Annotated in this window: 53 protein-coding genes and 1 tRNA gene (2 of these 54 running past the window's edge); 22 read left to right on the top strand and 32 right to left on the bottom strand. The window is 60.4% G+C overall.

The features are described from left to right. The 7 genes from argC to ACGYK9_RS02520 form a co-directional block, all read left to right on the top strand. On the top strand, positions 1-487 hold the 3' end of the coding sequence (gene argC / locus ACGYK9_RS02550) for an N-acetyl-gamma-glutamyl-phosphate reductase (protein WP_394408204.1). It extends 542 nt beyond the left edge of the window; 487 of the gene's 1,029 nt are visible here — the last part of the coding sequence; the start codon falls outside the window, past its left edge; its stop codon occupies positions 485-487. Next, positions 484-927, top strand: a complete 444-nt coding sequence (ccmE, locus tag ACGYK9_RS02545; RefSeq protein WP_394408202.1) for a cytochrome c maturation protein CcmE — start codon at positions 484-486, stop codon at positions 925-927. Before argC ends, ccmE begins: the two co-directional genes overlap by 4 nt. Before the next feature lie 81 nt (positions 928-1,008). Beyond that, positions 1,009-1,620, top strand: coding sequence for a holin-associated N-acetylmuramidase (locus tag ACGYK9_RS02540; RefSeq protein ID WP_394408199.1), 612 nt, complete (start codon positions 1,009-1,011; stop codon positions 1,618-1,620). Then, positions 1,611-2,186, top strand: a complete 576-nt coding sequence (locus ACGYK9_RS02535) for a holin family protein (RefSeq protein ID WP_394408196.1) — start codon at positions 1,611-1,613, stop codon at positions 2,184-2,186. Before ACGYK9_RS02540 ends, ACGYK9_RS02535 begins: the two co-directional genes overlap by 10 nt. A gap of 74 nt (positions 2,187-2,260) precedes the next feature. Then, positions 2,261-4,225: a heme lyase CcmF/NrfE family subunit gene (locus ACGYK9_RS02530; RefSeq protein ID WP_394408193.1), complete on the top strand. Its 1,965-nt coding sequence runs from the start codon at positions 2,261-2,263 to the stop codon at positions 4,223-4,225. Further along, on the top strand, positions 4,222-4,674 hold the full coding sequence (locus ACGYK9_RS02525) for a cytochrome c-type biogenesis protein (RefSeq protein WP_322327616.1): 453 nt from the start codon (positions 4,222-4,224) through the stop codon (positions 4,672-4,674). The genes ACGYK9_RS02530 and ACGYK9_RS02525 overlap by 4 nt, the downstream gene beginning before the upstream one ends. Before the next feature lie 67 nt (positions 4,675-4,741). Continuing rightward, positions 4,742-5,515 carry an enoyl-CoA hydratase-related protein gene (locus ACGYK9_RS02520; protein WP_394408189.1) on the top strand — a complete coding sequence of 258 codons (774 nt, stop codon included), beginning with the start codon at positions 4,742-4,744 and terminating at the stop codon, positions 5,513-5,515. 3 nt (positions 5,516-5,518) lie between these two features. Here the strand turns inward: ACGYK9_RS02520 and ACGYK9_RS02515 are convergent, their stop codons facing one another. From ACGYK9_RS02515 to gltX, 3 genes are all read right to left on the bottom strand, one after another. Further along, a complete protein-coding gene (locus ACGYK9_RS02515) occupies positions 5,519-5,818 on the bottom strand; it encodes a hypothetical protein (protein ID WP_209217667.1) in 300 nt (99 codons plus the stop codon). Between the two features lie 471 nt (positions 5,819-6,289). Then, positions 6,290-7,585 carry a citrate synthase gene (locus ACGYK9_RS02510; RefSeq protein WP_271691449.1) on the bottom strand — a complete coding sequence of 432 codons (1,296 nt, stop codon included), beginning with the start codon at positions 7,583-7,585 and terminating at the stop codon, positions 6,290-6,292. Positions 7,586-7,698: 113 nt separating this feature from the next. Continuing rightward, positions 7,699-9,099 (bottom strand): glutamate--tRNA ligase, encoded by a 1,401-nt coding sequence (gene gltX / locus ACGYK9_RS02505; protein ID WP_394408184.1) that lies wholly within the window; start codon positions 9,097-9,099, stop codon positions 7,699-7,701. A 115-nt stretch (positions 9,100-9,214) separates the two neighbouring features. Between gltX and ACGYK9_RS02500 the strand changes: the two genes are divergently transcribed. Beyond that, positions 9,215-11,239: a ComEC/Rec2 family competence protein gene (locus ACGYK9_RS02500; protein WP_394408181.1), complete on the top strand. Its 2,025-nt coding sequence runs from the start codon at positions 9,215-9,217 to the stop codon at positions 11,237-11,239. Here the strand turns inward: ACGYK9_RS02500 and lexA are convergent. From lexA to ACGYK9_RS02465, 7 genes are all read right to left on the bottom strand, one after another. Beyond that, on the bottom strand, positions 11,233-11,928 hold the full coding sequence (gene lexA / locus ACGYK9_RS02495) for a transcriptional repressor LexA (RefSeq protein WP_067260680.1): 696 nt from the start codon (positions 11,926-11,928) through the stop codon (positions 11,233-11,235). The genes ACGYK9_RS02500 and lexA overlap by 7 nt on opposite strands. Positions 11,929-12,000: 72 nt before the next feature. Continuing rightward, complete coding sequence (gene glp, locus ACGYK9_RS02490; protein WP_394408177.1) at positions 12,001-13,173, bottom strand: gephyrin-like molybdotransferase Glp; 1,173 nt, start codon at positions 13,171-13,173, stop codon at positions 12,001-12,003. Continuing rightward, the gene (moaC, locus tag ACGYK9_RS02485; RefSeq protein WP_394408174.1) at positions 13,170-13,643 is read right to left on the bottom strand and encodes a cyclic pyranopterin monophosphate synthase MoaC; all 474 of its coding nucleotides are present in this window, start codon (positions 13,641-13,643) and stop codon (positions 13,170-13,172) included. Before moaC ends, glp begins: the two co-directional genes overlap by 4 nt. Then, positions 13,643-14,455: an indole-3-glycerol phosphate synthase TrpC gene (gene trpC, locus ACGYK9_RS02480; protein ID WP_394408171.1), complete on the bottom strand. Its 813-nt coding sequence runs from the start codon at positions 14,453-14,455 to the stop codon at positions 13,643-13,645. The genes moaC and trpC overlap by 1 nt, the downstream gene beginning before the upstream one ends. A gap of 7 nt (positions 14,456-14,462) precedes the next feature. Beyond that, a complete protein-coding gene (locus ACGYK9_RS02475) occupies positions 14,463-15,122 on the bottom strand; it encodes a uracil-DNA glycosylase (protein ID WP_394408168.1) in 660 nt (219 codons plus the stop codon). Then, positions 15,119-16,135: an anthranilate phosphoribosyltransferase gene (gene trpD / locus ACGYK9_RS02470; RefSeq protein ID WP_394408165.1), complete on the bottom strand. Its 1,017-nt coding sequence runs from the start codon at positions 16,133-16,135 to the stop codon at positions 15,119-15,121. The genes ACGYK9_RS02475 and trpD overlap by 4 nt, the downstream gene beginning before the upstream one ends. Further along, positions 16,132-16,713 carry an aminodeoxychorismate/anthranilate synthase component II gene (locus tag ACGYK9_RS02465; RefSeq protein WP_067260724.1) on the bottom strand — a complete coding sequence of 194 codons (582 nt, stop codon included), beginning with the start codon at positions 16,711-16,713 and terminating at the stop codon, positions 16,132-16,134. Before ACGYK9_RS02465 ends, trpD begins: the two co-directional genes overlap by 4 nt. Before the next feature lie 166 nt (positions 16,714-16,879). Here ACGYK9_RS02465 and ACGYK9_RS02460 point away from each other — a divergent pair, with 166 nt between their 5' ends. Continuing rightward, positions 16,880-18,439 (top strand): divergent polysaccharide deacetylase family protein, encoded by a 1,560-nt coding sequence (locus ACGYK9_RS02460; RefSeq protein WP_394408162.1) that lies wholly within the window; start codon positions 16,880-16,882, stop codon positions 18,437-18,439. 24 nt (positions 18,440-18,463) lie between these two features. Here the strand turns inward: ACGYK9_RS02460 and ACGYK9_RS02455 are convergent, their stop codons facing one another. From ACGYK9_RS02455 to fabI, 6 genes are read right to left on the bottom strand one after another with little or no spacing between them, the layout of a single operon-like run. Further along, the gene (locus tag ACGYK9_RS02455; RefSeq protein WP_394408159.1) at positions 18,464-19,504 is read right to left on the bottom strand and encodes a succinylglutamate desuccinylase/aspartoacylase family protein; all 1,041 of its coding nucleotides are present in this window, start codon (positions 19,502-19,504) and stop codon (positions 18,464-18,466) included. Between the two features lie 2 nt (positions 19,505-19,506). After that, positions 19,507-21,018 (bottom strand): anthranilate synthase component I, encoded by a 1,512-nt coding sequence (gene trpE, locus ACGYK9_RS02450; protein WP_394408156.1) that lies wholly within the window; start codon positions 21,016-21,018, stop codon positions 19,507-19,509. Between the two features lie 12 nt (positions 21,019-21,030). Further along, on the bottom strand, positions 21,031-22,875 hold the full coding sequence (locus ACGYK9_RS02445) for a peptidyl-prolyl cis-trans isomerase (RefSeq protein ID WP_394408153.1): 1,845 nt from the start codon (positions 22,873-22,875) through the stop codon (positions 21,031-21,033). A gap of 30 nt (positions 22,876-22,905) precedes the next feature. Next, positions 22,906-24,087 (bottom strand): aminotransferase, encoded by a 1,182-nt coding sequence (locus ACGYK9_RS02440; protein ID WP_394408150.1) that lies wholly within the window; start codon positions 24,085-24,087, stop codon positions 22,906-22,908. A gap of 46 nt (positions 24,088-24,133) precedes the next feature. After that, complete coding sequence (gene gpt / locus ACGYK9_RS02435) at positions 24,134-24,667, bottom strand: xanthine phosphoribosyltransferase (protein ID WP_067261592.1); 534 nt, start codon at positions 24,665-24,667, stop codon at positions 24,134-24,136. A gap of 54 nt (positions 24,668-24,721) precedes the next feature. Beyond that, positions 24,722-25,528, bottom strand: a complete 807-nt coding sequence (fabI, locus tag ACGYK9_RS02430) for an enoyl-ACP reductase FabI (protein WP_394408147.1) — start codon at positions 25,526-25,528, stop codon at positions 24,722-24,724. A 248-nt stretch (positions 25,529-25,776) separates the two neighbouring features. Here fabI and pdxH point away from each other — a divergent pair, with 248 nt between their 5' ends. The 7 genes from pdxH (at position 25,777) to ACGYK9_RS02395 (ending at position 34,510) form a co-directional block, all read left to right on the top strand. Next, a complete protein-coding gene (gene pdxH, locus ACGYK9_RS02425) occupies positions 25,777-26,382 on the top strand; it encodes a pyridoxamine 5'-phosphate oxidase (protein ID WP_394408144.1) in 606 nt (201 codons plus the stop codon). Positions 26,383-26,401: 19 nt separating this feature from the next. After that, entirely contained in the window at positions 26,402-26,947 is a 546-nt protein-coding gene (locus tag ACGYK9_RS02420) for a cold shock domain-containing protein (protein ID WP_394408141.1), read from the top strand. A gap of 23 nt (positions 26,948-26,970) precedes the next feature. After that, entirely contained in the window at positions 26,971-27,429 is a 459-nt protein-coding gene (locus ACGYK9_RS02415; protein WP_394408961.1) for a DUF192 domain-containing protein, read from the top strand. 77 nt (positions 27,430-27,506) lie between these two features. Further along, positions 27,507-27,583: transfer RNA gene (locus tag ACGYK9_RS02410), tRNA-Pro, on the top strand. A 695-nt stretch (positions 27,584-28,278) separates the two neighbouring features. Then, the gene (locus ACGYK9_RS02405; protein WP_394408138.1) at positions 28,279-31,923 is read left to right on the top strand and encodes a vitamin B12-dependent ribonucleotide reductase; all 3,645 of its coding nucleotides are present in this window, start codon (positions 28,279-28,281) and stop codon (positions 31,921-31,923) included. 259 nt (positions 31,924-32,182) lie between these two features. Then, on the top strand, positions 32,183-32,443 hold the full coding sequence (locus ACGYK9_RS02400) for a hypothetical protein (protein ID WP_394408135.1): 261 nt from the start codon (positions 32,183-32,185) through the stop codon (positions 32,441-32,443). 177 nt (positions 32,444-32,620) lie between these two features. After that, entirely contained in the window at positions 32,621-34,510 is a 1,890-nt protein-coding gene (locus ACGYK9_RS02395) for a TniQ family protein (RefSeq protein WP_394408132.1), read from the top strand. A 352-nt stretch (positions 34,511-34,862) separates the two neighbouring features. Here the strand turns inward: ACGYK9_RS02395 and ACGYK9_RS02390 are convergent, their stop codons facing one another. The 4 genes from ACGYK9_RS02390 to ACGYK9_RS02375 are packed head-to-tail and all read right to left on the bottom strand — an operon-like array spanning position 34,863 to position 37,761. After that, positions 34,863-35,801, bottom strand: a complete 939-nt coding sequence (locus ACGYK9_RS02390; RefSeq protein ID WP_394408129.1) for a glutathione S-transferase family protein — start codon at positions 35,799-35,801, stop codon at positions 34,863-34,865. Positions 35,802-35,811: 10 nt separating this feature from the next. Then, the gene (locus ACGYK9_RS02385; protein ID WP_166125640.1) at positions 35,812-36,675 is read right to left on the bottom strand and encodes a VOC family protein; all 864 of its coding nucleotides are present in this window, start codon (positions 36,673-36,675) and stop codon (positions 35,812-35,814) included. Positions 36,676-36,735: 60 nt separating this feature from the next. Continuing rightward, positions 36,736-37,158 (bottom strand): DoxX family protein, encoded by a 423-nt coding sequence (locus ACGYK9_RS02380; protein ID WP_394408127.1) that lies wholly within the window; start codon positions 37,156-37,158, stop codon positions 36,736-36,738. Positions 37,159-37,185: 27 nt separating this feature from the next. Then, positions 37,186-37,761 (bottom strand): NADPH-dependent F420 reductase, encoded by a 576-nt coding sequence (locus tag ACGYK9_RS02375; protein ID WP_394408124.1) that lies wholly within the window; start codon positions 37,759-37,761, stop codon positions 37,186-37,188. 131 nt (positions 37,762-37,892) lie between these two features. Here ACGYK9_RS02375 and ACGYK9_RS02370 point away from each other — a divergent pair, with 131 nt between their 5' ends. Beyond that, complete coding sequence (locus ACGYK9_RS02370; protein WP_394408121.1) at positions 37,893-38,846, top strand: LysR family transcriptional regulator; 954 nt, start codon at positions 37,893-37,895, stop codon at positions 38,844-38,846. 2,618 nt (positions 38,847-41,464) lie between these two features. Here ACGYK9_RS02370 and ACGYK9_RS02365 read toward each other — a convergent pair. The 3 genes from ACGYK9_RS02365 to ACGYK9_RS02355 all read right to left on the bottom strand — a co-directional run bounded on the left by ACGYK9_RS02365 (position 41,465) and on the right by ACGYK9_RS02355 (position 43,563). After that, positions 41,465-41,842 (bottom strand): DUF6634 family protein, encoded by a 378-nt coding sequence (locus tag ACGYK9_RS02365; RefSeq protein ID WP_394408958.1) that lies wholly within the window; start codon positions 41,840-41,842, stop codon positions 41,465-41,467. 232 nt (positions 41,843-42,074) lie between these two features. Next, the gene (locus ACGYK9_RS02360; RefSeq protein WP_394408115.1) at positions 42,075-42,965 is read right to left on the bottom strand and encodes a metallophosphoesterase; all 891 of its coding nucleotides are present in this window, start codon (positions 42,963-42,965) and stop codon (positions 42,075-42,077) included. 355 nt (positions 42,966-43,320) lie between these two features. Then, on the bottom strand, positions 43,321-43,563 hold the full coding sequence (locus tag ACGYK9_RS02355) for a hypothetical protein (RefSeq protein ID WP_394422376.1): 243 nt from the start codon (positions 43,561-43,563) through the stop codon (positions 43,321-43,323). A gap of 466 nt (positions 43,564-44,029) precedes the next feature. Between ACGYK9_RS02355 and ACGYK9_RS02350 the strand changes: the two genes are divergently transcribed. The 4 genes from ACGYK9_RS02350 to ACGYK9_RS02335 all read left to right on the top strand — a co-directional run bounded on the left by ACGYK9_RS02350 (position 44,030) and on the right by ACGYK9_RS02335 (position 46,611). After that, positions 44,030-44,191 (top strand): HPF/RaiA family ribosome-associated protein, encoded by a 162-nt coding sequence (locus ACGYK9_RS02350; RefSeq protein ID WP_394408109.1) that lies wholly within the window; start codon positions 44,030-44,032, stop codon positions 44,189-44,191. A gap of 27 nt (positions 44,192-44,218) precedes the next feature. Then, the gene (locus tag ACGYK9_RS02345; RefSeq protein ID WP_394408106.1) at positions 44,219-44,614 is read left to right on the top strand and encodes a cold shock domain-containing protein; all 396 of its coding nucleotides are present in this window, start codon (positions 44,219-44,221) and stop codon (positions 44,612-44,614) included. Positions 44,615-45,028: 414 nt separating this feature from the next. Beyond that, positions 45,029-45,535 (top strand): GNAT family N-acetyltransferase, encoded by a 507-nt coding sequence (locus ACGYK9_RS02340; RefSeq protein ID WP_394408103.1) that lies wholly within the window; start codon positions 45,029-45,031, stop codon positions 45,533-45,535. Between the two features lie 173 nt (positions 45,536-45,708). Further along, the gene (locus tag ACGYK9_RS02335; protein ID WP_276154896.1) at positions 45,709-46,611 is read left to right on the top strand and encodes an arginase family protein; all 903 of its coding nucleotides are present in this window, start codon (positions 45,709-45,711) and stop codon (positions 46,609-46,611) included. Positions 46,612-47,649: 1,038 nt separating this feature from the next. Here ACGYK9_RS02335 and ACGYK9_RS02330 read toward each other — a convergent pair. Next, the gene (locus ACGYK9_RS02330; protein WP_209219817.1) at positions 47,650-48,501 is read right to left on the bottom strand and encodes a cation diffusion facilitator family transporter; all 852 of its coding nucleotides are present in this window, start codon (positions 48,499-48,501) and stop codon (positions 47,650-47,652) included. 17 nt (positions 48,502-48,518) lie between these two features. On the opposite strand from ACGYK9_RS02330, the gene ACGYK9_RS02325 reads away from it, so the two are divergent. Continuing rightward, positions 48,519-48,908 (top strand): helix-turn-helix transcriptional regulator, encoded by a 390-nt coding sequence (locus ACGYK9_RS02325; protein ID WP_247744756.1) that lies wholly within the window; start codon positions 48,519-48,521, stop codon positions 48,906-48,908. A gap of 268 nt (positions 48,909-49,176) precedes the next feature. Here ACGYK9_RS02325 and ACGYK9_RS02320 read toward each other — a convergent pair whose 3' ends face one another. The 8 genes from ACGYK9_RS02320 to ACGYK9_RS02285 all read right to left on the bottom strand — a co-directional run. Further along, a complete protein-coding gene (locus ACGYK9_RS02320; RefSeq protein WP_394408099.1) occupies positions 49,177-51,732 on the bottom strand; it encodes an NAD-dependent epimerase/dehydratase family protein in 2,556 nt (851 codons plus the stop codon). Between the two features lie 217 nt (positions 51,733-51,949). Further along, complete coding sequence (locus ACGYK9_RS02315; RefSeq protein WP_394408096.1) at positions 51,950-52,678, bottom strand: cytochrome c biogenesis CcdA family protein; 729 nt, start codon at positions 52,676-52,678, stop codon at positions 51,950-51,952. Next, positions 52,671-53,162, bottom strand: a complete 492-nt coding sequence (locus tag ACGYK9_RS02310; protein WP_394408093.1) for a hypothetical protein — start codon at positions 53,160-53,162, stop codon at positions 52,671-52,673. The genes ACGYK9_RS02315 and ACGYK9_RS02310 overlap by 8 nt, the downstream gene beginning before the upstream one ends. After that, positions 53,150-53,788 (bottom strand): hypothetical protein, encoded by a 639-nt coding sequence (locus tag ACGYK9_RS02305; protein ID WP_394408090.1) that lies wholly within the window; start codon positions 53,786-53,788, stop codon positions 53,150-53,152. The genes ACGYK9_RS02310 and ACGYK9_RS02305 overlap by 13 nt, the downstream gene beginning before the upstream one ends. After that, positions 53,785-54,432, bottom strand: a complete 648-nt coding sequence (locus ACGYK9_RS02300; RefSeq protein WP_093743407.1) for an SCO family protein — start codon at positions 54,430-54,432, stop codon at positions 53,785-53,787. Before ACGYK9_RS02300 ends, ACGYK9_RS02305 begins: the two co-directional genes overlap by 4 nt. A 54-nt stretch (positions 54,433-54,486) precedes the next feature. After that, positions 54,487-54,786: a hypothetical protein gene (locus tag ACGYK9_RS02295; protein WP_394408087.1), complete on the bottom strand. Its 300-nt coding sequence runs from the start codon at positions 54,784-54,786 to the stop codon at positions 54,487-54,489. Positions 54,787-55,085: 299 nt separating this feature from the next. Continuing rightward, complete coding sequence (locus ACGYK9_RS02290) at positions 55,086-55,601, bottom strand: TlpA family protein disulfide reductase (RefSeq protein ID WP_394386321.1); 516 nt, start codon at positions 55,599-55,601, stop codon at positions 55,086-55,088. Next, on the bottom strand, positions 55,598-56,144 hold the 3' portion of the coding sequence (locus ACGYK9_RS02285; protein ID WP_394408084.1) for a DsbE family thiol:disulfide interchange protein. The gene runs 32 nt beyond the window's last position; the window shows 547 of its 579 coding nt (coding positions 33-579); its start codon lies beyond the right edge, outside the window; the stop codon is at positions 55,598-55,600. The genes ACGYK9_RS02290 and ACGYK9_RS02285 overlap by 4 nt, the downstream gene beginning before the upstream one ends.

Raw genomic sequence — 56,144 nt, 5'->3', positions numbered from 1 at the left:
CGGTGCGGGGCGGTCGCTCAAGGAAAACCTGCTGCATGCGGAGTTGAGCGAGGGCTATCACGGCTATGCGCTTGGCAGCACACACCGGCATCTGGGGGAGTTCGATCAGGAGTTTTCGGCCCTTGCAGGACGGCCGGTGCAGGTGCAGTTCACCCCGCATCTGGTGCCTGCGAACCGCGGCATTCTGGCGACCTGCTACGTCAAAGGTGATGCGCAGGTGATCTATGACACAATGCAAAAAGCCTATGCCGATGAACCCTTTATCGAAGTGCTGCCCTTCGGCGAGGCGCCCAGCACGCGGCATGTGCGCGGCTCGAACTTCTGTCATATCGGCGTGGTGGCAGACCGTCAGACTGGGCGGGCAACGGTAGTCGCGGCGCTCGATAACATGACCAAAGGCTCCAGCGGGCAAGCCTTGCAAAACGCGAACCTGATGCTGGGACTGCCGGAAACCGAGGGACTGATGATGGCCCCGCTCTTCCCATGAAGAGCCTCAAGAAACAGCGCCGGATCCAGATCATCGCCATTGCGGCGGTGGCCTTGGTCCTGTCGACCGCACTGATCGGCTATGCGCTGCGTGACGGGATCAACTATTTCCGCGCCCCGAGCCAAGTCATCGCCGAGCCGCCCGGCCCGACAGAGGTGTTCCGCATCGGCGGGTTGGTTGAAGAAGGGTCGCTCAAGCGCGGGCAGGGCGAGCAGATCAGCTTTGCCGTGACCGATGGCGGGGCCTCTGTCCCCGTGGTTTTTACGGGCGTCTTGCCGGATCTCTTTGAAGAGAACCAAGGCATGGTCGGCACCGGCAGCTATGTCGGCGGCGTGTTCGAAGCCACTGAAATCCTTGCAAAGCATGATGAGACCTACATGCCCAAGGAAGTGACGGATGCGCTGAAAGAGCAGGGTGTTTATCGCGAATCCGAAGGGTAATGGCTGCGCAACGCGCGGGGGCCTGAGCATCTCTTAACCAATCCGGCGGAGCCTGTTTGCATGCAAAACAGGAGAGCCGCGATGCAGTCCGTGCGTAAGATCGCCAGCGCCATCGTCGCCCGCGAGGGCGGCTTTGTGAATGACCCCGATGACCCCGGCGGGGCGACGAAATACGGGGTCACGATCCACACCATGCGCCGCTTGGGGTTGGACCTGACCAGCGATGGGGCGGTCGACGTGGCGGATGTGCGGCGCCTCAGCCGCGCGCAGGCGGTCGATATCTTTGTCCGGCATTACTTCAACGCGCCGCGCATCGCCGAACTGCCCGCACCTTTGCAGCCGAGCGTCTTTGACATGTATGTCAACGCTGGCAGCAACGCGGTGAAAATCCTGCAAAACCTGCTGCGCGAGATGGGGCAGGAGGTCGCGGTTGACGGAGCCATCGGGCCGCAGACGATCCGCGCCGCCCATGCCGCGTGGCAGGCCGCCCCGGATCATCTGGTGGATGCTTACGGCATCGCGCGGCGCAACTACTACTTTCGCCTTGCTGACCGCCGCCCCGCGAGCCGCAAATACGCGCGCAGCCGGGCAGGGGGCAAGGGCGGCTGGATCCGGCGCGCGGAGGAGTTCATCGCCCCGCGGTATCACATGAGCGACGCAGATTTTGCAAGGAGGGTGGCACAATGGGGCTGATCGAACGTATCTTCACGACAATCTTCGGCGGTGAGCGGAACGTCATCCGCGACACGGTCGAAGTGTTCCGCGAGAATGCCGAGGCCGGGGCGCAGCGCGCCCATGCGGTGCAGGGCCAAGCCATGGCGCAATATGGGGCCGAGTTCGCCAAAGCGCGGCAAGGTGGCTTTGACCGCTTCATGGATGGGGTCAACCGGCTGCCGCGCCCGATGCTGGCGCTCGGCACGCTCGGCCTGTTCGTCACCGCCATGGTCAATCCGCTGTGGTTCGCCGAACGGATGCAGGGCATCGCCTTGGTGCCCGAGCCGCTTTGGTGGTTGTTGGGGGTGATCGTCTCTTTCTATTTCGGCGCGCGGCAGCAGGTGAAATCGCAGGAGTTTCAGCGTGCCATCGTCGGCACCATTGCGCGGGTGCCGCAGGTGGTCGAGAATATCGAAGCCTTGCGCGAGATGCGCGCCGATAGCCCTCAGGTGGCCGACACCGGTGCGGACAGCCGTCTGGCCCTCGCTGCGGTTGCGCCGTCGGAGAATGCGGCCCTTGATGCTTGGCGTAGCAGCCGCGCCTGACTGCGACCGATTGACCGTTTTTCAGGTTTGATTTGCCATGGCTTAGGGGGCGTCGGCGCCCTATAGTCCGGCCCATGATTACAGAGCTTGGACATTTCGCGCTTGTGCTCGCCTTTGGCGTGGCGCTTGTACAGATGGTGGTGCCGATGTGGGGCGCTTGGCGGGGCCGCGCGGGCTGGATGGCGGTGGCCGAACCGGCAGCGGCGGCGCAATTTATCCTGATCGCCCTGTCCTTTGGCGCGCTGATGTGGGCCTTCGTCACTTCGGATTTCAGCCTGCAACTGGTGGTGGCCAACAGCCATTCCGCCAAGCCGATGCTCTATAAAATCAGCGGCACATGGGGCAATCACGAAGGGTCAATGCTGCTTTGGGTGCTGATCGTGGCGCTTTTCGGGGCGATGGCCGCGTGGTTTGGCGGCAACCTGCCGCCGCGCCTGCGCGCGCGGGTGCTCTCGGTGCAGGCGGCGATTGGGGTGGCCTTTCTGGCGTTCATTCTTTTCACCTCGAACCCCTTTCTGCGCATGGGCACGCCGCCCTTTGACGGCCAAGACCTGAACCCGCTTTTGCAAGACCCCGGTTTGGCCTTCCACCCGCCGTTTCTCTACCTCGGCTATGTCGGCCTTAGCATGGCCTTCAGCTTTGCCGTGGCGGCGCTGATCGAGGGGCGCGTGGATGCGGCTTGGGGCCGGTGGGTGCGGCCTTGGACGCTGGCGGCTTGGGTGTTTCTGACCATCGGCATCGCACTTGGGTCTTGGTGGGCCTATTATGAGCTTGGCTGGGGCGGTTTCTGGTTCTGGGATCCGGTTGAGAACGCGAGCTTCATGCCCTGGCTCTTGGCGGCGGCACTGCTGCATTCCGCCATCGTGGTCGAGAAACGCGAGAGCTTGAAAAGCTGGACCATCCTGCTGGCCATCCTCGCCTTCGGCTTTTCGCTGATCGGGACTTTCATCGTGCGCTCGGGCCTGCTGACTTCCGTCCATGCCTTCGCCAATGACCCCGAGCGCGGGGTCTTTATTCTGGCCATTCTGGGGGTCTTTACTGGGGGCGCGCTGGTGCTCTATTCGCTACGCGCCTCGGCGCTGGAGGCGAAAGGCGTCTTTGGTCTGCTGAGTCGTGAGACGGCCCTCGTGGTGAACAATCTGCTGCTCGCAGTGGCCTGTTTCGTGGTCTTCGTGGGCACCATGTGGCCGCTGGTGGCTGAGATGTTTTTGGACCGGAAGCTCAGCGTCGGGCCGCCGTTCTTTAACGCCGCGTTTACCCCTTTCATGGTAGCGCTCGGGCTGATCCTGCCGATTGGCAGCGCGATGCCATGGAAACGGGCCAAGATCATGCGCGCGCTCTACCCGTTGCGCTATGCCTTCCTGCTGGCGCTGGCGCTTGGGGGACTGGCCTTTGCCATGCAGACCGGGCGCGGCCTGCTGGGGCCTGTGGGCCTGTTCCTTGGGGCATGGCTGGTGATGGGCACCGTGGTGGATGTGATGCAGCGTCTTGGGCGTGGCCCGGGCAAGCTGCGCCGGTTGCGCCGCCTGCCGCGTGCGGATTGGGGCAAGGCCACCGCGCATGGCGGGTTGGGCGTCACCATGGCCGGGATCGCGGGGCTAATGGCTTGGGCCGTGGATGACATCCGCGTGGCCCGGATTGGTGAGCCTTTTGACGTGGGCAGCTACACGCTGACCCTGCGGGATGTGAGCGAGGTTCGGGGGCCGAACTACCTCAGCAGCATGGCCGAGATTACGCTGGCGCAGGGCGGCGCGGTGATCTCGACCCTGCGGCCTGAAAAGCGGTTCTACCCCGTGGCGCAGATGCCCACGACCGAGGCGGCGATCGACTATAACCTCGCGCGGGACGTCTATGTGGTGATCGGCGATGCGCAGGACGGCGGCGGTTGGGCGGTGCGAACCTATATCAAGCCGATGACCAATTGGATTTGGATCGGCTGCGCGCTCATGGCGCTTGGCGGGATACTGAGCCTTAGCGACCGGCGCTTTCGGGTCGCGGCAGGTGCGCGCAAGCAACCGGCGGGGGTGCCTGCGGAATGAAACGGCTGCTGCTGATTCTGACCCTGCTCGCCAGCCCCCTCTGGGCGGTGCAGCCTGACGAAGTGCTCGACGATCCCGCGTTGGAGGCCCGCGCGCGGGAGTTGAGCCAAGGTCTGCGCTGCCTCGTTTGCCGGAACGAAAGCATTGATGAGAGTAACGCGAGCCTTGCGCGTGACCTGCGCATCTTGCTGCGCGAGCGGCTGGTAGCGGGCGACAGCGATGAGGAGGCGGTGGATTTCATCGTCGACCGATACGGTGAATATGTCCTGCTGAACCCGCAGGCGACGGGGGCCAATTGGTTGCTTTGGGGGGCCGGGCCGCTGATGCTCTTGCTGGCGGGGGGGCTGGGCGTGATCTATCTGCGCGGCCGCGCCCGCAGCAAAACCCCAAGCGAAGCGCCCCTCTCAGCAGAGGAAGAAGCCCGCCTGCGCGATATTCTCGACCGCTGACGCCCCGTTGCACTGGCAGCGGCACATTGCTTTGATATGCTGCGGCCAAGCAATCGAGGATAGCAAGATGGACTATGAAACGATCACCTACGCGCTGACCGACGATGTCGCGCTGATCACGCTGAACCGCGCCGATAAGATGAACGCGCTCACCAGCCAGATGCGGGCAGAGCTGACCCATGCGGTGACCGAGGGCGGGCGCGCGGCGCGGGTCGTGGTCCTGACGGGGGCGGGGCGTGCCTTTTGCTCGGGCCAAGACTTGGCCGACCGGGCGGGCGGCGTGGCCGATCTGGAGAAAACGCTGCGCGAAGAATATGCGCCGCTGCTGCGCGCCATCATCAACTGCCCGGTGCCGACCATCGCCGCCGTGAACGGCCCGGCGGCAGGGGCAGGGGCAAATATCGCACTGGCCGCCGATGTCGTCTTTGCGAGCGAGAGCGCCTATTTCATGCAGGCTTTCACCCGCATTGGCCTGATCCCCGACGCGGGCGGCACCTATGCGCTGCCGCGGCAAATGGGCATGGCCAAGGCAATGGGGGCGGCCCTCTTCGCCGATAAGATCACCGCCCGTCAGGCTGACGACTGGGGGATGATCTGGCAGGCCGTGCCGGATGCGGAATTCGATGCCCATTGGCGCGCCAAAGCCGCGCAATTGGCCGCTGGTCCGACCGCTGCCTATGCCGAGGCCAAGAAGGCGATCCGCGCGTCATGGGACAATGGGCTTGAGGATCAACTCTCGCTGGAGGCCCAAGCGCAGGGCCGCTGCGGCAAGTCTCAGGACTTCGCCGAGGGGGTGACGGCCTTTACCCAAAAGCGCAGCCCCAAGTTTCAGGGGCGCTGAGCGCTAGCAGCTTCGCTCGACCAGCAGCACATCGCTGGCCGAAGGCGCCGGGCCATTGGCCCGCGCCACCACCGCCACAGCGACGCCATCCGCCAAAACCGTGTGAACCGAGTTCGAGACCTGCGCGATGGTGATGCGCGGCGGGGTCTGGCCCTTGTCATAGACCACGGCGATCTGGTCGCAGTCATGCAATGTATCGGGGACGAGCGCACCCTGAGGGCCGGGGACATCGTCGGCCTTCGCCGGCGTCAGACCGGTGGCGCAGTCCCAGCGAAGCCCTTTGGTCCGGTCCGTTGCGGTCATCCTGCATCCTCTCGTCGCGGCCCGGCTGTACTGCTGGGCGTCTACAATGGGGTGGACGCCGGCCGGACTGCGAAAGAGCGAACCCCTTCGGCAGTGCCACAATGATGCCCTTCCCACCCCGAAAAGACATCGTGAAAGGAGGCTACCGCCGCGGGGGGAATCCCGTCAAGCGGGGCGGGGGCATTGTCACGAGGTGCGAAACAGTGCCGTAATTTGGCCGTATTTTCGGCTCCGGTGTTTCGCGACCGGCAAAACGCTTGGAAACATTCACTGATTTTTCACGCCATTGCTGACAGTGCATATAAGGGCACCGGTTTTCGCGATTCGGGCGCGCGGAATCAGTTGCCCCACCGGCGCCGCCATTGTTGCCCTAGGGTCAACAACCTCAATCATAGGTATTTCAGGAACTGGCGGGAGAAACGCGAAACGCCCCGGAAATCCGGGGCGTTTGCATGGTCTCTGAAGGTCGCTTCAGCGGTTCTCGATATCGACGTAATCGCGTTTGTCTTCGCCGAGGTACAGTTGACGCGGACGGCCGATTTTGAGCTGCGGATCGCTGATCTGCTCTTTCCATTGGGAGATCCAGCCCACGGTCCGCGCCAGCGCGAAGATCGGGGTGAACATCGACGTGGGGAAGCCCATCGCTTCGAGGATGATGCCGGAATAGAAATCCACGTTCGGGAAAAGCTTCTTCTCCGCGAAATACGGATCCTCCAGCGCGGCTTTCTCCAACTCCTTCGCGACCTGGAGGATCGGGTTGTTCTCCACGCCCAGCAGTTCGAGAACCTCGTCGGCGCTTTCCTTCATCACGGTCGCGCGCGGGTCGTGGTTCTTGTAGACGCGGTGGCCAAAGCCCATCAGGCGGAAGGGGTCGTTCTTGTCCTTGGCGCGGGCGATGAACTCAGGGATGCGATCGGGCGTGCCGATTTCCTTGAGCATCTCAAGGCAGGCTTGGTTCGCACCACCATGCGCCGGACCCCAGAGGCAGGCGATACCAGCGGCGATACAGGCGAAGGGGTTCGCACCGGAAGACGACGCCAAACGCACGGTCGAGGTCGAGGCGTTCTGCTCGTGGTCGGCGTGCAGCGTAAAGATCCGGTCCATCGCGCGGCTGAGGATCGGGTTGACCTCATGCTCTTCGGCCGGAACGGCAAAGCACATGCGCAAAAAGTTCGATGCATAGTCGAGATCGTTGCGCGGATAGACGAAGGGCTGGCCGATGGTGTATTTATAGGCCATCGCCGCGATCGTTGGCATCTTGGCGATCAGGCGGATCGTGGCGACCTCACGCTGGTGCTCATCGTTAATGTCGGTGCTGTCGTGATAGAAGGCCGACATTGCGCCAACCACACCCACCATGATCGCCATCGGATGCGCATCGCGACGGAAGCCGCGGAAGAAGTTCATCATCTGCTCGTGCAGCATGGTGTGGTTGGTCACCAAGCACTCGAAATCTTCCAGCGCCTTGGGGGAGGGCAGCTCACCATAAAGCAGCAGGTAGCAGACTTCGAGGTAATGCGACTTCGAGGCCAGCTGCTCAATCGGGTAGCCCCGGTGCAGCAGCACGCCTTTGTCACCATCAATGAAAGTGATCGTGCTGTCGCAAGCCGCGGTCGAGGTGAAGCCCGGGTCATAGGTAAAGACACCCGCCTGCCCATAGAGCTTGCGGATATCGACAACATCGGGCCCGTCAGTGGGGCTGTGAATCGGCAAATCGAAGCTTTGATCGTCGATCGTCAGCGTTGCGGTTTTATTGTTATTGGTCATGAAATCCCTTCCCGAATGTAGGCTGCGGAGATGCCCCCGCCGTCTGGGCCTAGCCCCATATGGGGCTGTCCCGTTCAGTTATACCTGCCGCCCAAAGAAGTGGTGACCAAAACTCAGGCCGCGGCGTCCGTCAGTCGGGCAAGGGTCTCATCGCGCCCCAGCACCAACATCATGTCAAAAACCGATGGGGTGACTGCCCTGCCGGCCAAAGCCGCCCGAAGCGGCCCCGCCAACTTGCCAAATTTGGTGTCATGCGCGGCAGCAAAGCCGTTCAGTACCTCCTCCAGCGTTTCTTTGTTCCAGCTAGCATTTTGCAATTGCGGCGTCAATTCCGACAGTATGCCACGGGATACCGTATCGAGATTCTTTGCCGCTTTCTCATCTGGGGTGATCGGGCGATCGGCCAAGACAAAGGCCGCTTTTTCAAGCAGTTCGGGGAATTTCTTCGCGCGATCTTTGAGGCAGTACATCGCCCGTTCCAACCCCTCGGCCTGACCTTCGGTCAGCGCGGGCTCTCCTGCCGCTTCAAGATAGGCTTCGATCTCGCGCCGCAGCGCGGCATCATCGGCCTGTGCGATATGCTGACCGCAGAGGTTTTCCAGCTTTTTCAGGTCAAATTGCGCGGGGCTTTTGCGGATGCCGTCCAGATCGAACCACTCCTGCGCCTGTGCATCGGTAAAGAATTCGTCATCCCCATGGCTCCAGCCCAGACGGGCGAGGTAGTTGCGCATGCCCGCCGCAGGATAGCCCATCACCTGATATTCCTGCGCACCCAAGGCGCCGTGACGTTTCGACAGCTTCTTGCCATCCGCGCCGTGAATCAGCGGGATGTGCGCCCAAACCGGCACGTCCCAGCCCATCGCCTCATAGATCATCATCTGGCGAGCGGCGTTGTTGAGGTGATCGTCCCCGCGCACCACATGGGTCACGCCCATGTCGTGATCGTCCACCACCACGGCCAGCATATAGACCGGCGTGCCGTCCGAGCGCAGCAGGATCATATCGTCGAGCTGGTCGTTGCGGATGGTGACATCGCCCTGCACCTGATCGCGGATTACAGTGGTGCCTTCCAGCTGCGCCTTGATGCGGATGACATAAGGCGCGTCCGGGTGGCTGGCCGGATCGGCATCGCGCCACGGGGAGCGATAGAGCGTGCTGCGCCCCTCGGCCTTGGCCGCCTCGCGGAAGGCGGTGATTTCTTCTTGGCTGGCGAAGCACTTATAGGCTTTGCCGGCGGCCAGCAGCTCCTGCGCGACTTCCGCGTGGCGCGGGGCATTCTCGAACTGGCTCACGATCTCGCCATCATGATCGAGGCCGAGCCACGACATGCCCTGCAGAATCGCCGCCGTCGCTTCGGGGGTGGAACGCGCGCGGTCGGTATCTTCGATGCGCAGCAGGAATTTACCCCCCCGGCCACGCGCATAGAGCCAGTTGAACAGGGCGGTCCGCGCCCCGCCGATATGCAGGAACCCGGTGGGAGAAGGGGCGAAACGGGTCACAACAGGGGCGTTCATGGCGGAGGGCCTTTCGGTCAGAGATATGGTGTTCGGAGCGGCGTTTACCAATTGGTAACCATCCCGGTCCTAGGATTTGACGCCTGTCTACCCAGTGCGATCCGCGGGGGCAAGCATGGGCCTTTGGAACCAGTTCAGCGCCGTGATGCTGCGCCAGCGCGGGCATCTGTTTTGCTGGGTGCCGGTCTGCCTCGCCTTGGGGATCGGCTGGTATTTTTCGCTGCGGGCAGAGCCGTCGGGGGGGATGCTGGCGGCGGTCGCATGTGTCGTGGTCGTGCTGGCGGTCGTCGCGCGGGCACTGCCTGAGGTTACGGCCCCCTTTGCTGTCGGCGCGGCTTTGGTCCTGCTGGGACTGCTGCTGGCGGCGTTTCGGGCGCATTCGGTGGCGGCCCCGGTTCTCGGCTGGCGTTACTATGGCCCGGTCGAGGGGCGTGTCGTGGCGATTGACCGAAGCCAGTCCGACGCGCCCCGCGTGACGCTCGATCAGGTGCGGTTGGATCGGGTCCCGCCCGCGCGCACGCCGCCCCGGGTGCGCGTCTCACTCCATTCGACGCTCCCCGCAATTACGCCACGGCCCGGCATGCAGGTGATGACCACGGCGCATCTGTCGCCCCCCGCAGGCCCGGTCGAGCCGGGCGGCTTTGATTTTCAGCGCCATGCTTGGTTTGCCGAGTTGGGTGCGGTGGGCTACACCCGCGTGCCGCTTTTGGGCATGGCGCACCCTGTGGAAGGGGGCATCGCGTTGATCCTTTTCCGATTGCGCATGGCCGCCTCCGCGCGGGTGCGCGCCCATCTTCCCGGCGATATCGGCGGTTTCGCCGCCGCCATCACCACCGGTGACCGCAGCGCCATTTCGCAAGACGCCCTGCAAGACCTGCGCAGCAGCAATTTGGCGCATCTATTGGCGATCTCGGGCCTGCATATGGGCTTGCTCAGCGGAGTTGTCTTCGGTGCAGCGCGCCTGCTTCTCGCGTTGCATCCGGTCACCGCCACCCGTTGGCCAAGCCGAAGCATCGCCGCGGGGGCCGCTCTGATCGCCGCCACCGGATACCTCGCGCTGTCGGGCGGAAATGTCGCGACCGAGCGGGCCTATGTCATGTGTGCCGTGGCACTATGCGCCCTGATGATCGGACGGCGGGCGATCTCCCTGCGCGCCGTCGCAATTGCGGGCATCATCGTCCTGACCCTGCGGCCCGAGGCGCTGATGGGGCCGGGGTTTCAGATGTCATTCGCCGCGACCACGGCGCTTGTCGCCGTCTTTGGCTGGATCCGCGATTTCGAAGGCGAGGTCATTCCCAAACGCCTCCGCCCCGTCGCCGCGGTGGTGATTTCTTCGACCGTCGCAGGCATCGCCACCGCGCCCATATCCGCCGCGCATTTCAACACGATCGCGCATTACGGATTGGTCGCGAACCTGCTCTCGGTCCCCTTGATGGGGGTCTTGGTCATCCCCGCCGCCGTGCTGGCGGCGATCCTTGCGCCCTTCGGCGGTGAAGGAATACCGCTTTGGGCGATGGGTCTGGGCCTTGAGTGGATCCTATCGGTCGCGGATGTAGTGGCACATCTCCCCGGCGCGCGCAGCTTCGTGCCGGGGCCGGGGGGATGGGTGTTGCCGCTCCTGTCACTCGGGTTTCTCTGGCTCGTCCTGTGGCAAGGGCATTTGCGTTGGTTCGGCCTGCCCGCGATCTTGCTGTCTTTCACCCTCTGGCAAGGAACCACACGCCCGGACGTGCTTGTCGCCGACACGGGAACGCTCGTGGGCGTCATGACGCCGGCGGGCAGGGCGCTCAGCAAAGAGAAAGCCGCAGGTTTCGTCGCGCGCAATTGGTTGGAGAATGATGGCGACGGAGCGGATCAAGCCGTGGCTGCCCAAAGATGGGCGGGCCAAGAGGAGGGTATCATCCATTTGTCAGGAAAACGGGCGGTCGCCGCCTTCAGCGGCTGCCAAGCCGACGAAGTCGTGGTTGCATCCGTTGATATGGCGATCGCCCGAGATTGGGGCTGCCAAGTCTACGATCCCTTGCGCCTGCGGGAAACCGGCGCAATCGCGCTTAATAAATCGGCGCAGGGTTGGGAAGTCACCACCGCGAAAGACCGCGCCGGGACACGCTTGTGGAACAGCCGCCCGCAGAGTCAGTAAGTGCGGATCAACCCGACCAGTCGCCCCTGAACCTTCACCTTGTCCGAAGGCAGTACCCGCGTTTCATAGGCGGCGTTGGCGGCTTCCAAAGCCACCGAAGACCCTTGTCTGCGGAAACGCTTCAGCGTCGCTTCCTGATCTTCGACCAAGGCCACTACGATATCGCCATTGTCGGCGACGGAGGTTTCACGGATCACCACGATATCGCCATCGTTGATACCCGCCTCAATCATCGAGTCGCCGCGCACTTCAAGGGCGTAATGCTCCCCCTGACCTGCGATCATTCCGCCGGGCACCGTGACGCTATGGGAAACTTGGGAGATCGCCTCGATCGGGACACCGGCAGCAATCCGGCCCATGACCGGCACATCGAACGCATGATGCGCTGTGACCGGTTGCGCCGCGGGCGGGGGCGGGGCGTCGGGCCGGTCCCCATCGATCACGCGGGGGGCGAAACCGGGCGCACCGCCAAGGCTTTCGGGCAATTTGACCACTTCGATCGCACGCGCACGATGGGCAAGGCGCCGGATGAAGCCCCGCTCCTCCAATGCCGTGATCAGCCGGTGGATGCCTGATTTCGACCGCAAGTCGAGCGCCAATTTCATCTCATCAAAGCTGGGCGGGACGCCATCGCGCTGCACGCGTTGGTGAATGAAAGAAAGCAGATCGAGTTGTTTTTTGGTCAGCATCGCGCGGCCCCTGAAGCTTTTATCTCTTTTGTTCTAGGGATGTTCTTGTTTTGTGTCAACCGTGGGTTGGCGTTAAATCAAGATGTACTTTTGCAAATCGCCCGCCTTGCGCGCCGGTTCATTAGGCGGGCGGATCATCAGCGCATCGGCCTGCGCGAGCACGGATAGAAGAGACGAATCCTGCCGATCATCCGGGTGGAGTGCGCCATCCCGAAGATGTGCGCGCATGTAATGCGCTCGGGGTCCATTCGGGCCAATTTCGCGTCCAAGGGGGGCTTCGTGCATGGCAGCATGAACTTCGGTCAGCCCAAGCATGCGCTGCAGCATCGGCAACACGAAGATCGCACCGCAAACCATTGCAGAAACGGGGTTTCCCGGCAGACCGATCATCGCGGCATCGCCGATCTTACCTGCCATCAACGGCTTGCCGGGGCGCATCGCGACCTTGTAGAAAGCCTGCTCCATGCCAAGCTCAGCCGCCACGGGCGCGATGAGGTCATGATCGCCCACCGACGCGCCGCCGATAGTGACAATCAAATCCGCGCCGCGGGCTAAGGCGAAGGCTTGTTTGAGCGACGCTGCGGTGTCCCGCGCGATGGGCAGCATGCGCACTTCGGCGCCCGCCTCTTCGAACATCGCGGCGAGGCCGTAGCTGTTGGAGGCGATGATCTGGTCGGGGCCGGGGCTTTCACCGGGTTGCACCAATTCATCCCCCGTGGCGAGGATCGCGATGATGGGTTTGCGGGTGACCGGCACCTGCGCCACGTTCATCGCAGCGAGGAGCGCCACATCGGCGGGCCGGAGAATCCGCGGAGCGGTTAGGTCTTCGCCTTTGGTGAAGTCTCCGCCGGCAGGGCGAATATTGTCTGTGTCATCAATACTGTGGCCGAGGGTGATAAGATCGCCGCGCCGGGTCACATCCTCTTGGATCACCACGAAATCGGCGCCCTCGGGCACCGGCGCGCCGGTGAAAATGCGCACGGCTTGTCCGGCCCGCAGCGTACCCGCATAGCCATGGCCCGCCGCGGCTTCGCCGACGACCTTGAGCATTGCATCCGCTTCAACTTCGGCGCGGCGCAGGGCGTAGCCGTCCATAGAGGAGGCAGCGAAAGGCGGTTGGCTGCGCTGCGCGCGCACGGGTTGCGAGAGGATACGGCCATTGGCGGCGCGAAGGGCGACTTCTTCGGTTTCCAGAGGTGCAACAAGGTTCAGGACGGCTTCCAAAGCCGCTTCGACGCTGATCATGTCGCCTCGTAACGGCCTGACTTACCGCCATCTTTCAAAACGACCCGCGTGCCGCCAATCTCCATCGCCTTATCAACGGCTTTGGCCATGTCATAGACGGTGAGGGCGGTGACGGAGGCTGCAGTGAGGGCCTCCATCTCAACCCCAGTTTGGCCGGTGGTTTTGACGGTGGCGAGAATGCGAATGCCGGGCAGTGCGGCGTCGGCAGTCAGATCGACGCTCACCTTGGTGATGGGCAAAGGATGGCAAAGCGGGATCAGGTCTGCCGTCCGTTTGGCCGCCATGATCCCGGCAAGCCTTGCGACCCCCAGAACATCACCCTTCTTAGCGCGCCCTTCAGTAATGATATCAAGCGTTTCCGGCGTCATCTTGATGTAGCTTTCAGCCTTGGCCACCCGCGAAGTCACGGCTTTCTCCGAGACATCGACCATATGGGCGTCGCCCTCGGCGTCGAAATGGGTGAGCGCCATTACATCCCTCCGGGAACGAGCGGGTTGGCGAGCAGATCGCGGGTGGCCTGTTCGACATCTTGCTGCCGCATCAGGCTTTCGCCGATGAGGAAACAGCGCGCGCCGTAGACAGCCATATCGGCGAGGTCCGCGGGGGTGTAGAGGCCGGATTCACAGACCAGCATACGGTCGTGAGGGACGGCCTCTGACAGTTGGCGCGTCACATCAAGAGAGGTCTCGAAGGTGTTGAGATTGCGGTTATTTATCCCGATCATGCGGCTGTTGAGCTTTTCGGCCCGGGCGAGTTCCTCTGCGTCATGAACCTCAATCAGCGCGTCCATGCCCCATTCATCTGCGGCTTGCTCAAGTTCCGCGGCCTGCGCGTCAGAGACGGAGGCCATAATGATCAGGATGCAGTCGGCACCAAGGCTCCGCGCTTCGGCGACCTGATAGGGATCGTAAAGGAAATCCTTGCGCAGGACCGGCAGATCGCATTCGGCGCGGGCTTCGACGAGGAATTCCTTCGCGCCCTGAAAACTCGGGGTGTCGGTAAGGACCGAGAGGCAGGTCGCGCCGCCTGCGGCATAGGCGCGGGCGAGGGCCGCGGGTTCGAAATCTTCGCGGATCAAACCTTTGGAGGGGCTGGCTTTTTTGATCTCGGCGATCAGGCCGTAGCCTTCGCGGGAGGCTTCGTGCAAGCTCTGCGCGAAGGGGCGGACTGGCGGGGCGGCGCGGGCCGCAGCTTCGACCTCTGCCTGCGATTTTTCGGCCTTGGCAGCGGCAATTTCGTCCAGCTTGTAAGCTTTGATTTTTTCAAGAATTGTGGCGGTCATGGCTTCCTCACGGCTTTGTCCAATGTATGCCGGGCTTGCCTTGGCCCTGCAACCAGTCATTCACGCGGCTGAAGGGGCGTGAGCCGAAGAAGCCGCGCCTTGCCGATAGTGGTGAAGGGTGCGGCGTCTCTATCTTGAGGTTGCGCGCCGGATCGACCTCTGCCGCCGCCTTTTGCGCATGCGCCCCCCAAAGCAGGTAGGCGCGGGGGCGATCAGAGAGACGGGCGAGCACCTGAGCGGTTAACCTTTGCCATCCGAGCCTCGCGTGCCCATGCGCGCAGCCCGCCGGAACGGTCAGCACGCTGTTAAGCAGCAGAACCCCTTGATCGGCCCAGAACCGCAGGTCTGGGTCTTGCGGTGATGCGCCAAGATCGGCGTCTAACTCCTTGAAGATATTGGCAAGGGAGCGGGGAATGGGACGCACATCCGGTTCGGCTGAGAAGGCATAGCCATGGGCGTGGCCGGGTGTCGGATAGGGGTCTTGGCCAAGGATCACCACCTCCACAGCCGCTGGTTGCAGATGCTCAAGTGCGGCGAATATCTGCGGGGCGGGCGGTAGGACGACCCTCGTTTCCGCGGCAAGCTGCTCGGCAATACGCGGCCAATCCTCGGCAAAAAAGGGCAGCTCGGCCCATGCGCCTAGGGCGGTGAGGCTGGGTGGCGTCATGCCGACTGGCTGATCCGCGCCACTTTTTCGATCCGCTCACGCGCCGCGCCGCTGTCGATGCTCTCGCGGGCCATCTCAACGCCGGTTTCCAGATCCGGGGCCACGTCGGCCACCACCAAAGCAGAGGCTGCGTTCAGCAACACAGCGTCGCGGTAGCCTGATGGAACTCCGTCCAGGAGCGCCTTGAAATGTTTGGTGTTTTCGGCGGGCTCACCCCCGGCGATAGCTTCGAACGGATGGACCGGGAGGCCCGCGTCTTCGGGGTGCAATTCGCGCAGGTTGACGACACCGTCTTCCAGTGCTGCGACCCAACTGACGCCGGTGATGGTCAGCTCATCCGTGCCATCGGAGCCATGCACAAGCCATGCTTTTTCCGAACCAAGTTGTTTCAGCGTCAGCGCCATCGGTTCAATCAGATCGCGGGTATAGGCGCCGGTCAGCTGCCGTTTGACCCCTGCCGGATTGGTCAGCGGCCCGAGGATGTTAAAGATCGTGCGGGTGCCAAGCTCGGACCGGGTCGGCATGACATGGGCGACGGCGGGGTGATGCATGGGCGCCATCATGAAACCGATACCGGCCTCGGCCAATTCACGCTCGACCACCGCAGGGCCGACCATGACGTTGATGCCCAGTTGCGACAGCGCGTCGGAAGCACCTGATTTCGAGCTGAGGTTGCGGTTGCCATGTTTTGCCACGACAGCGCCCGCGCCCGCGGCCACGAAAGCGGCGGCGGTCGAGATGTTCAGCGTGCCCTTACCGTCACCGCCGGTGCCGACGATGTCGATCGCGCCTTCGGGCGCGCGGACGGCGTTGCATTTGCTGCGCATGACCTGCGCCGCGGCGGCATATTCCGTGACCGTTTCGCCGCGCGTGCGCAGCGCCATGAGAAAGCCGCCGATCTGGCTGGGGGTCGCTTCGCCCTCGAACAGAATTTCGAAGGCTTCAACGGCCTGATCCGAGGTCAGCGGCCCGTTCGCGGCGGCATCCAGCAGGGGTTTCAGCGCGCTACTCATGCCGGGACCTTCATCTCGTTCAGGAAGTTTTGCAGCAGGGCGTGGCCATGCTCGGACCGGATCGATTCCGGGTGGAATTGCACACCGTGCAGCGGCAACTCGCGGTGTTGCAGGCCCATGATGGTGCCGTCTTCAAGCGCTGCGGTGATTTCAAGGCAATCGGGCAGGCTCGCACGTTCGACCACCAGCGAGTGATAGCGTGTGGCCCCGAAGGGCGAGGGGAGGCCCGCGAAAACGCCGCGCCCGTCGTGCTGCATCTGGCCCAGTTTGCCATGCACGATATCATCTGCGCGCACGACCTTGCCGCCGAAGGCTTGGCCCAAGGTCTGGTGGCCAAGGCAAACGCCCAAGAGCGGCACGCGCGCGGCAGCAGCGGCATGGGTCAGCTCTAGGCAAATTCCCGCTTGGTCGGGGTCGCAGGGGCCGGGAGACAGCAGGATACCGGCGGGGTTCATGGCCATCGCTTCATCCACGCTGAGCGCGTCGTTGCGGTGCACCTGCACATCCGCCCCGAGGCTGCCCAGATAGTGGACCAAGTTATAGGTAAAGCTGTCGTAGTTATCGATGAGCAGCAGCACAGGCAGGCATTTCTTTGTATTAGGACTGGAGAAACCGCGCCGGAGCGCGGTATAGGTTTTCGCATACATGTTCAGGCTTGAACCCCATCGTCAAGAGTTTGGGGCAAGCCAATTGAGGGGAACGCCGGGCTTTCTGGCCATGGCGCAGACAGCAGGAGTAGCGCAGATGGCACGCGGAGTTCTGAGCGGGCTGATTTGGGGTGGTGTGGCAAGCATCGGTGTGGCCGGTGCCGTGTCGCTGATGATGCCTTTGCCGCTGCCGCCGCAGGTGGGCGATGCGCCCGGATCTGGCCCTGCGCCAGCGCGGATCAACGTGACGGATGCAGGCGAGCAGGGGCGCAGCCGCGATAGCGCGCCGGTGTTGAACGCCCCCGCGCCGCGCGCGGATGTGCCGCAGCAAGACAGCCTCGCCGCGCTTGACCCCGACACGCAGACCTCGGCCAGCCTGCCAGAGACTGGCGGTGCCGAAGGGCTCAGCACCCCCGCGGCCCCCGAGGGGCAGACGCCGATGTCGCCCGGCGCGGAAGAGCCTGTCATGCCCAATCCGCAGGCCGCAGCGCCGGATGCCCCGCCTGCGGCGGATGAGCTTTCGATCAGCACCGAACCCGCGCAGCCACCCGCGCCGGATGTGACGGATATCGAAGGGGCCTTTGACGCGCCGCAGGGCATGGCCGCGCCGGAGGTCGAAGAGGAGGAGGCGATCACTCTGCCGGCGGAAGAGGTCGTGGTTGAAGAGCCGGAGGCCGAAGCCGATGCGCTCGAAGACGCGCCTCGCGGTGAGGCGGAGGCCGCTGAAGCTGACCTGTCTTCCCCGGTGCCTGAGCCGGGGAACGTCGAGGGGGCAAGCCCCGCGCCGCTGGAAGAGACGGAGGTTGCCGAAGCCACCCCAGAGCCTGCTGAAACTGAAGCCAACAGCCGTCCGGCCATCGGTACACCAGCAACCAGCCTGACCGACCGAGACACAGGCGTCGTGATCAACCGCCCCGGCGCAGAGGTGGCGGCAGAGCCCGCTGAAGCTGACGCAATCGTGAACGAAGACCCGCGCCCTGTGGTGGTCAACAGCCTCCCGAGCGACCTGCCCGAGGGCAAACCGCTGATGAGCGTGGTGCTGATCGACGATGGCACCTCGGTCACCGCAGGCAGCGCCGGGTTGGCCGCGCTGCGCAGTTTCCCCTATCCGCTGAGCTTTGCCGTCGACAGCACCCTGCCGGATGCCGCCGAGCGGGTGGAAACCTACCGCGAGGCTGGGTTCGAGGTTTTGGCCATGGTCGACCTGCCGCAGGGCGCGCAGCCCAGCGATGCCGAGACCGCATTTGGCGCCACGCTCGACCAGATTGGCCCGGTGGTGGGGGTGTTGGAAGGCACCGAAAGCGGCTTTCAAGGCAGCCGCGCGCTGGCCGATCAGGTGACCGATATCCTCGCGCAATCCGGCCACGGGCTGGTGACGCAGGACAAGGGGCTCAACACCATGCCCAAGCTGGCGCGCAAGGCGGGTGTGCCTGCCGATCCGGTGTTTCGGGATTTTGATAGCAAGGACCAGTCGGCGCGGGTGATCCGGCGTTTTCTGGATCAAGCGGCCTTCAAAGCGGGGCAGGAGGGCGCGGTGATCATGCTGGGACGCCTGCGCCCCGATACCGTCTCCGCCCTGTTGCTCTGGGGGCTGCAAGACCGCGCGAGCGATGTGGCTTTGGTCCCGATCTCGGCGGTGCTGCTGCGCGAGGAGTGACCCCGCGCGGGGCGGGGTTTGACGTTAAATAATCTCGTCCTCGTCGAAGAGCGGGTCTTCCTCCAACTGGCTGGCGAGTTCATCTACCGTCGCCTCCGCCGCGCGGGGGCCGAGTTTGGCAAGGTGAAAGACCGCATCGCCTTCGTTAACGATGGGCAGCATCGCCCGCCCGATGAGAATGCCGGGCGCATCGGCCAGAAGCTCGGCCTCCTCTTTGCCGAAAGGGTCTGAGACGATGGCCAGAAGATCGCCCTCGGCGACGGTTTCCCCCTCGGCCCGGAAGGTGCGCAGCAGGCCGCCTGCGGGGGCGCGCAGCCAATGGGAAGCGGTGCAGATATAGGGCGCGCTGCGAGCGCGGGCGATGCCTTTGGCGGGCAGCATGTCTTGCCCGCGCAACACCCGCAAGATGCCCGCTAGACCCGCCCGCACGGCCATCTCGTCAAAGCGCAGCCCTTCGCCTGCCTCGTAGAGCAGGATCGGCGTGCCTTGTTTCGCGGCGACCGCGCGCAGCGATCCGTCGCGCAGGGGGGAGGTCAGCACCACCGGCGCGCCGAAATCCAGCGCCATTTTCTGGGTCACCTTATCCGCCGGAGAGACGCGCACCTGCGGCAGGTTCGTGCGGTGGATCGCCGCCGAATGCAGATCAATGCCGAAGTCGCAGCGCAGCACCACCTCTTGCAAAAAGATATGCGCCAGTCGCGCGCCGAGGCTGCCGGTGGGCGAGCCGGGGAAGCAGCGATTCAGATCACGGCGGTCGGGCAGGTAGCGCGAGCGGTTCAGGAAACCGAAGGAGTTCACGACAGGCACGACTATGAGCGTGCCGCGCAGCGCGGAAAGTTGCGGCGCGCGCAGCAGGCGGCGCAGGATCTCCACGCCGATCACCTCATCCCCATGCACCGCTGCTGAGACGAACATCGTCGGCCCGGGCCGTTTGCCGTGGAAGATTTCCAGCGACAGATGCGCCGGCGTGTGGTCCGGCAGGATCGAGACGGGCAGATCAACGGCAAGGCTGCTGCCGGGGGCGACGGAATGCCCCGCGATCTGGAAGGGCGCGCGGGGGGCCATGGTCAGCCGTTGCCCTTGCCACCGAACCGCGACGCATCCGCAGCCGCGCGGCGGATCGCGCCGGATTTATGCACCGTTTCCATGAATTCGGCCTCGGGGTCGCTGTCATAGACCACGCCGCCGCCTGCTTGGATATAGAGCGTTTCGTCCTTCACCACGGCGGTGCGCAGGGCAATGCACATGTCCATGTCGCCGCCCGCGCTGAAATAGCCCACGCCGCCGCCATAGACGCCGCGTTTCTCGGGCTCCAACTCGTCAATGATCTCCATCGCGCGAACCTTTGGCGCGCCGGAAACGGTGCCGGCAGGCATGCCCGCAAAAAAGGCGTCGAGTGCATCCTTGCCCTCTTTCAACTCGCCCACCACGTTGGAGACGATGTGCATGACGTGGCTGTAACGCTCGACGATGAACTCTTCCGTCGGGCGCACGCTACCGATCTTTGCGACCCGGCCCACGTCGTTGCGGCCCAAGTCCAGAAGCATCAGGTGTTCCGCCAACTCCTTGGGGTCGCTAAGCAAATCGGCTTCCAGCGCGCGATCCTCCTCCGGCGTAGCACCACGTTTTCGGGTGCCTGCAATGGGTCGGATGGTCACTTCGTTGCCGAATACCCGCACGAGGATTTCGGGGCTGGCACCCACCACATGGAAGCCGCCGAAGTTGAAATAGAACATGAAGGGCGAGGGGTTGGTGCGCCGCAGGCTGCGGTAGAGCGCGAAGGGCGGTTGGGTGAAACCTTGGGCCCACCGCTGGCTTGGCACCACCTGAAAGATATCGCCCGCCTTGATATAGTCGCGCGCCTTTTCCACGGCGGATTTATAGCCCTCGCGGGTGAAATTGCTGACCGGCTCCGGCGCGTCCTCGGCCTCACCCAAATCGCGGGAGGTCTGGGGCATGGCGCGTTCCAGATCGCGCACGGCATCCATCACCCGCTCGGCGGCCTGGGCATAGGCCGCGCGGGCGGTTTGGCCCTCGGACACCCAAGCGGGGGAGACGATGGTCACCTCGCCTTTGACCCCGTCGAGCACAGCGACGACCGAAGGGCGTACCATCACAGCGTCGGGCAAGCCCAGAGGGTCGGGGTTCACATTGGGCAGATGTTCCACCAGCCGGATCATGTCATAGCCGAGGTAGCCGAAAAGCCCGGCGGCGGCTTGCGGCAGATCGTCGGGCAGGGTGATCCGCGATTCCGCGATCACGTCGCGCAGACGGTCCAGCGGGTCACCGGGCATATCCTCAAAGGCATCGGCATCATAGCGCGCCGCACGGTTGAGTGCGGAGCTCTTGCCCCGGCAGCGCCAGATCAGGTCGGGTTTCATGCCGATGATCGAATACCGCCCGCGCACGTCGCCGCCGGTGACGGATTCCAGCACAAAGGCATTCTCCGCCGCGCCGGTGAGTTTCAACATCAAAGACACAGGCGTGTCGAGATCGGCAGCAAGGCGGGTGTAGACGATCTGATTCTCGCCCGCCTCATAGGCGCGGGCGAAACTATCGAAATCCGGGGTCAGGGCCATCAAAATTGCCTATCAGGGAAAGTTCACATGCACGGCATTGATCGCGCCCTGGTCGATCTGGGGATCGGCGTCGCGCATGACGGCATTGCTGTAGATATCGAAAAGACCTTGGGCCAGCGCCTGATCCAACTGCTGCGAGAGACGGTCCATCAGCGCTTGGGTCTGGTCGTCTTCGCCCGCCGGTGTCACGGCATCAAGGCGCAGAACCACGACGCTATCGCCCGCAGGAAGGGCGGCCACACCGCCTTCGTCGAGGTCAAAGACCTGATCCATGAAGTCGTCGGGCGTGCCGTCGACATAGGAGCTGCGGGTCAGGCCTTCGCCAAGCTGAGGCGAAAGACCGGCGGCTTCGAAACCCCCTTCTTCGGCCAGCGTCTCGGTCAGGCTCTCGGCCTTTTCGGTCAGCGCCTCGACGATCTGCGCGTTGCGCCATGCGGTCTCGACCGCATCACGGGCCTCTTCGAAAGGTTCGGGACGCGCCTCTTTGGTCTCATCCAGACGCATGGCAAAGATGCCGCCGTCTTCGAGTTGATCGATCTGCGGGAAGTCATTGGCACTCAGTCCCGCAGCGGCTTCGCGGAAGGCGCCATAGGCGGCGATGCCCTCACTGCTGTCTTGGGTCCAGTCGATGGTGCCAAGACGCATCTTGGTCTCTTGGGCCAAGTCTTCGAGCGTGGCCCCCCCGGCAAGCTGGTCGTCAATCTCTTGCGCGCGGGCTTCGACAGCGCGGGTGGCGCGGGAGATGGCGAGGGTCTCTTCCAGCACGTCACGGGCCTCTTCAAAAGGCACATGCTGCGCGGGAAGGATGGCGTTCACACGGAACAGGGCCGGCCCAAGCGAGCTGGGCAGCGGGCCTACGATGTCACCGCTTTCGGCGGAGAATACTGCATCACCTGCGTCATCGAGATCGGATTTGGCGACATCGCCCAGATCAATGTCCGCCAAAGCAAGGCCGCGCTCTTCGACCAGTGCTTCAAAAGTGGTGCCGTCAACCTCAAGCGCTGCGGCGGCGCGGTCTGCGGCCTCTTGATCGGCAAAGACCAGACGTTCGACCAAACGCCTCTCGGGCTGGTCGTATTCGTCGCTGCGGGCGTCATATTCGGCGCGCAGTTCCTCTTCGGGGACTTCAACCTCGTCCAGCAGGTCTTCGGGAGCGAGCCAAGCGTAGGTGATGCTTTTGCTGGCGGGCAGCATGAAGTCATCGGTGTTGGCGTCGTAATAGGCGCGCAATTCGTCTTCGGTGGCGGCGGGCAGGGGCGCGTCGAGGTCATCCTCGCTCAGCCGGGCCCAAGTGAAGCTGCGCTCTTCGGCGACGTAGTCGACCAGCGTGCGGGCATAGGTGTCGGGCATGGAAACGCCGCCCAGAATGGCGCGTTGGAGCAGGCCACGCGCGGCTTCTTCGCGGATCGAGCGTTCGAACTCGGCCTCGCTCATCCCGCTTTGCTGAAGGGCAAAGCGATAGCCTTCGCGGTCAAAGTTGCCGTCGATCCCTTGGAAGGCCGAGATTGCCACGATCTCATCGCGCAGGGTCGCGTCACCGATGGAGATGCCCATTTCGTCGGCTTCGTGGTCCAGCGCGCGGTTGCGCACGATCCGTTGCAGGACGGCGCGGTCCAGCCCCATCTCTTGGGCGCGGGCGAAGGGCAGGCTTTCCCCCGTTTGCGCTTCGATCGCGCGGATTTCCTGCTGCAACTGGCGGGCATATTGATCGACCGAGATCGACTTGTCGCCCACGGTGCCGATGCTGCGCAGATTGCCGCTGAGGTTGATCGCACCAAAGCCGCCCAGACCCAAGATCAAAAGGGCCATCAAGGCCCAGACGGCGGTTTTCGAAAAGCTGAAGCCCTTTTTGGCCATGACACGGTCCCTCGTTGATTTCGGACCTGTCTATGCGTTGCGTGGCAGGGCTGCAAGCCTGTCGAAAAGCACCTTCAGTCCGGCGGCGTCGAGGTTGGCAAAGGCGATGCGCAGCTGGCTTTCGCCGCGGGCGTCGCCCTCGGGCTGGAACATCGTGCCGGGCAGGCAGAGCACGCCCGCGTCGCGCACCAGATCGCGCGCCAGATCAGCCGAAGAAACGCTGAAAGGGTGGCGCATATAGGCGAAATAGCCACCCAGCCCCAGAAGCTCCCAGCCCAGCGGTTCAAGCCGGGGCATCAGGTCGGCAATGGCGGCGCGGCGGGCGAGGATTTCCTCGCGTTCTTCGGCAAGCCATGCGCTGAGGTTCTGCATCCCCCAAAGCGCGCCGTGCTGGCCGATCTGCGCGGGGCAGATGGCGACGGTGTCGAGGAACTTCTCGACCTCGGCCAACCGTGCGCGGCTGGCGATCAGCGCGCCGACGCGGTGGCCGGTCAGGCGGTAGGCTTTGGAGCAAGAATAGAGGTGAATGAGCGTGTCATGCCAATCGGGGTCGCGGAACAGCGCGTGTGGCGCGCCGGGGCGGCTGTGGAAGTCGCGGTAGGTCTCGTCAAGGATCAGCGCGATGCCGTGGCGGCGGGCCAGTTCGAAGAACTCCTGCACCAGTGCCGCGGGATATTCCACGCCGCCGGGATTGTTCGGCGTTACCAGCGCGATGGCGCGGGTGCGCGGGGTGACAGCTGCCGCGGCCTTCTCGGGGTCGGGCAGCATGTCGGCCTCGACGGGCAGTGGCACCGCCGTGACGCCGCTCATGTCAAGCCACATCTTGTGATTGAAGTACCAGGGTGTCGGGATGATGACCTCGTCGCCCTCGCCGCAGAGCGTGGCGATGGCGGCGGCGAAAGCCTGGTTGCAGCCGGAGGTGATGCAGACCTGTTCGTCGGTCACCACGCCCGCGTATTTCTCGGCTGTTTGCCGCGCCAGTTCGGCGCGCAGTTCCGGCAGGCCCAGCACCGGCCCGTAGAGATGCGCCTCATCGTTGTTCAGCGTGACCTCGGCCATCGCCCGGCGCAACCCCTCGGGGGGCGGATCGACGGGCGCGGCTTGGCTGACATTGATCAGCGGTCGGTCGGGCGGGAAGTCGACCCCGTCGAGCCAGCGCCGCGCCTCCATCACCGGGGGGAAGAACGTGGTGGCGGTGCGCGGAAGCGTCATGGGGGTATCCGGTCAGATAGGGGCAGGGCAGGTGGCGCGGGGCCGGTCAGTCCTTGCCGCGGTAGGGTTCGACGTATTGCAGGGCCATGTCCCAAGGGAAGAAAATCCATGTGTCCTGGCTGACGCCAGTGATGAAAGTGTCGACCTGCGGCTCGCCCTCGGGCTTGGCATAGACGGTGGCGAAATGCGCCTGCGGGTAAAGCTCGCGCACCAGTTCGATGGTCTTGCCGCTGTCGACAAGGTCGTCGACGATCAGGATGCCAGTGCCGTCGCCCATCATCTCGGCATCGGGGGATTTCAGCACCTTCGCCTCGCGGCGTTGGTCGGCGGCGCCGCCGCCCGAGTGGTAGGACATGACCGAGATCGTGTCGACGGTGCGGATGTCGAGCTCGCGCGCGACGATCATCGCGGGCGCCATGCCGCCGCGGGTGATCGCCACCACGGCACGCCACGCGCCATCGTCGGGGCCCAGACCGTCCAGCCGCCACGCTAGCGCGCGGCTGTCGCGGTGGATCTGATCCCAAGAGATGTGGAAGCCCTTTTCATGGGGCAGGCGCGAGGCGTCCTTGGATTTGGTCATGGTGGTCCTTTGCAGCAGCTGGCGCGGGCACCCGCGCGAATTGATTTGGGCGGCTTATTCCTTGGACATGTCGGGCGCGTCAACCGCCTTCATGCCGACGACGTGATAGCCCGCGTCGACATGCAGGTTCTCGCCCGTGGTGCCGCTTCCCAGATCCGACAGCAAAAAGAGCGCGGCCTTGCCCACGTCCTCGGTGGTGACGTTGCGGCGCAGGGGCGAGTTGTACTCGTTCCATTTCATGATGTAGCGGAAGTCGCCGATGCCGGAGGCCGCCAGCGTCTTGATCGGCCCCGCCGAGATCGCGTTGACGCGGATACCGTCCTTGCCCAGATCCTCGGCGAGGTATTTAACGCTCGCCTCCAGCGCCGCCTTGGCCACGCCCATGACATTGTAATGCGGCATCACTTTCTCGGCGCCGTAGTAGGTGAGCGTCAGCGCGCTGGCACCGGGCGGCATCATCTTCTCGGCGCGCTGCATCACGGCGGTGAAGGAATAGACCGAGATGTCCATCGACATGGCGAAATTGCCGCGGCTGGTGTCAACATAGCGGCCGCGCAGCTCGCCCTTGTCGGAAAAGCCGATGGCGTGAACGATGAAATCCAACTCACCCCAACGCTCTTTCAGGCTCTCGAAAAGCGCGTCGATAGACGCTTCATCGCCCACGTCGCAGGGCAGAACGATGTCGCTGCCAAGCTGCTCGGCCAGCGGGGCTACGCGTTTCTTCAGCGCTTCGCCTTGGTAGGAAAAAGCAAGCTCCGCCCCCGCATCGGCCAGCGCCTTGGCCACGCCCCATGCGATGGATTTGTCATTCGCCAGCCCCATGATGAGCCCGCGCTTGCCCTGCATCAGTTCGTTTCCCATTCCGCCGCCTTGTCTATGTTCTTGTCTATGTTCCGTTGAGGTTGTCTTGGTCTAGGCTATTGCAGCGCTACCATCAAGACTGCACAGGCGCCTTCACCCCCGAGATTTGCCATAAGATCGGCGGCTAACTGTCGGAAATCGGGTGAGGTTGTCCTTTGAGTTGCCGATTGTTAACAAATGCCATACCGAAGGGATCGGACCCCGGCGAAGAACCGGTGACAGGCAAAGCACTCTGAAGGAGATGCCGAATGGAAACGCGGACTGGTATTTTTGCGGGGGATGATCCCTTTGCAATTGCGCAGCGTTGGCTTTCCGAAGCAGAGGCGACCGAGCCTAATGATCCCAATGCCATCGCGCTCAGCACGGTAGATTCGCAAGGTCTGCCCAACGCCCGCATGGTGCTGCTGAAAGAGATCGAGCCGGAGGCTTTTGTCTTTTATACCAATTACGAAAGCCAGAAGGCGCAGGAACTTGACGGCGCGGGGAAGGCGGCCTTTGTCATGCATTGGAAATCGCTGCGCCGCCAACTGCGGGTGCGCGGTTTGATCAGCCGGGAGGACGGGCCGCAGGCCGATGCCTATTACGCCTCGCGCTCGCTCAAAAGCCGTCTGGGGGCTTGGGCCTCGCGCCAGTCGCAGCCGCTCTCGGGACGCGCTGCGCTGATGGCCGAGGTGGCCAATGTGACGGCGCAGAAGGGGGTGAACCCTGAGCGTCCGCCGTTTTGGGGCGGCTACCGGATCACCCCGCTGGAAATCGAATTCTGGGCCGATGGCGAGTTTCGCTTGCATGATCGTTTCCAGTGGCGGCGCGCAGATGTCGCGGCACCCTGGGCCGTGACCCGGCTCAACCCCTGATCTGACGGCGCGATACCCCATGAAAGATGTGTCTGAAACCCAAGCGGAACCTGCGGCGATAGAGGACCCCCTCGAAGGCGTGGTCAAATGGTTCGATCCGGTCAAGGGCTTCGGCTTTGTCGTCGCGGATGCGGGCGGGGCGGACATCCTGCTGCACGTCAACGTCCTGCGCAATTACGGCCAAAGCTCTGTCGCGGATGGGGCGCGGGTGGCGGTGCGCGTCCAACAGACCGAGCGCGGGGCGCAGGCGGTCGAAGTGCTTTCCGTCGAGGCGCCCAGTGAACTGCCCACCGCCGTGGTGGAATTCGCCGGTTTCGACCCTGAGCAGCTGGCCACCGCCGAATTTGAGCCCGCCCGTGTCAAATGGTTCGACAAGGCCAAGGGATTCGGGTTTGCAAATGTCTTTGGCTGCGCGGAAGATGTGTTTTTGCATATCGACGTGCTGCGCCAATCCGGACTTTGTGATTTGCAACCGGGCGAAGCACTTGCCATGCGTGTGATAGTTGGCGATCGGGGCCATCTGGCGGCGGAGGTAAGCTCATGGGACGCGGTGATAGACGGCTAAAGGTCAGGCGACTGGCAAGGCATATGGGAGGGGCGGCACTGGCAGGCCTGCTGCTGACCGGCGCGGCGGTGGCCGAGGTTTGCCGTATCGATTCCGTGACCATCCGCGGGGAGTGGGGGAAGGCCCGCTTCTCTGTCGAAGTGGCCGATGACACGGCGGAACGCGCTAAGGGGCTGATGCACCGCCGTTCACTGCCGCTGAGCGCGGGCATGCTCTTTATCTACGAAAGACCTCAGCCCCTGAATTTCTGGATGCGCAACACGTTGATCCCACTGGACCTGCTGTTCATCGACGAAAGGGGCGTGGTGCAGAAAATCCACCACTCCGCCAAACCGCTGGACGAAACACCGATCCCGGGCGGCGACGATCTGCTATCGGTGCTGGAAATCAACGGCGGCCTGTCGAAACGCCTCGGCATCACCGAAGGCAGCGAGATCCGCCATCCGGCCTTTGCCAGCAACGCTCCGGCTTGGCCCTGCTAAAGACTTCACGGATTTTCCGATTTTAAGGTCAATCGGGGCTTTTCAATTGGCGGGCTTATGGCTAAAGAAGCCCCAGTCGGAGCGTGGCGCAGCCTGGTAGCGCACCTGTTTTGGGTACAGGGGGTCGGAGGTTCGAATCCTCTCGCTCCGACCACTTTCTTCCAACATCGCTGATGTAGCGCTTCCCGCTTTGGTTGAGGCGCGCCCGTTGTCCTATCCTCATTCTGCACAAGATATAGTAGCTGCCGCCGCCGCATTGGCAGGTTTGCGCCTGCGCGCGCCGAGATCGTGATGATTCTGCCGCGGTTCTTGGCGCGGACGTGGGGCAGGGGACTTGGGCCGGGTGATCGTGGCACATAGCCCACTTTCGGCGGCCTGTCGCCCGGTGGGTGGTCTTGGGCTGTGGATGAATTCATCCAATCTCTCAAACACCTCCGCTAACCCGGCCCCGGCAATGGATTATTTCAAAGCCGCCCACCAATCGGGCTTGCGGGTATCTTTGGGGATATCCTGAGGCTGAATCACTGGGGTAGGGCGCGGGGCAAATCGGGGGGCTTCGGTCAACTCCCGGCCCCGAAATAATTCCGAAAAAAACCGTTGACCAAATAGTGCGATCTACGTCAGTTTGTGGGGGTCAACTAAAGCGCCACAATATGTTGTGGTTAACGCAACGGGGCGCTTCGGCGGCGGGGACAGAGTATAGAGCCAGTGTTTCAATCGGTTTCGGGCCGCTTGCGTCAGCAGGTGGCGCGGGGAAGCTTTGTTCAAACTGCCAGCACATAGGGGTGAGACGGCCTGCCGTGGGCAGGTCGGCTCCAAATTTTGAGAGTTTGAAAAAGGGCAGCGACGATGAAGATTGAACGGAATTTCACCAAGGCCGGGCAGGATGCCTATGCGGATTTGGACTTTGTCACCACGGTGTCAGAGATCCGCAACCCTGACGGTTCGGTGGTGTTCAAGCTCGACAACGTCGAAGTCCCCAAATCCTGGAGCCAGGTCGCCAGCGACGTGATCGCGCAGAAGTATTTCCGCAAGGCAGGCGTGCCCAGCAAGACCCGCAAGGTCAAAGAAAAGGACGTGCCTGAGTTCCTGTGGCGCTCCGAGCCCGCCGAGGGCGCCGAGATGGGCGGTGAGACTTCCTCCAAGCAGGTCTTCGACCGTCTGGCGGGCGCTTGGGCCTATTGGGGCTGGAAGGGCGGCTATTTCACCACCGAGGAAGACGCCCGCGCCTATTACGACGAGATGCGCCACATGCTGGCCAGCCAGCGCGCGGCGCCCAACAGCCCGCAGTGGTTCAACACCGGCCTGCATTGGGCTTACGGCATCGATGGACCGGCGCAGGGGCATTACTACGTCGACTACAAGACCGGCAAACTGACCCGGTCGAAATCCTCTTATGAGCACCCGCAGCCGCATGCCTGCTTTATCCAGTCCGTGGGCGACGATCTGGTGGGCGACGGTGGCATCATGGACCTCTGGGTCCGCGAGGCGCGTCTGTTCAAATACGGCTCGGGCACGGGCACCAACTTTTCATCGCTCCGCGGAGAGGGCGAGAAGCTGTCGGGCGGCGGCAAGTCGTCGGGTTTGATGGGGTTCCTCAAGATCGGGGACCGCGCCGCCGGCGCCATCAAATCCGGCGGCACCACCCGCCGCGCGGCCAAGATGGTGATCGTCGACGCCGACCACCCCGATATCGAGGATTTCATCAACTGGAAGGTGCTCGAAGAGCAGAAGGTGGCGAGCATCGTCGCCGGCTCGAAAATGCACGAGCAGAAACTGAACCTCCTGTTCGACGCGATCAAGGCATGGGACGGCACCGAGGCGGATGCCTATGACCCCGCCAAGAACGCGGCGCTGAAACAGGCGATCCGCGAAGCCAAGAAGGTCGCGATCCCCGAGACTTACGTCAAGCGCGTGCTGGACTACGCAAAGCAGGGACACACCGGTATCGAATTCCCGACCTATGACACCGATTGGGACTCCGAGGCCTATAACTCGGTCTCGGGCCAGAACTCCAACAACTCCATTCGCGTCACCAATGCCTTCCTCAAGGCCGTCGAGAAGGATGCCGATTGGGAGTTGATCAGCCGCACCGAGAACCGGGTGGTGAAGACCGTCCGCGCCCGCGACCTTTGGGATCAGGTCGGCCACGCTGCATGGGCCTGTGCCGATCCGGGCATCCAATACCACGACACCGTGAACGACTGGCACACATGCCTCGAAGATGGCGCGATCCGCGGCTCGAACCCCTGCTCGGAATATATGTTCCTCGACGATACGGCCTGTAACCTCGCCTCGATGAACCTGCTGACCTTCCTCAAGGATGGTGAGTTCCAAGTCGACGATTACATGCACGCCTCGCGCCTCTGGACCGTGACGCTGGAGATCAGCGTGATGATGGCGCAGTTCCCGTCCAAGGAAATCGCCCAGCGGTCCTATGACTTCCGCACGTTGGGGCTGGGCTATGCGAATATCGGCGGGCTCTTGATGAACATGGGCTATTCCTATGACAGCGATGAGGGCCGCGCCCTCGGTGGTGCCCTGACCGCGATCATGACCGGTGTGGCCTATGCGACCTCTGCCGAGATGGCGGGCGAATTGGGCGCCTTCCCGGGCTATGCCAAGAACGCCGAGCATATGCTGCGCGTCATCCGCAACCATCGCACGGCGGCCTATGGCGAGGCCGACGGCTATGAGCAACTCTCGGTCAAACCCGTGCCACTGGATCATGCGAACTGCCCGCAGGCCGGACTGGTCGACATCGCCAAATCCTGCTGGGACGAAGCGCTGAAACTGGGCGAGGCCCACGGCTACCGCAACGCGCAGACCTCCGTCATCGCGCCCACCGGCACCATCGGTCTGGTAATGGACTGCGACACCACGGGGATTGAGCCGGATTTCGCGCTGGTGAAGTTCAAAAAGCTCGCCGGTGGTGGCTACTTCAAGATCATCAACCAATCGGTGCCAGCGGCGCTGGAAAAACTCGGCTACGGCTCGGCGCAGATCGAAGAGATCGTCAGCTACGCGGTGGGCCATGGCACCATCGGCAATGCGCCTGCGATCAACCACACCACGCTGGCGGGCCACGGTTTTGGCGCCAATGAATTGGCCAAGATCGACGCCGCTCTGAAACAGGCATTCGACATCCGCTTTGTGTTCAACCAATGGACGCTGGGCGAGGCTTTCTGCACGCAGGTGCTTGGCATCCCGACCGAAAAGCTGAACGACCCGACCTTCGATCTGCTCCGCTCCCTCGGCTTCAGCAAGGCCGATATCGAAGCGGCCAATGACCACGTCTGCGGGACCATGACGCTGGAGGGCGCGCCGCACCTGCGCGAGGAGCATTACGGCATCTTCGATTGTGCCAACCCCTGCGGCAAGAAGGGCAAGCGTTACCTGTCGGTCAACAGCCACATCCACATGATGGCAGCGGCGCAGAGCTTTATCTCGGGGGCGATCTCTAAAACGATCAACATGCCAAATGACGCGACGATTGAGGATTGCCAGAAGGCTTATGAACTCAGCTGGTCCTTGGGCATCAAGGCCAACGCGCTCTACCGCGATGGCTCGAAGCTGAGCCAGCCCTTGGCCGCCGCACTCGTCGAGGACGACGGTGACGCTGCCGAGACACTGGAAAGCGGCAACGCCCATGAAAAGGCTGCCGTGTTGGCCGAGAAGATCGTCGAGAAGGTGATCGTCAAGGAAATCGTCAAGTCGCACCGCGAGAAGATGCCACAGCGCCGCAAGGGCTATACCCAGAAGGCCAATGTCGGGGGGCACAAGGTCTACCTGCGCACCGGCGAATATGAGGACGGCAAGCTGGGCGAGATCTTCATCGACATGCACAAGGAAGGCGCGGGCTTCCGGGCGATGATGAACAACTTCGCCATCGCGGTCTCGGTCGGTCTGCAATACGGCGTGCCGCTGGAGGAATTCGTCGACGCCTTCACCTTCACCAAGTTCGAACCCGCGGGCATGGTGCAGGGCAACGACAGCATCAAACAGGCGACCTCGATCCTCGACTATGTGTTCCGTGAATTGGCGGTGAGCTACCTCGACCGCACCGATCTGGCGCATGTGAAGCCCGAGGGCGCGACCTTTGACGATCTGGGCCGGGGCGAGGAAGAGAACCTCTCGAACGTCAGCGAGTTGAGCGAGGGGGCCGCGAATAAGTCCTTGGAGGTACTCAAGCAAATCAGCTCCACCGGCTATCTGCGCAACCGGCTGCCGCAAGAGTTGGTGGTGTTGCAAGGCGGGCAGGGCGTCGAGCCGAGCACCGCTTACGCGCCCCAAGTGAGCGGCGGCGACGTGGCGGTCGCGGTGCAACCCTCGACCTCCGTCAGCACTGGCGCGGTCAGCCTTGATGCGCGGGCCAAGGCCAAGATGCAGGGCTATGAGGGCGAAGCCTGCGGTGAATGCGGCAACTACACATTGGTTCGCAACGGCACCTGCATGAAGTGCAACACCTGCGGCGGCACCTCGGGTTGTAGCTGATGAGATGTGCCCCGAAAGGGGCGCGCAGGGGCAGGGCCGCAAGGCCCGCCCCGACGAGGCTGCCGGGGTGCCTCAGCCATACTTGCGCGAAAGGGTTGATTTCCGCGCTGCCATCCAGATTGCGTTAACCAAAATTAAACCAGTCTCTGTCAGATTTCAAAATTTCTTACGAAATTTCGAAATTCGTCGAAAATTGACTGCGGGTTGAGAAGGTGAAAGTGGATCATTTATCAACGCTTTATGTTGGTCAGGAGCAGGAATGAACCTAGTTTTCGACATCGCTGGACAGCTTTGCGCGGCAGATCGCGTGACGATGAAGGGCAACACACTGGAGGCGGAATTCGACCGCAATGTCATCGGGGCGCTGGCCGATGCCTATGACGGTGCTCGCAGCGTGTCCGTGCTTGGTGTGCCGTCTCTGAGCGTGACCTATTCGGTTCAGGATTATCGCGAGGCCGGTGAAGCAGGGTGCAGGGCAGTGTTCTCCGTCAATAGCTCCGCGGGCAGGGTGCTGCACTAAGGGCGCGTAGAAGAGTTTTCAGGAGCGGATGTGTTCGCTCCCGACGCGGATCAGGCCGCAGGCAAATAATCTACCGGGCGGTATCAATAGTGAGCCTGATAAGCGAACCTCAGGGGGGCCAATTGGTCCCCCATTTTTCTTTTGGACAGTGTGGTTGATAGAAATCACGCCGGACACGTGTATAGATTGACGGACCATGGGTTAGAAATTTTGAGATCCGCCATGCCGTCAGTGACTATCGAGCTTCATGATGATGAATTGTTTATCGGTTATCTGAGTAGATATGCGCGCGGACTTGGGCTGAGCGGGGTGTTTGATCTTTTGTTGGACCTTTCCGTCCCGCGCAAAGGCACACTCAATGGTGCCGCTGAGGATATTCAGAAAATCTCTGCGATTTTAGGGGCGGATGTCGATCGTGCGATGCGCCAGACTTTTCAGAAAGGGGCTGGGAAAGATGTGCTGTTTGGTGGCCATCTTTTCCAAGATCAACGCCTCCGTCGCGGCCAGTTCCGCGTTTGCCCGGGCTGTCTTCGGGATGATATCGGTGCTGAGCTTACAGAGAACACCGCGTTGAATGCCTATGCGCGCATGGCCTGGTCCGTCAACAGCTTTCGTGTTTATCCACAACACCATCTGTTTTTGATACATCCGCCGGAGCCTGGGCCACCCCATGAGTTCAATCAAACATGGGAGGCATGGCTCCCCGAAATACTGGATGGCGATCTGGATCAGGAAAGCAAATGTGACGCCTTGTATGAGCGCCACATTACGCGGGTATTGGCAGGAGAAAATTCCGCACTCGGATGGGCTGACGTTTTTCCTCTCGATGCCCTAGGGGCGCTTTGTGAGATTCTTGGCGTGGCAAAAGTTTTTGATCCTAACCGCCAGTTCGCTGATTGCACGCCGGTGGACATAGCGCAGGCGATGGATGAGGGGTTCGCAACATTTTCTGCGGGACGCGACGCTGTGCTCGACCTACTGATGGCTTTGCGGACACGCCCCGGTGAGCCGCAATTGCGGCCGCAGGGGCGTTATGGCCCCGTCCATGATTGGTTAAAGCGCGGTGCTGGATCTGCACCTGAGTTTGCGCCGATGAAAGAGCTTTTGCGCGACCATATTCTCGAGACCTGGGCTCTTGCACCCGGAACTGATGTTTTGGGACAACCTCTACAGAAGAGAAAGTTTCACTCCGCACTGAGTGCTGCGCATGAACACGGTTTGAGGCCGCAACAGGTTATCAATCTACTAAACGATGCGGGTGCTATAGGTGCGCTCGATTTACCTGAAGCTGAAAGGCTTTATTCTGTAGACGTTGTGGAAGTTGTGGTTGGGGCTGTTTCTGGTGCCATCAGTATGTCAAAGGCAGAACGCTTTCTTGGCGTAACGCGTACGCAGATGCAGACCTTGATTGCCGCGGGCTATTTAACTCATTCCATTGGAGGGGATCATGCACGGCCTCGGTTTTCCAAGGCGGACATAGATTGCTTCCTAGAACGACATCTTTGTTTTCCAGTAAAAAAAGATATTCCTGCGCCTTTCCGATGGTATGACATTGCCACTGCCGCCCGAAAATATGGGGTGAGCGTGGCGACTGTCTACGGAGCGGTGCTTTCGGGTAAACTGCCAAATACGACGCGAGCAACTGACTTTACTTTGTTTTCACAGATACGAATTGACCCTCTTGAAGCCGAACAGGTTTTCTCAACGGAAAATCGAGTGGATTGGAAAGCTATTGGAAACGTTTCAAAAGAGATTGGGATCAGTGCGAGTTTTTTGCGGGAATTGTCCGAGCGGGGTTATCTTGAATTACGTGACACAGATGATGAGAGGACACACCAAAGAAAAACGCTTGTGAACTGCGATACGCTGGATGCCTTTGTTGAGACCTATGTTTCCCGGCGTCTTCTTGCACGACGCAACAATGTTCAAGTCCGAGAAGTCCAAAAACGTATGGATGCGGCTGGTATTTTAATCCTAGAATACTCAGCCGACGGTACGGAATGGATTGTCGAGCAGGAACTTATCTCGCATGTTGACGGCTTGAATGGGCGGCGAGGGACGATTTGAATGATTTTAGGTCGGGGCTCTAAGATGCTGCATTGCTGTTTCTCAGAACCGGCCTTTCGTGATGTCGAAGAGCTAAATCGGATGTGCGAAGGTCTGAAGTGCGGTGCGGATTCAACGGATCGCCGCAACCGCTCGATATGTGCCGCATATGCGAGAGGTTTTGCTCGAAGGGCGGAGAGCTGACCTTTGCTGCAAGTGCGATACGGCGACGTCGGTGATCTAATAGCGGACATTCCTGAATTGCCATCGCCGATCTCATTGCGGCCTTCGCGATTCGAGTGATCTGTGACCGGCGGTGCTGGCGCCGCCCGCCCGCGCCAGGGGGTCTGATCCGAATGGCCGACCGAGGCCCTCAGCCCAGGGAGCGTTCCGGCCCGAGAGGCACGATGCCGGTGGGGTTCAGCGCCTTGATCGAGTAGTAGCCGCGCTTGATGTGGTCAATGCTGACCGTATCGCGCACCCCGGGGATAGCGAGGATACGGGCCTGGTAGCGGCTTAGGGCAGGGTAGTCCGCGATGCGGCGCAGGTTACACTTGAAGAGGCCGTGATAAGCCACGTCGAAGCGCACCAGCGTCACGAAGAGTCGCACATCGGCCTCGGTGAAGCGACCTCCCAAAAGGAACCCGCGACCGTCGCCGAGGCGCTCCTCGAGTTCATCGAGCATTGCGAAAACCTCGCAGAATGCTTCCTCGTAGGCGACCTGCGTGGTGGCGAAGCCCGCGCGGTAAACGCCATTGTTCAAGCTCGGATAGATGCGGTCGTTGAGCGCCTCGATGTCCTCGCGGAGGTCCGCCGGATAGAGATCGATGCTATGGTCGGCCAGATCTCCGAAACCGGAGTTCAGCATCCGCAGAATGTCGGCGGACTCGTTGTTCACGATGGTCCCGCGCTTCTTGTCCCAGAGCACCGGCACCGTGGCCCGGCCCGAGATCGTCGGGTCGGCCCGGGTGTAGATTTCGTGCATATAGGACGCGCCCTCGGCCTCGGTCGGATCGCCGAAGTGCCAGCCCTGGTCGGAGAGATCCGGTTCGACGACCGAGACCGAGATCACGTCCTCCAACCCCTTCAGCTTTCGGGCGATCAGCGTCCGCGACGCCCAGGGGCAGATCAGCGCGACATAGAGGTGGTAGCGGCCCGCCTCGGCCTTGAAGCCGCCCTCGCCGGTCGGCCCGGCGCTTCCGTCAGGCGTCACCCAGTGGCGGAAGCTGGAGGTCTGGCGGACGAAGCCACCCTTGTCGTCCTTGGCCTGGACCGGCTGCCAGTCGGCAACCCATTTCCCGTCTCGAAGCATGATCGTCTCCTTAATTCTTGAGCGTGATTGCGGTGCCCCAGGGATCGCGAACGGTCAGGCCGTTGGCATTCTTGATGCTTTCAAGCCCGGCGCTTTCAACCCGGCCAGCGATGGAGGCAATGTCCGCCGCATCACGGACAACAATCTCGATGGCATCGAGACCTGCCATACCCTCGGGGCGTTTGCTAGCCCGGCGGCTGTTCCAGATATTGCCGGCAAGCTGGTGGTGGTAGCCGCCGCTGCCGTAGAAGCTGGCCCCAGGATAGCGCGCCGCGATATCGAGGCCGAGCACGTCGCGGTAGAAGCGGTCGGCTTCGCCCGTGTCGCCCACCTGAAGGTGGACATGGCCGATGCTGCCGTTCTCGGGGAAACCCGACCATTCGGTGCCTGCGGCGCTTTGCAGCAGACCCTGGAGATCCAGCGGGTCGGTGCTCATCCGGATCTCGCCGCCCTCGCCGTGCCAGGCCGAGACCGGGCGGTCCGTATAGACCTCGATGCCGTTGCCCTCGGGATCGGCGAGATAGAGCGCCTCGCTGACGATATGATCCGAGGCACCGTGAAGCGGCACACCCGCCTCGGCGATGTGAGCAACCCAGCGGGCCAGGTCGGATCGGGTCGGCATCAGGAAGGCGGTATGAAAGAGCCCGGCCTGCCGCGGGTCGAGTGGGGAAAGGCCTGGGTCGCCCTGAAGCTCCAGAAACGGCGTGTCGCCGGTGCCGAGGGTGACGCGATGCTCGCTGGTCGCGACCGGGCTGAGCCCCAGCGCCATCTGGTAGAAAGTGGAGACCGCATCGAGGTCTCGCACCTTGAGCCGGACCGCCCCGATACGCATCGGCGCGGTCGTCATGTCGAAGAAGTGGTCGACGGTGGTCATTGCAGGTCTCCTTGTGAAAGAGTGCGGCCGCGGGAGGTGACCCGCGGCCAGCAAGGGAGGTCAGGCGAACTGGCCGAGGCGTTGGTCGAGTTGCGGCACGCGCAGCGCGAAGGCTCCGCGTCCCAGGACGGCGACGACGCCTTGCACGACCGCCCAGAACAGCGGGTATTCCCAGCCGCCGCCTTCGTTCGAGAAGCTCCAGCCGAAACCGGAATGCGCCCATGTCGCGCCCAGGAGGACAGGGATCAGCGCGATCGAGACGGGGCGTGTGCCGAGACCGAGGATCAGGGCGATACCGCCCGCCAGCTCTGCGAAGATCGTGAAGTAGGCGAGCACGCCGGGCAGGCCGAGGCCTTCGAAGAAGGCGACGGTGCCGGGGATGGTAAAGGCGCTCACCTTCATCCAGCCATGGGCGAGGAACAGGACGCCGGTCGAGATGCGAAGGGCGGCGGCGGCGTAGTCGGTATGGGTCTGCGTGGTCATGTCAGATGCTCCGTGGGGTTGGGGATGTCAGGAAAACTGCCAGCGCGGCGCGATCCCGGTGCCGTGACCGAAGACGTAGCCGAACTGTATGTTGAGGAAGCCGATGGGCTCGAGGTAGCGGGCGTTGGCGAGCGGGCCGGCATCGACCGGCTCGAGGCCGATCTCGGCGGCCAGCGCCTTGACCGTCTCGCGCGCGGCCTCGTCATCGCCAGCGACGAAGGTCTGGATGGGCTGGCCATTGACCTTGGGGCCCGTGCCGTAGTTCTGGGCGAAGACCGTGTTGAACGCCTTCACCACCGTCGCGCCGGACAGGCTGGAGGCGATCTCTTCGGCCGCCGAGGTCTTGTGCCCGACTTGAAGGCCGGAGAAGTCCTCGGTCACCGGGTTCGAGACGTCGATGACGGTCTTGCCGCTGAAGTCGGCCTTGCCGGCAAGATCCGCGATGGCCCCGTAGGGCGTGGCGACGACTACCACCTCCGCCTTGGCGACGGCGGTAGAGAGAGCGTCGTTGCGGCCGATGGTTGTCACTTCGTGGCCGGCCTCGCCCAGAATCCGCGAGAGCCCTGAGCCGACATTTCCGTTGCCGATAACTGCGATACGCATGGCATTCTCCTTCGCTTTGCCGCCCTGCGGCGGCCTGTTGATCACTAAAGCGAAAGTAAGGCTTTCCCATATTCCATAAAATAACGATGTTATGGAGTGACTATCGCGAATTTATTCTCAAAAGGGCGCTCATGGATATTGTCGACGAACTCAAGGCTTTCGTGGCCACCGCACGGACCGGCTCCTTCACCGCAGGGGCCGAGCAACTGGGGGTCTCGAACCGCCTGACCTCGAAATACGTGGCCGAACTGGAGGCGCGCCTCGGCGCGCGGCTGCTCCAGAGAACGACCCGGAAGGTGGGGCTGACGCCAGCCGGCGAGGATCTCCTCGCGCGGGCGCCAGCCGTCCTCGATGAGCTCGATGCTCTGCTGGGGACTGTGTCAGAGGGGTCGCGCGGCCTGAGCGGGATCATCCGGGTCTCGGCGCCTGTGACCTTCGGCGAAGTCTACGTGGCCGGCATGTTGGCCCGGTTCGCCGAAGCGCACCCGGATCTGACTTTCGACCTCAGGTTGGACGATCGCTACGTCGACTTGGCCGCCGACGGCATCGATCTGGCGTTCCGGATGGGTGTGTCGGAGACGCTGTCACTCAAGACGCGCAAGCTCGGCACGTTTCACAGCTCACTGGTCGCACATCCAGACTACGTGAATGAGCACGGCTACCCGCGAGCACCAGATGATCTCTCTCGGCACGCCTGCATTGTCGATACCAACCGGCGCCAACCTCATAGGTGGACGTTCAGTAAGGACGGCACCGAGGTCGTCGCCCAGGTGCGGGGCCGGTTCCATGTGAACTCGGCCCGCGCGGCAATCGAGTTGGCCTCGGCCGGCATGGGGATTGCCTATGCGCCGCGGTTCGCGATCGCCGACATGCTGGACACTGGCCGCCTCGTCCCACTGCTCGAGGATTTCGACACGGATGGGGGACCGGTTACCGTCGTCTATCTCGAAGGTCGGACCTTACCTCGGAAGATACGAACCCTCATCGACTTTGCTGCTGAGGATGTTCACGCCATGCCTAGACGTGCCAAGAGAGGCAATTTTGGTCGGGTCAACAGCACCGACATGAATGGCACCTTCGGGTAAGTTGCGACGCAGCGATAACCTCCCTGACGAACGTCTGGTCCGGGCCGGTCACGACAAGCCCGCCCATGTTGCCACTGCGAAGCCTCCTACTACCAGCGCGGTCAGTTTGTGCTTAAAGCAGAAGTTCGCTGCGGCCTGGATGAACGACAGCGATGCATAGAAACCTAACGCCGAAACCGGTAACTAAAGCAAGCACAGGGCAGTTAGTGCATCTAAAGTTGACGAAGTCTGACCTAGTACTTCTCGAGATGCAGGTGTGGGAAGGACGGTTTAAGCCGCTTCGTTCAAGGCGCTTGCCTGCTAGGCCGCCACATTGAACTCTAGAGGCACGGCGGCTTATCAGGCAACCATGAGGACAGCCTTTGGCAAATGATGGGCGTGAAGAACCGTTCCTACGAACTGCAAAGAAGCGATAAGCCCGATAGGCGACTTCGACAGCCCAAGAAATAATGCCGACATTTCGAGTAATCTAGTGGTATGATCGGCCGCCTCCGATAAGCTGAAGCACCGACCTGCAAGCTTTCATTGTATTAATTGGCTAGGCTGTCGTCTGAACTTCTTGCCGCGCGCCCGGGCGACGACGAGGCTAGGTTTCTCGCGTTCGATAAAGGAGGCGCACTGGAACTGCACGATCGCAGCGAGCATGGTGGCCATCATGCGCCCGTGCGTGTGTCGAGTTCGACCTTTTGCCACTCAGCCCCGGCGAAGAAAGAGGTTAAACCAGTCCCGTATCTCTGGTGTTCTGGCAGGGGCATCATCGATTTTCTGACCTACGGCTTAACACCGCCCAGATATGCGCTGATAGCATTTCTGCAATGCAGCATGGGTGATTGTCTGGCTTGCTCGTCCTCTTTAGACCCCGGTGTTTCACGTATTGAAAGGGTTCGGAGTGAGACTTGGTTATCTTTTCACCGTTTTGATCGCTTCGCATATTGTCGGCGCGATCTATCTGCTCTGCGGTCCAGAAGGACTTGAGGGAATTGGCAATAGCATCAATGTGCAACTCACCGCTCTCTTTGGAAACTGAAGCGAAAATACTGCGGCCTGCTGACCTGGGGTAAACATTGTTGTGGAGATCAATAATAACTAGCGTCGAAATAGAGAGCTTAAGGACAAAGTGTTCGCTATGAAGTCTGCATATCTCACTGGTATAATTAGTCTTTTGTTCGCATTGTTTCTTTATCTGCTTTTCAGCGGGGTGGACGGCTACGAAGAGCTTGAGGCAGCGCTGCATAGCGTGCCTACCTGGCTTTTCGGAGAGGACTGAACTTACAAATGCTGCTCGTGCAGAGTATCAGCATATCTCTCGACCACACCTAGCTTGCATTCTGATCATGCGTGTTACCGGTCGCCGGATACGCAAGTACTGCTTCGATTGATGTCCCATTTTATTTGAGGGTCGTCTATCCGTTGAGCAGTACCGAAGTTAACCAACCATCTTCGGGAGACACGACGCAAGGCTGAGATGGCAATCTTCAAATACGTAAACGGCTTTCACAGTCCGCGCCGCCAACACTCAGCATTGGGTTGGAAAAGACCGGTCGCACTCGAACGAAAGGTGGCTCAAACGAGCACTTGGGGCGGCACAAAAGCGCTGCAGGTCCGGACTTAGCAGCCTCAATTATCAAGTTCCTGGTAACTTAAGAGAAGTTACGCGAGATCGAAGTAACTTGTGGTAACTTTAATCTTTTGGTTGTTTTACTATCCCTCCGGTAACTTATTGGTTGTGGGGCGCCGGCTTCTGAGGTGGTCACGGAAAAAGTACCGTCGGACTTGATCAGATCAATTTCATATTCATCGTGCGTTAACCTCTTTCTTCGAACTTTCCGGGCCGGCCTTGCGTTGGAAGCTGTGCTATGACCCTAAAACGTCGGCTTCCATGAAGGGCGATAGCAAACACGAAAGACTTCCGAGAGCGCTCGGCTCACATAGCTCATTAGAAGAATTTTGCCCCCACAGCTTCAATGTACGTAACGACTTGATGTGCTTTGCTCGCCTGTACGAGTTGCATCGCAGTTTGGTCATCAAAGCCCGCCAGTGGTTCGGGTCTGTACCACTGATAAGCCATGACCAGGGTCGCGAACTGGGGCCCCACTTTGTTCAGTACATCCACAAGGTTGTCTAATCGGTTCTGCGTCTCATCCACATCATCTGCGGGCCTTGCAATTCCCCCAGGTCGACCCCGGCTGCTACGGATAAGTCAGTGACGGAGGTCCGCAAGATGAACGCGACTTTTCGTGCATCAGCTTGCCCGTGGTGGTTGAAATAATCGATTGAGTGCATCGCAATCACCATTTCGACTAGGACGTTTCTACAGCCTTGTGTCCTTTCTCTCTTCATCTTCGTCTTCGACTTGGGAAACGCCCTGGTTCTCAGGCGTTTGAATTTCGGCAAGTCGTTCCAGGGGCGCCGACTCGACGAACCGTCTCACGAGCTCCATATCGGGGCCAGTGCTCTTTGCCGATAGGTGATAGGCGCGCCAGGATACGAATAGAGCTGCCCCGCTGGCGACTATGACCGTGATTGAAAAAATTGCTTGGGGGCTCAGGAAGGTATGGGCTTGATCTGCACTGTAAACCAAACAGTCTTCGATGTGACCTTTCAAGTACCGACTACGGCTAAGCATCGCAGAGCCCCGCGGAAACTTGATCTGCCTTGATGCAAGCCTGGACCTCGGACGGGGTGAGTCTAAGGGCGTCTCCGAGACCAACCCTGCCATGGAACATTGCGCCCAGTTCTTGCTGGTTTGCACGATCGCCCAAACGGTACCATCGGGTCGACGTGCGGGCCCAAGCATCCTCTTTGTCCAACCCACAAAGCCGAGACGTATTGATGAACTTACCCCGTAGAGTTGGGTGCCCATCCTGCGCGCCAACTAGGATCGCGCCCCCGTATTCTGTATCAAGGATGGCAGACCATTGGGAGAGGGTTGGCGCTTGATTAAGTTCGGCGGGAGACGGTCCCACCTTGCCGAGCTCGAGGGACCGCCGCGTCATGCGCGTCATGAGCTCGACTATCAGTTTTTCACTGCACGATACCCAATTCTCTATTGGAAGGCTCAGCTTTTTGCCCACGTCTACATACGTCACCTCTGGGGTGATTTGCTCAAGCGCAACGTGAATTTCGGGCGGTATGGATTCGGTTACGGCATAGGCAGCGCCATCAGTATCAGTGATTACAAATGGTGCGCACCGTCTTATAGTCTCAAGAAATTTGAGGTCAGCCGAGTTAGGATCCATCGTGGCTCACCCAAAGACCTGCTTCTAACAAATATTCACTCTCTGTTCGAGAGAACTCCCGACAATATCCCACGCTCACGTTCCGAACGTCGGTTTGTCCAACCATGGCGCGTAGCCGGCGATGTGAATGGCCAAAGAACCATGCTGATGGGGCAAGCCTCGCAATGAGGTCTGTTAAATCAGAGTGAAATGCGGGTGTAAGGCCATCCACTGGTCCTGCGACCGACAGATGGGGCCCATGATGGGTCACAACGACCGTGCGACCTGCCTTTCCACAAGGGTGGGGGGACATCAACTTGTCCTCAAGCCAAGCGCGGTGGTCGCGGTGAACGCGAAGCGTATCAGCTGGCTCTATTTCGGTCGCTGAAGGTTGCCACGATATCCCGTCCCCGTAATCTGAACCTGCGGGGGGGCCAACCCGTATACGGGAGTAGTCCCGCATGACGCTTCCAGCGATGCTCATCGCCGTTTCAGCGTCCGCCAACAGATCGAAGTCTGTCCAAAGCGTGCAACATATGAACCGCGTATCGCCGTGAAGTAATTCTTCTTTCTGCACATAATGTGCGCCGACGGACTGAGCGTGTTCAGCGAGTAGATGGTCATCCGAAAGTGTGCCGCCATAATAGTCATGGTTTCCGGGCATCACATAGATGCGTTCTGGCGGGACGTGCAGCGTCAATTGAGCGAGCCCCTGGACCCATCTGGGGGCGGGCCCGTCCGTAAGGTCGCCAGCGATGATAAGCCCATCAAGAGTGTCGTTTACGACGGCATGAAGTCCCGGCGAAGCAATCGGATCAGTGCCTCTGTGCTCGTATGTATTGGCATGCAAGTCCGAAAGAATGGCGATCCGGCCGCTGTGGAATGGAATTGTGAGTGTCATGTCGGAAGCCCTCACCAGTGGGAAGCTGATTTTCCTTCCATCTGACACTTTGCTAAGACTCGAGTCAAGCAACTGTTTTTAAAAGATTTTATAAGAATATGCCTAGTTCGTTATTAGCAAGATTTCAGAATTCAGTATATGTAGCCAAATATGGATATTCAGAGGGTGTTTCTGCTGTTTTTCGCAGAACTGACGCTTCTGAATACAGTCGTGGTTTCAAATTTCGCAAAAGAGCAAGGGCCAGTGAAAGCCAGATAAACCTATGTTGGGAATATTGCTGTTGTAGCGAAGCCCAACCTTGAAAGGAAAAAGCAAAAGCTCTACGCAGACTTCCGGTTCCAGATAGCTCTAGCGTCTAACCTTGACCTACAGGACCCTTGGCTCGACGGGTCCGTCGCATGTGTTGAAGCATTGATGACAAGTAGAGGATCAGCGCTGCCCAGATCATCGGGAAGGCGATCATCCGCGCGCGGCCAAACTTTTCGCCGAATACGAATACTGCGACGATGAAGACCATGGTCGGCGCGATGTATTGCAGAATTCCGATGGTCGAGAGCCGCAAGAGTTTCGCACCGTTGGCATAGACCAGCAAAGGCACCGCGGTAACCGCGCCCCAGCCGAGCAAGAGCCAGGTGTCAACCGGCGCCCCGGTGAGGAAGTTCCCCTGGCTGACGCATCTAAGGGCCTCCACCGGCTCAGGGCGAAGCAGGCTGTGGGTGTCGGATATGACGCCGATACGCTCACCAAGAGGGCGCGGGGCAGTCGCTGTGGGTCCATCGCAAATCCGCTAAGGTACAGGTCTTTTCGTCTACCTGAATTGAATTTCACCAGATGATTGGCACCAAGAGGGTGAGATACCACCCCATTTTTTCGATTCTTGCGCGTTCCAGGTGCGCTTCCGCCCGCATTGGCGGGTGCTTGCTGGCCTGCCGGCAAGGCGGAACGCAGAACTTTTGCGGAGAGTTGCTCTCTGGGGAAGAGCAAAGTTTCTCTCTCTTAAGAGAGGCGCTGCTGGTGAGCAGATTCACCGCCGCTTTGCACAACACAAAGAAGGAAGGACCGACATGGACACCCCATTAGAAATCGCGTGGCAAAGTGTCGAAAAATCAGAAGCGCTTGAAGAGCGCATTCGGGAGCGCGTGAGCAAACTGCACCGGTATTTTAGTCGGATCAACAGTTGCCATATCGTTGTGGAACGGCCGCATCGCAGCCAATATCAGGGCTAAGAGTTCCACCTTCGGATCGAGGTGCGCGTGCCAGAGCGTGAACTTATTATCAGCAATGATCCCGGCGACCGGAAAGACCATTTTGACCCTAATATCGCAATCCGGGACGCTTTTGACGCGATGGAAAGACGGCTCGAAACATATTCGCAGAATATCCGTGGTGATATTAAAACTGTCTCCAAGCCACCCCACGGTGTGGTTGTGAGGATGTTTGATGGCTATGGCTTTGTTCGGATGAGTGATGGACAAGAGATCTATTTTGCGCCCAATGCTGTGCTGAACGAAGGATTTGAAGGGCTTGAGGTTGGATCTCCTGTGGAGTTGACCGTGGCCGAAGGCGAGGGGGCAATGGGCCCCCAAGCTTCGATGGTCCGGCCCATCAGTGACGTGAGCCTTGAATCGGAACGCCGCGCGGACGTCTGACCTGACTTGTTTCACAAAGTCGGAGAATCCCGGCTTGTTCTTGGCCCGTGACCCCCGATCCTAATAACTGGGCGGTGATCCGGCAGTGGGCCAGAACCTTCGGAAGCGGGGGGAAGAGGAGATATCGACCGTGATCAGGAAACTGCAGCAGCAGGTTCTGAACATGGCTTCGCTTCACGAGAGTGCTTGGTCCTTAAGTCTTTGAGCGACGTCCTGTGTCCGAACTCCACGGCGTGGGGGGCGGGGCAAGTTTTGCCCCGTTGGAAAGTGGCCCATGAACGAATAAACCATCATCCCCGACATGCCGCGGGGTTCGGAGTCAGACCTATGCGTCAGGCGCATCCCCAATGTCCAGTACCACGCCTTCTCTCAGCTTTCCGTGCCTCCCATCTCTGTCATTAGATCGGAGGCCACATGAAAACCGCAGCCCCAGATACAGTATCTATTCCGGTTCCGCATCTGCAGCAGACCCTGTTCGAGCACTACCGCCGCCTCAGCCCAGCGTCGCGGCAGCTCCGCTTCATGGGCAGCTTCGATGAGGCGGCGCTCCAGCGGCAGGCGATTACATCATCTCCCAGACTTGCCCTCGGCATAGACTGCGACGGCGCGCCGCGCGCGGTGGTGGAACTCTATCTTGTTGACCAGACCCATGCGAAAATCGGGCTCTCAGTCGAGGACGCCTATCAGGGCCGCGGCTACGGCAGAGCGCTTTTCCTGCGCGGTCTGAGAGAAGCTCGTGCGCGGAATATCGAGAAGGTCGAAGTGAATTTCCGAAATGGCAATCTTGCGATCAGGAAGCTTTGTATCGAAGAGGGCGGAACGGTCTGCTGCCGCGGGCCCGACTTTATGTTACACCTATCGCTCAAGCAAAAAAAATCGGATTGCACCCCTGAGTTCCCAGCGCAGCATCTTTCAGTGTAGGTGTTACTAAGGTTCTCGAAACAGTTTTACGTACCCATACAAATATTAACGGGCCCTTTTCATCACTTTTCAAAAACTCAACAAATGCAGCTCAGAGCGAGAGCTGCCATTCGCTGCGCCAACCACCGAGGTCTGCAATGCGGACTTTTCCGACTTCCAATTTATCAGTATGAATGGCCGCTTTCGGTATTGCTCACCAGATTGACAGTTTTCATGATAAGATGATGAAACCAATCGAAGTGATACTTGCGCCGTATCATGGCGGCGTGCGAGGGGTCCGCGTAGGTGGTGGGCCAGTCCGCCTAATGGAGTTGGGCCTGACTGAAGATTTGGAACGCGCGGGCATCGAAGTCAGCGTATCCGACTTGGGCCAGATTCCCGAATGCGAAGGTGAGCTGGGACGCGCATTCGAGATCAAGAGACGTGTCGCATGCATCGTATCCGAGGCAATCCGCGCGGGGCGCTTTCCGCTGGTGCTGTCGGGAAATTGCAACGCAGAGGTTGGCACATATGCTGGACTTGGAAGCCCTGATGTCCCTGTGGTCTGGTTCGATGGCCACACTGACTTCTACACCCCAGATGACATCGATCAAGGTTACTTCGATAGTATGGGAGCTGCCACCTTGACGGGGCAGTGTTGGAAGCGATTGGCAAACACCGTCCCGGGATTTGTTCCATTGGCCCCACATCGCCTGATCTATTGCGGCTCCCGCCATCTGGAGGTTAGGCTTTTGCAACGCCTCTCTGCGGCTGGTGTCTCAATGGTCGAGGGCGGGACTCGCAGTTCACAATCTTTCGCCGAGAGACTTGGGAATTTACTTCCAAGAACCTCGGAAGAGGCGCTAATTCATCTTGATATGGATTGTGTTGATACATCTGTGGGGATGGCGAACGAGTATTCCGAACCGGGCGGGCTTTTGCGAGAAGACTTACTGGCCTGTCTTGATCAAATTGTCGCCCGCTGTGAACCGCTTGCATTAACCGTAGCTTCTTACGATCCGGGTCAGCCTGGAAGCGACCAGATCGGCGAACTCGCAATCGCAGCAATCAAACGGGTTATCGGACTTCACAAGTAAGACCATCGCTCAGCAAAGCAGCCATTCACAAGAAGTGCAGCATCCGGCAGATTAGGCTCGTTCCTGCCATTAGCTGCATCGAGCACTGAGGCCGGCTTTGCAGGACGAATCGGGCATGGCAGCATTGCATTCTTGTCGCTTGTATTCGGTTCAGCTCCACATATGTAAAAGACAGCACGGTCCTGCAAACTGGAGTATTCACCAATGAAAAAGATCGATGTAAAAAAGGACTACAACCGGACAAAGTTTCTGATCATTGCCATGGTGGCACAGATTGTCGTGGTGTGGATTGTCATGGCAATCTATCTGGCGTGGTTGAACTGACTACCAAATCGTGAACCGGGCTGTGCAAGTTGGTTTCCTTAGAACCGCGATGGCGGGAAATTGGAAAGGCGTGACACCTCGAATGCACAAACTGATGCCCGCAACCCGTACAACTCCTTGAATTTATCGATTGGCAACAGCTAATATTCATTGCTGAAGCCGTCGCTGGTGAATCGCGCAACATCAGGCGCTTTGGGCTGATTGTGTAGAAAAACCCTCCTGCAGCGCGCTGAAGCCGATTTCGGCAAAGCAAAATTCCAAAGTATGGAAATTTCAACGTCACACCGGGTCTCTATTGGCTCATCGGAGAACAGCTCCCCACATTTTAGAAGTTTGCAGTTGCAGCAAATAGTTTTTCAACGGAATGGGCTCACTGCCGACCTTCGCTGCACTTGCAAACGAAATCAGCGTCAAACCGGAGGGCGAGCGGCGGCACTGCGGACCTTCCTGCCGTTTGCTGCTGTTGCTCGCTCAGTGCTGCGACTGCGAAGGCCGCCGGAAAGAAGGGCGGAGAGCTGTCGTTGATCTCAACCGCGAAAAGATCGCTTTACAGAGGAAGAAGCGGCCATTCACAGCCGTTTGATCATGTAATATAATCTGGGGTCTGCATTAAGTTTAGCTGAGCGCAGAAAGCGAACTTTGCGACTTCTTGTTCATTTTCCAACGCCGGGCATTGATGAAGGGAGCTGCGGACTCTGGTTCTGAACCGCAGGCTCAGTCGGCGTCCTTCAGATCACTCATTGCATCGCGGATTATCATCCACGAGGAATGAAGGAACAGACCAGCGATGGCGAATGCAACAATCAGATCAGGCCAAGCACTCCCAAGCCATGCTACCATGCCGGCGGCGATCACCACAGCGAGATTGCCGATTGCGTCGTTGCGAGAGAACAGCCAGACGGCCCGCATGTTGGCGTCGCCTTTGCGATGTTTCAAGAGCGGCAGCACTGCAAGGATATTCACGACCAACGCGCCGAATGCGAAGGCTCCCATCAGTCCAGCGTCTGGTGTTGCCTGGTTGAGAACGCGCCAGATCGTGCTGCCAACCACCCCAAGCCCCAAGAGCCCAAGAAAGACGCCTTGGACCATCGCCGAACGCGCACGCCAAGTCAGGCTCCATCCGATGGCCAGAAGACCCAAGAAGGTAATTGCGCCATCCCCCAAGAAATCGAGTGCGTCGGCTTTCAGCGCCTGCGACCCCGACAGAAATCCACCGAACATCTCGAGCACGCCGTAGCCGAGATTGAGCAGAACCACGATCCAAAGAGCATGGCGATAGCTTGGGTCCTTGTATGCCGGGTCGGTTGATGTGTCGCCATCCTCGATCTTCTCGAAGCCATATCCCGTAGCATCCAAGGCCGGTTGCACCTTGGGCAGGTCGCCCTCCGCAATCCGCAGGGTAATGACGTGGGTGGCGGTAGATACCTTTACATCGCCCTCGGCCACCCCCGCAGATCGAGCCGCACGTTCAATCTCGGCCGCATCCTTGGCGCAGTCCATGCCCTGCACACGCATCTTGATCAGCGAAGATGCTGTGGGCAACGTGTTGTTATCAGTCTGACACATGTGCGATCCTACTGGGAATGGCGAACTATACGGTCGCCGCCGACGTATCAGTGGATAATGATGTGACTGAGCAAGAACTTCAAGACGATCTTTCGGCATCAGATACTCTGGCGCTGAGGGCAAAGCTCTTCCGGGGCCTTGGTGATCCAAGTCGTCTGGCGATCCTGGATGCGCTGTTGTCAGACGAACGCAACGTGCAGGAAATCGTCGCTAATACAGGGTTGGGGCAACCCAATGTTTCAAATCATCTACGCTGTCTGCTCGAGTGTGGGCTGGTCAGCCGCCGCAGCGAAGGTCGGTTCGCTCGGTATCGTCTCGCGGACAGCCGAGTTGTCGACCTCATCCGGGATGCCGATGCGCTACTGGCTTTAACTGCCTTTCGTGTTGATGCTTGCCGAAGCTATTGAGGCTAACCATTTCGTTTTAGCGGCGACATCATTGGCAGACCCGTTAACGGAACAGACAGAGTGCTGTGCCGATGCAAGTCACTTGGTGCCCAAGCTGGCCGCAATGCTCGCGTTCGCGAGACAGCACTATTCGCCCCTCTGGGAACAGCCCTTCCCAGACTTACTCCATCCACGAGAGGATGTGTTGCGGCTATCCGAGACCGAAAACGCACATGTCTCTAATAGAAATATCATTGCCGCTATGGCCAGACTTGAGTTTGTTCTGAAGTCAGATGATGTAGCGATCCCAAGTCCCGTAGTGTTCCGAACTTCGCTTGCCGCGCGGCAAGCTCAGTGCAAGTAGAGCGAGGCCTGAAGAGACCCCGACGAGACTGCCCGCCAAAGTGCCCCCGCCAAGCAGCCAAGGTGCCAGGATGAGCCACAGACCAAAACCTAAATTGAGGAACCGCAGCGGCCGTGCGACCTCAGCCCAAGCTATGACAGCTGTGGTAAGCACCAAGGCACCGACGAGGTGATCGCTCCCCGCCAATGGCATCTCATTGTCAAAGATACCCCGGGACAGCATGAGGAATACTCCAATGGCGGCGCTCACTCCCAACGTCCACGGCACCGTGACACCGCGAGCGGCCTGCCGAGCAATCTCGCTTGGCCGCTCATCAAAAGACATGCCACCGCCCTTTGTTGAACCCGGCAATGCGTCTCCCCGAAAAAATGCCCGCCAAAAAGGGCGGCCACGACGGGTATTCCAGACCATGAATTGCACCATGGCCACAATCTCATCCAGCGAAAACGGGATCATGATCAGCATCGCAGCTGCGGCGAGCAGGCAGATCGTGCAATAGGTCCCAATGGCGATTGGCTGGTTGATGATGAAGTAAATGCTGATCACTCCCAGCGGCCCAACCACAATCCCGAAGAGCGCCACCATCCATGGCATCGTGCGCCACCGCATCCGGCTGCCCATTACACCCATCAAAATTTCAAACATATAGCTCATCGCGCCTAACCCGCCGTCGGCGATTGGCCAGGCTTTGGAAACATCGGAAGTGACAATGTATTCGCTGCCGTTCAGGTTCGATGGCGACGAAAAGAACGGCTCCCAGATCCCGTCGATATGACCGAGTTGATAAGCCGAAAGGATGCGAGAAAGTAGAAAGCCGACCACCCCGAGCGCAATGATCGGAAGACGCTGCACATAGGTCGACGGGCAATAGGTCCAACCCGGAGGGATGTCCCCGTCATCCATCATACCTTCTCGCGACATGCCGGGCATCATTGGTATCAGAATGGTTAATGCGACTACCAGCGCGCCAATCAGCGTATCATTGGCATAAACTGCCGGATCTGGGGTCCAGAACACCAGTGGCGCGGCGAGCAACCATACGCCGAGCGCCGCATTTGCCCATTGCGCCCAACCGTTGCCGGGCTTCATGGAGAAGAAGGCAAGCGCTGTGATTGCCAATCCCGTGAACACGTTGTTCCACGCCGTGAGCCAGCTGCGCATCGAGGCCGCCCAAAGCCCGCGATCTTCAGTAACGCGCTGCACCGCTGCGCTGAATTCAATTTGGTCAAAGGTGCCGAAGACTGACGGTGCAGTGGCAAGCCAAAGCCCCAATGCTGCAACCAACCAATGCACCCATAGCATCTGAAAATGCATCATCTGCATATTTTTGTCGTGTTCGCGCACCGCGCTTTCCCGATCGGCGGCAGTGTCGTTCTCCACTTCAGAGGCATTATCTTCGGCCGCCTGCTCGACTTTGGACGCTGACACACGCGCGGCGTTCACGCCGTTATCCTCATACCAGCGATAAGGGTCGTCCTTCAGCCCTCGCAGCATCTCAGGCATGTCTTCGCGCAGGCTGTGTTTTGGGGTCCAGTCCAGATGTTCATTGGCCTGCGATAGATCAAGTTCGTAGTGATCGCTTGAAATATCCACCATCCACGCGCGAATGAAGGCATCCTCGCCGAATATACGGTTTTCTACCCATGCCCCGAGTTTGGCCGCTTTGGGTGGAATGTTCCAGGTCACCCAATCCTCGCCGTGCAGTTCACGTCCGATTAAACGTTGCAAGTCGCCGAAGGGGATCGGTTCCGCCTCGCCAAGCAGAACCGGGAAGACATCGGGCAAGTTTTCACGGCGGTCGACGATACGTTCGATGGCGTCAAGCAAATCGTCGCGATGTAAAAACGCCTGTCCGCGGGACAGATCACCGGGATACACCTTTCCGCTCAGGCGTTTCTCATAAATGCGTGCAATCTGGTGGGCAAGGAAGGTCGAATGCCCCTCATTGTCGTAAATCCCGGCCGGCCGGAGGAGAACAAGCTTCTCACTTCCCTTTTCCTCATGCAGCATCGCTTCGGTTCGAATTTTCGAGGCGCGGTAGGGCAGTTTGGGGTCCAACGGCGCACCTTCATCTATCGGCACGCCGGGCGTGGTCGGCGCATGGGCCAGCATCGTGGAGGTGAATACGAACTGTTCAAGGTCGAAGTCTTGAAGCCCTTTGAGAAGGCGCTTGCTCCCCTCGACAGTCACCGCGTCATAAGCAGGGTGATCCTCCCCGCTTAAATCAAAGAAAGCTGCCAGATGAATGCACGCGGCGATGCGATCGCCATAGGCCAGTCGCAATCTGGCCAAAGCTTTATCGACGCTGGCCTGGTCAGTAATATCAAAGCAAATACACTCGGCCTGATGCGGGGGATGAGGCGGTGAATGGCGGTCCAGTCCAACGACACGGTATTTTTCGTGCAATCGTTTGACGACCGCCGCCCCGAGGTATCCGCTTGAACCGGTGACGACGATGACTGGCTTGTCGGACTCCTTCATTGCCAGTCTCCTGCTTTACTTGCGCAGATACTTAACCAACGCTGCGATCACCAAAATGAGGATCACGATGATCAAAAGCCAGCCGATCCCCATCCCAAACATCATCCCGCCGCCCATCATATCACCGTCCATCATCTTACTTCCCTATCTATGCTGGTAAAAACTAACCCTATAAGAGGACAATCACTTTCCAACCCTGGAGGGTTCCAAATAAAATTCAGCCGATCTGTCCCAGCATCGGGAAGGTTTCCAGGAGCCACCAAGAGAAAGCGCTCAGCTGTCCGGTCATCATAGTGAGACCCATAACGATCATAATCCCCCCCGCCACCTGATGGAGCCGTCGCCCGACAGAGCTGATGGCACGCAGACGGGCCGCAACCTGATCCGTAAAGGCCGCAACGATGAGGAATGGCACTCCAAGGCCAGCGGAGTAGACACTCAACAATCCGATCCCTTCAGATACTGTGGCGCTGGCAGCACTTGCTGTCAGGATCGCACCCAGGATCGGTCCGATACACGGGGTCCATCCAAAGCCGAAAGCAAGACCCAGAACGTAGGATGCCACCGGCTGCCCGCCGGGAAGGTCAATGTCGAAACGCATGTCACGTTCCATGGCCTGAATGCGCGCGGCCCCGAGCATGAACAGCCCAAAAAGGATTACGATTGCGCCGCCAATCAGGTTTAACTCGAACCGCCAACGCAGGAGCACTTGCCCCAGAGCTGTTGCCGAAGCCCCGAGCCCTATGAAAATCGTCGAAAACCCCAATACGAAGCAGAAGCTTAACCAAACCGCTTGTTTGCGGCTGCGATGCGCCCCAGTAACCCCAGTTCGTCCCGCGATATAGGAGACATAGCCCGGCACCAAAGGTAAGACGCAAGGTGACACAAAGGAGATTATCCCGGCGAGCAAAGCCGCTATGAGCCCGAGAGAGGAGACATCAAGCATCAGGCACGCCCACCTTGCGGGAGGAATGCCTAACCGCGCCGAAGTAGGCCGCGAGGGGAACGAAGATCCATTGCAACATGGGGGTTAGCCCGGCGTCGATGATCGGAATGACCGGCATGATCTCGCGGTAGGCCCATGCTTCGCGCACTTCGATATTTCGCCATTCGCTGAAAACCGTGTAGCCAAGCCCCACCACCAACATTGCGCCTAAAACAGGATATACCCGCCTCTGCGGCCAAGAGCCGGTGCCAAAGAAGAACAGGGCAAGCAATAGGCTGCTCATGGCGATCAGTAGATCGCCTCCGGTGCAATGCACCGCAGCAAAGATAATCTCACCCCACGTCCCCTCAACCCAGATGGTGTAAAGTGGAATATGTCCTGCCTCCCAAATGAGATGCCCCAGGAAGGTGATTACGGCAAAAAGCCGAAGTGCGGAAAGCCAATGGGGTCCCGTGATCGTGCTGTAAGATTTCATAAGAACCATCCAGTCATTCGCTGCCAGAAGCTGGGTTCAGCATGAGGATGGGTGTTGGTCAGCCCATTGATATAGAGCAAGAGGTTAAGCGGCTCAAAATCAGCGCCGTGAAAAATGCCGACCTGCTGGCCTGCGCGGTTCAGCAGATGGACCTGAGGGGTTAGGTCTTTCCGTTCGCTTACCCCAGCGAGAGCAGCGTTTGCATGACTAAGTTTTTCAGGGTCTGGCGTCCGCGCGAATATCCTGTTCTGCGTAGCGGGACCGCTTTGCGGCTCGTCGCTAAGGGTAACAAAGACCACCATATCGCGCATCGCGCTGGAGTTGAGCGCAGTGAGCGTTTCGGTGAGCGTAGCTTGTTGTGCCTCACAAGGATCGCCACAACCTTCGGGCACAAAGCTCAGAACCACGATCTTTCCCCTCAAAGCATTGAGGGATGTGCTTTCATGCGCCGCCCCTATCCAAGCGAGGTCTGGTGCGTCGCCGGGCAAGATCGGTTCGAAGGCGGCTTCCTTGGCAGCCATCACCTGATTAAGGTTCTCACCCGGATGATCGGCAAAAACCGGTGAGGCCAAAAGTAGGCTGGCAACAAGTAAGAGGGCGCTGCGCCATGTGGTGGGGGTGTATTTTTGGGTCATTGGGTCCGTTTCTCTTTCGCGATACGCATGGAGATTTGTTCGGCCATCTCCTCAGCTGGTTGCGCGCTTTCAAGAAAAACAGCGTCAAACTCACCCTTGCGGTTCATCAGGTAAATATGGCCGGCGTGGGCCATCATGTATCCGTGGGGCGCCGTTTCTGCGGGAATTTTCTCGTTGTAAACCTTGAAGGCCTCGGTCGCCTCGGCGATTTGGTCCTCGCTTCCGGTCAACCCGATCAGATTCGGGTGAAAATTCGCGACATACTCCTTCAGAACCGAAGGCGTATCGCGCTCTGGATCGACCGTCACGAAGAGCGGAGCAATCTCATCAGCTTCAGGGCCCAGCAGTTCCAGCACGTTACCCATATATGCCAAGGTGGTTGGACAGATATCTGGGCAGTGGGTGAAGCCAAAAAACACAAGCTGCCAGCGGCCTGCGTAGTCCTTTTGGCTAACGACCTGACCGTTGTGGTCGAGCAACGAGAATTCTGAACGGATGTCAGCGTCGCCGCGATAGACTGCTTGGCCGGCAGGAACGTGGTCCGGGCGCAGCAGGGCAAGGCCCGCAACAAGCACGGCGGCAGCGATAGCACTCGCCCACAGGGCAATGCTTAGCCGACGACGGGCCGGCGTAATCTTAGTCATGATACTTCTTTCAATAGAATGATCCGCCCGCCAGTCAGACGGGCGGACCGAGGTTCAGCCCTTTTGATCTTCGCCATGCGCAGAATTCATGTGGTCGGTCATGGACTGCATCATCTCTGTGCAGGCTTCCATCATCGGCCCCATATCAGACATCATTTTCATCATGGGCATCATGGCTTCCATACCCTTCATGCCTTCCATGTTTTTCATGCCGGACATCTCGCCGTTCATGCTGTGACCTTCGGCCATCGGCATATCGCCCGCTTCTGGTTTTGCATCTTGTGCCTGAGCGATGGGAGCGGCCAACATCATGCCGGTCAGGGCAGCAGCGGTGATTTTCATTTTGTAAGTCATGTCAGTTCCTTCTTGGGTTGAGAATTAGTCTGTCGTGGTGTCCGGCTTGGTTGTCGGATCGTTTTTGGCGCAGCCGGCAGAGCCGCCGCGCATGCAAAGCCCCAGAGCGCACATAGCGGCACAAGGAGCGAGGCTAAGGATCAAAGGTGCCGCACCAACAGCAGTCAGCCAGTCCCAGTTGAGCGCAGCGCCGCCACTGATAGCGGCAAAGCCAGTCAGCATGAGGGTCTGTCGCCGCGAAGGCACGGGGATCGCACTTGCTGACCTATCGTTGTTTGAAATTTGGGTCACTGTTGGGTTCATCCTTTTGAAATGACGTGCTTGATTTGAGAGATTACCGCCGGGCTGTCCCAATCGGCCGGTCCCACTTTGCGGGCGACTTCGCGGCCTTCGGCGCTAACAAGAAGTGTCGTCGGTAAGCCGACCACGCCAAGAGCCATCATCGCCCTCAATTGATCCGAGGCGTAGAGAGCAAGATGCTGAATGCCGATGTCGGAATAGAATGCGCGGACGGTGTCGAAACCACCCCGGTCGATCGACAAGGCGAGCACATGAAACTCTGGCCCGCCAAGCTTTGCCTGTAGTCTGTCGAGGGTTGGCATCTCATCACGACAAGGGGCGCACCATGTCGCCCAGATGTTGAGCAACACCGTGCGTCCCCGGAAATCTGCCAAAGTCAGGTCCCGGCCCCTCCCGTCGGTGATCGGCGGCGAGAGCATTGGTAAGGGCGCGTTGTGCTCGGCCATGACCGGACGCGCCGCAGCCGGCGTGGCCCCGAGCGCCAGTGCGCCGCCAAGAAAACCGCGCCGCTTCATGCCCCCTGCTCCTGTTGCAAACGCCGCACCACTGGAAGAATGTCGTTTTCCAGAGAGTGCCGGTTGAAGGGGCCAACATGTTTGTAAGCAATGCGCCCTTTTGAATCGACCACAAAGGTTTCCGGCACTCCGTAAACGCCCCAGTCAATAGAGGCCCGGCCAGAGCTATCCGCACCGATCCGGTCATAGGGATCGCCGAGTTCTGCGAGAAACCTGCGTGCAGCGGCTGGCTTGTCCTTTAGATTGATGCCGTGGATTGACACGCTGCCGGTCTGAGAAAGCTCCACCAGCAGCGGCATCTCGACCCGGCATGGCACGCACCAGGAGGCCCAGACATTTACGAGTGAAACTTCGCCGCGGAGATCTGATGTCGACAAGCCGTTTTCGCGTCCTTCGATTGGAGGCAAATCAAACTCTGGGATGTCCCGGCCGATCATGGTGCTCGGAAGGCTGTCTTCATTGTTAAACAGTCCCCATAGGAAAGCCGCCGCGATGGCCGCGAAGACCGCCGCAGGAAGCGCGGCGATCAGAAGGGACCATCGC

It is taken from the genome of Sulfitobacter sp. 1A15258, from assembly GCF_043557045.1.
GTDB lineage: Bacteria > Pseudomonadota > Alphaproteobacteria > Rhodobacterales > Rhodobacteraceae > Sulfitobacter > Sulfitobacter faviae.
Note: the sequence above shows the minus strand (reverse complement) of the source record. Positions and strands in the feature narration are given on the sequence as shown.

What these genes read in the sequence shown, in the direction of transcription:
- ACGYK9_RS02360 (WP_394408115.1), bottom strand. Translation starts at nt 42,965, where the DNA reads ATGACACTCACAATTCCATTCCACAGCGGCCGGATCGCCATTCTTTCG.
- ACGYK9_RS02310 (WP_394408093.1), bottom strand. Translation starts at nt 53,162, where the DNA reads ATGGTTCTTATGAAATCTTACAGCACGATCACGGGACCCCATTGGCTT.
- pdxH (WP_394408144.1), top strand. Translation starts at nt 25,777, where the DNA reads ATGGAAACGCGGACTGGTATTTTTGCGGGGGATGATCCCTTTGCAATT.
- glp (WP_394408177.1), bottom strand. Translation starts at nt 13,173, where the DNA reads ATGATCAGCGTCGAAGCGGCTTTGGAAGCCGTCCTGAACCTTGTTGCA.
- ACGYK9_RS02535 (WP_394408196.1), top strand. Translation starts at nt 1,611, where the DNA reads ATGGGGCTGATCGAACGTATCTTCACGACAATCTTCGGCGGTGAGCGG.
- ACGYK9_RS02365 (WP_394408958.1), bottom strand. Translation starts at nt 41,842, where the DNA reads ATGACGCGGCGGTCCCTCGAGCTCGGCAAGGTGGGACCGTCTCCCGCC.
- ACGYK9_RS02320 (WP_394408099.1), bottom strand. Translation starts at nt 51,732, where the DNA reads ATGAAGGAGTCCGACAAGCCAGTCATCGTCGTCACCGGTTCAAGCGGA.
- ACGYK9_RS02460 (WP_394408162.1), top strand. Translation starts at nt 16,880, where the DNA reads ATGGCACGCGGAGTTCTGAGCGGGCTGATTTGGGGTGGTGTGGCAAGC.
- trpD (WP_394408165.1), bottom strand. Translation starts at nt 16,135, where the DNA reads ATGAGTAGCGCGCTGAAACCCCTGCTGGATGCCGCCGCGAACGGGCCG.
- ACGYK9_RS02445 (WP_394408153.1), bottom strand. Translation starts at nt 22,875, where the DNA reads ATGGCCAAAAAGGGCTTCAGCTTTTCGAAAACCGCCGTCTGGGCCTTG.
- fabI (WP_394408147.1), bottom strand. Translation starts at nt 25,528, where the DNA reads ATGGGAAACGAACTGATGCAGGGCAAGCGCGGGCTCATCATGGGGCTG.
- ACGYK9_RS02325 (WP_247744756.1), top strand. Translation starts at nt 48,519, where the DNA reads ATGGCGAACTATACGGTCGCCGCCGACGTATCAGTGGATAATGATGTG.
- ACGYK9_RS02415 (WP_394408961.1), top strand. Translation starts at nt 26,971, where the DNA reads ATGGGAGGGGCGGCACTGGCAGGCCTGCTGCTGACCGGCGCGGCGGTG.
- ACGYK9_RS02315 (WP_394408096.1), bottom strand. Translation starts at nt 52,678, where the DNA reads ATGCTTGATGTCTCCTCTCTCGGGCTCATAGCGGCTTTGCTCGCCGGG.
- ACGYK9_RS02335 (WP_276154896.1), top strand. Translation starts at nt 45,709, where the DNA reads ATGGCCGCTTTCGGTATTGCTCACCAGATTGACAGTTTTCATGATAAG.
- ACGYK9_RS02540 (WP_394408199.1), top strand. Translation starts at nt 1,009, where the DNA reads ATGCAGTCCGTGCGTAAGATCGCCAGCGCCATCGTCGCCCGCGAGGGC.
- ACGYK9_RS02370 (WP_394408121.1), top strand. Translation starts at nt 37,893, where the DNA reads ATGGATATTGTCGACGAACTCAAGGCTTTCGTGGCCACCGCACGGACC.
- ACGYK9_RS02440 (WP_394408150.1), bottom strand. Translation starts at nt 24,087, where the DNA reads ATGACGCTTCCGCGCACCGCCACCACGTTCTTCCCCCCGGTGATGGAG.
- ACGYK9_RS02300 (WP_093743407.1), bottom strand. Translation starts at nt 54,432, where the DNA reads ATGACTAAGATTACGCCGGCCCGTCGTCGGCTAAGCATTGCCCTGTGG.
- ACGYK9_RS02515 (WP_209217667.1), bottom strand. Translation starts at nt 5,818, where the DNA reads ATGACCGCAACGGACCGGACCAAAGGGCTTCGCTGGGACTGCGCCACC.
- ACGYK9_RS02380 (WP_394408127.1), bottom strand. Translation starts at nt 37,158, where the DNA reads ATGACCACGCAGACCCATACCGACTACGCCGCCGCCGCCCTTCGCATC.
- trpE (WP_394408156.1), bottom strand. Translation starts at nt 21,018, where the DNA reads ATGGCCCTGACCCCGGATTTCGATAGTTTCGCCCGCGCCTATGAGGCG.
- ACGYK9_RS02400 (WP_394408135.1), top strand. Translation starts at nt 32,183, where the DNA reads ATGAACCTAGTTTTCGACATCGCTGGACAGCTTTGCGCGGCAGATCGC.
- gltX (WP_394408184.1), bottom strand. Translation starts at nt 9,099, where the DNA reads ATGAACGCCCCTGTTGTGACCCGTTTCGCCCCTTCTCCCACCGGGTTC.
- ACGYK9_RS02305 (WP_394408090.1), bottom strand. Translation starts at nt 53,788, where the DNA reads ATGACCCAAAAATACACCCCCACCACATGGCGCAGCGCCCTCTTACTT.
- moaC (WP_394408174.1), bottom strand. Translation starts at nt 13,643, where the DNA reads ATGGCGCTCACCCATTTCGACGCCGAGGGCGACGCCCATATGGTCGAT.
- ACGYK9_RS02295 (WP_394408087.1), bottom strand. Translation starts at nt 54,786, where the DNA reads ATGACTTACAAAATGAAAATCACCGCTGCTGCCCTGACCGGCATGATG.
- lexA (WP_067260680.1), bottom strand. Translation starts at nt 11,928, where the DNA reads ATGCTGACCAAAAAACAACTCGATCTGCTTTCTTTCATTCACCAACGC.
- ACGYK9_RS02530 (WP_394408193.1), top strand. Translation starts at nt 2,261, where the DNA reads ATGATTACAGAGCTTGGACATTTCGCGCTTGTGCTCGCCTTTGGCGTG.
- ACGYK9_RS02475 (WP_394408168.1), bottom strand. Translation starts at nt 15,122, where the DNA reads ATGACGCCACCCAGCCTCACCGCCCTAGGCGCATGGGCCGAGCTGCCC.
- ccmE (WP_394408202.1), top strand. Translation starts at nt 484, where the DNA reads ATGAAGAGCCTCAAGAAACAGCGCCGGATCCAGATCATCGCCATTGCG.
- trpC (WP_394408171.1), bottom strand. Translation starts at nt 14,455, where the DNA reads ATGACCGCCACAATTCTTGAAAAAATCAAAGCTTACAAGCTGGACGAA.
- ACGYK9_RS02290 (WP_394386321.1), bottom strand. Translation starts at nt 55,601, where the DNA reads ATGAAGCGGCGCGGTTTTCTTGGCGGCGCACTGGCGCTCGGGGCCACG.
- ACGYK9_RS02500 (WP_394408181.1), top strand. Translation starts at nt 9,215, where the DNA reads ATGGGCCTTTGGAACCAGTTCAGCGCCGTGATGCTGCGCCAGCGCGGG.
- ACGYK9_RS02420 (WP_394408141.1), top strand. Translation starts at nt 26,402, where the DNA reads ATGAAAGATGTGTCTGAAACCCAAGCGGAACCTGCGGCGATAGAGGAC.
- ACGYK9_RS02520 (WP_394408189.1), top strand. Translation starts at nt 4,742, where the DNA reads ATGGACTATGAAACGATCACCTACGCGCTGACCGACGATGTCGCGCTG.
- ACGYK9_RS02390 (WP_394408129.1), bottom strand. Translation starts at nt 35,801, where the DNA reads ATGCTTCGAGACGGGAAATGGGTTGCCGACTGGCAGCCGGTCCAGGCC.
- ACGYK9_RS02385 (WP_166125640.1), bottom strand. Translation starts at nt 36,675, where the DNA reads ATGACCACCGTCGACCACTTCTTCGACATGACGACCGCGCCGATGCGT.
- ACGYK9_RS02350 (WP_394408109.1), top strand. Translation starts at nt 44,030, where the DNA reads ATGGACACCCCATTAGAAATCGCGTGGCAAAGTGTCGAAAAATCAGAA.
- ACGYK9_RS02455 (WP_394408159.1), bottom strand. Translation starts at nt 19,504, where the DNA reads ATGGCCCCCCGCGCGCCCTTCCAGATCGCGGGGCATTCCGTCGCCCCC.
- ACGYK9_RS02525 (WP_322327616.1), top strand. Translation starts at nt 4,222, where the DNA reads ATGAAACGGCTGCTGCTGATTCTGACCCTGCTCGCCAGCCCCCTCTGG.
- gpt (WP_067261592.1), bottom strand. Translation starts at nt 24,667, where the DNA reads ATGACCAAATCCAAGGACGCCTCGCGCCTGCCCCATGAAAAGGGCTTC.
- ACGYK9_RS02330 (WP_209219817.1), bottom strand. Translation starts at nt 48,501, where the DNA reads ATGTGTCAGACTGATAACAACACGTTGCCCACAGCATCTTCGCTGATC.
- ACGYK9_RS02510 (WP_271691449.1), bottom strand. Translation starts at nt 7,585, where the DNA reads ATGACCAATAACAATAAAACCGCAACGCTGACGATCGACGATCAAAGC.
- ACGYK9_RS02405 (WP_394408138.1), top strand. Translation starts at nt 28,279, where the DNA reads ATGAAGATTGAACGGAATTTCACCAAGGCCGGGCAGGATGCCTATGCG.
- ACGYK9_RS02375 (WP_394408124.1), bottom strand. Translation starts at nt 37,761, where the DNA reads ATGCGTATCGCAGTTATCGGCAACGGAAATGTCGGCTCAGGGCTCTCG.
- ACGYK9_RS02340 (WP_394408103.1), top strand. Translation starts at nt 45,029, where the DNA reads ATGAAAACCGCAGCCCCAGATACAGTATCTATTCCGGTTCCGCATCTG.